The sequence below is a fragment of the Caldicellulosiruptor sp. F32 genome, from assembly GCF_000404025.1.
Taxonomy (GTDB): Bacteria; Bacillota; Thermoanaerobacteria; order Caldicellulosiruptorales; family Caldicellulosiruptoraceae; genus Caldicellulosiruptor; species Caldicellulosiruptor saccharolyticus.
In genome coordinates, this window is record NZ_APGP01000120.1 from 57672 (window position 1) to 99220 (window position 41549).

Consider the following 41549-nt stretch of genomic DNA (forward strand, 5'->3'; position numbering starts at 1 on the left):
GAATCGAATAGTCTTTGACATAGTTGATGTTGTGGAAGGACGATGCAAGCCAAAACAAGCCTTGGTCAAAGACAAAAGGTTTGAAGGACTTTATCTTCTGCCAGCTGCTCAGTCAAAGGATAAGACTGCTGTTTCACCTGAACAGATGAAAACTCTGTGTAATGAACTTAGAAAAGATTTTGATTTTATTTTAATTGACTGTCCAGCTGGAATTGAACAAGGTTTCAAAAATGCAATTGCTGGTGCAGATAAGGCAATTGTTGTAACAACTCCTGAGGTTTCAGCTGTCAGAGATGCTGATAGAATAATTGGTCTTTTAGAGGCTTATGAATTACATAACCCAAAGCTTATCATTAACAGGATTAGATTTGACATGGTAAAACGAGGGGATATGATGGACATTGATGACATTTTAGAGATATTGTCAATTAGCCTTTTAGGGATTATTCCAGACGATGAGAAGATCATTATCTCTACAAACAAAGGAGAACCAATTGTGACAGACGAAAAATCAAGAGCAGGACAGGAGTATAGGAATATAGCACGAAGAATATTAGGTGAGGATATTCCTATTGTGAGCAATGAAGAAAACTTAGGTTTTTTTGGCAAAATAAAGAGATTGTTTGGTTTAAATAACTCATAGGAGGAATTGTTAATGTTTGAATTTTTTAACAAGTTTTTTAACAAGCAATCTTCAAAAGACATTGCAAAGGAAAGGTTAAAACTTGTTTTAATCCATGACAGGGCAAATGTCTCGCCTGAGCTATTAGAGCTTATTAAAAATGAAATACTGAATGCGATACAAAAATATATAGTAATTGATGATAAACTATTGGAGATTCAGATAACAAGAACTCCCTCTGAGCAAAAAGGTGAATTTGTACCTGCTTTGATTGCAAATATACCAATTAAGTCTGTTAAAAAATCAGAAATTATTAATGATGAGGCTGAAAATTGATGATTGTTCAGAATGAGGAAACAATAAAAAAAAGGTATAATGTTTTTTTAATAGTATTGATGATTTTGCTGTGTGTCATAGGTTTTGTGTTGATTGCAAGTGCAAGCAATATACTTGACACAGGTAAGTATAAGCTGGTAGTATCCCAAGTTATTTGGTTTTGTTTAGGTTTTGTTCTATTTTTTGTATTTTCAATAATTGACTATAGAATTCTGACCAACTTTTATGTTATTATTTATTTGATAATAATAGGACTACTTCTTTATGTTGATATCAACGGAATAAATGTGTTGGGCGGCCAAAGGTGGATTAAGATTGGACCTTTATCGTTCCAGCCATCTGAGATTTCTAAGCTTTTAATGGTAATATTTTTTGCAAAGGTTGTTTCAATGCAAGAAAACATTAATGCTTTTAAAAATCTTGCAAAAGTTTTGTTTTTTGCTATCATACCTATAGTATTTGTTCTCAAACAACCTGACTTAGGAACAGCTTCGGTCTTTGTTGCAATAATTGTGACAATTCTGTTTGTAGCAGGTTTAAGCCTTCGGTACTTTTATATAGCAATGGGGGCACTTGCTGTGTTCATACCCATTGCGTGGGAGTTTATACTTCTTGATTATCAAAAGGATAGAGTGAGAATTTTGTTTAACCCAGAGCTTGATCCATTAGGTAAAGGTTGGCAAGTCATGTATTCAAAAATTGCAATAGGCTCTGGTAAACTATTTGGAAAAGGGCTTTTTATGGGTACTATAAATAGGTTAAATTATCTACCTGTCAAAGAATCAGACTTTATATTTGGAGTTGCAGGTGAGGAAATAGGATTTATTGGATGCGTAATAATAATAGTACTTTACTCATTGTTGATTATAAATCTAATCAAAATAGCATCTGACTGTAAAGATAAGATTGGTTCATATATTGTAGCAGGAATTGCTGGAATGTTCGGTTTCCAAATGTTTGTAAATATCGCTATGACACTTGGTATTATGCCTGTAACAGGAATTCCGTTACCTTTTATAAGCTATGGAGGAAGTTCTATGCTTACCTCCATGGCATCGCTTGGGATAGTTCAGAATATCTACAGAGAAAATATAAAAACTATGTTTTGAGGTGAAGAAGATGAATATAGCACTTATTGCGCATGACAAAAAGAAAGAACTCATGGTTCAGTTTGCTATAGCGTATAAATTCATACTTTCGAAACACACTTTATACGCAACAGGTACAACTGGAAGGCTAATTCAAGAAGCAACTGGACTTGAGGTCCATAGATTTTTACCAGGGCCGCTTGGTGGTGACCAGCAAATAGGCTCTTTGATTGCGTACAACCAGATAGACATGGTGATATTTTTAAGAGATCCTCTGACAGCACAGCCTCATGAGCCAGATGTGAATGCTCTTTTGAGACTTTGCGACGTTCACAACATTCCACTTGCAACAAATATAGCAACAGCAGAACTTTTGATAAAAGCACTTGACAGGGGAGACTTGTCATGGCGTGAGATTGTTAATCCCCAACTTCAAAAAAATAAGAGTGATAAATAATGGTAAAAGGAAAGGTTAAGATTGACAGAAAGACAAAAAATTTAGTTAAGCGCCTCAAACCAGATGATATACCAGTAATATTACATGAAGACATTGATGAGGTTGCTGCTTATTCGCTTTTAGAAAAGAAAGTAAAGATTATAGTAAACTGTGCTAAATCCTTTACAGGAAGATTTCCTGCCCTTGGAGCAAGGATTCTTCTTTCTAATGGTGTGACAATTATTGACGATTTAGGTGAAGATATATTTAACCAAATTAAGGAAGGCGATCTTTTGGAAATTAAAGAAGATAAGATATATCTAAATGGTAAGTATTTGTGTATGGCGAAATACTTGAAAAAAGATGAATTTGAATATTTTTACCAAAAGAGTTTCAAAGAAATGGAAAATCTATTAGAAGATTTTATAGAAAATACTTTTGAATATGCAAAAAGGGAAAAAGGATTCATATTAGGACAGTTTGAAATGCCTGAGCTCAAGACCAAGATTGCTGGAAGACATGTTCTCGTTGTTACGCGTGGTAGTAGCTTTAAAAAAGATATAAAAGCCATAAAAAACTATATTATAGAGGTAAAACCTGTAATAATAGCAGTGGATGGTGCTGCAGATGCGTTGCTGCAAGAGAAAATTAAACCTCATATAATAATTGGAGATATGGATAGCGTTTCAGAAGAGAGTCTATTTATGTGCGATGAGATTGTTGTCCACTCATATCCAAACGGATACGCACCAGGATTAAAGCGCATTGAGTCCTTAGGGCTTCAAGCAAAGGTTGTTGCATGTCCTGGAACAAGTGAAGATGTAGCTTTACTTTTGGCGTATGAAAAAGGTGCTGAGCTGATAGTCTCAGTTGGTTCACATAGCAGCATGCTTGACTTTTTAGAAAAGGGAAGGAAAGGTATGTCCAGTACCTTTTTGGTTAGGCTCAAAATTGGTTCAAAGCTTGTTGATGCGCGGGGTGTGTCGAAACTCTACACAGAAAGGGTAAGTCTAAAGTATATAGGAGTTTTGATACTTTCTGCTTTAATTCCAATATTGGCAATTTTAATGGTAACTCCTCCTTTTCAGTATTTCTTTTATTTGATTCAGTTAAAACTAAGAGTAATCTTGAGGTAAGAACAATGAATGGAATAGGAGTAAAATACTTTATAATAACTATTGCTTCTATCTTTCTTGCCTTGGGTATTGGGATTGTAATTGGTTTTTCCTTGAACAGTGAAAAATTTGTTCAAAAACAGTTTCAGCAGCAGCTGAATATAATAGATAAAAATCTTGTAGCTTTAAAAAAAGAAAACGACAGACTTAGCAAAGAGATTGATGAGTACAAAAACCAAATTGCACAGAAGGATAAGATAAATAACGCACTTGTGAGTGCTTATCTTAAAATAGGAAAGACTGAGTCAGCTGTGAGCTTGATAATCACATCTACAGATTATTCTTATAATGATTTGATAGATTTTTTGAGGAAAAATGGAGTTAAAATAAACAAGGTCATAAAAATCAAAAGTTCATTTTTAAATATTGAAAACACCGAGAAGGAATTGTCAGTTGATTTCAGCGATTATAAATTCCCTGATGATGCCATAAAAGATATTGCTATATATTCTGTCTTTGATATAAAGAGTGATTTGGTAAAAAAACTTGTTGAAAAGAGATATATAGAAGAGAACAGGCTTTTGTCAGGAATATCAGATACCATCATTTTAGCTGGGGGCAACACAGCTCAAAACAATAATTTTAATAAACTTGATAGAAAGATAGTCGAATTTTTAAATGATATAGACAGTTTAAATGTAATAGGACTTCAGCAGTCATACAGCGAGATAAATTATTGTGAATACTATAAAAGTATGGGGCTTAGCACGGTTGACAATGTGGATGAGATAAGTGGCAGGGTTTCTTTAATTGAGCTAATCAGAGGGAATAGTGGTAATTATGGCACTAAAAAGGAGGCAACTTCTGTAATACCTACCAATTTTATAAATGTTGAAGATGCAAAGAAGGCTTTAGAAAAACGAAGGACAAGTTTGCTTGTTGAGCTTGAGAAATATCAAAATGCTACATTGCCAACTCAATAGAGATTTTCATTTACAATCTAAGAGAGGAAGAAAAAAGTCTTGAAAGTGGCTGTTGTAATACCAACCTACAATCCGCCTATATCTTTTTATGAATTAATTGAAATGGTAGGTAGTTTTTCTTTTGTAGATAGGTTAATTGTGGTTGATGATGGTTCAAAAGAAAAGGTAAACATTTCAAATGAGAAGTGTATTTTATTGAGGCATGGGAAAAACAAGGGAAAGGGTGCAGCTTTGAAGACTGCTTTTGATTATCTCAAAAATGAAAAATGTGACAAGGTAGTTCTTTTGGATAGTGATTTGAAAGTTGATAAAAAGAGTGTGGAGAAGTTTTTAAAAAATGTATTTCTCAATGGAAATAAGATTGTTATTGGTTATCCTATAAATGTAAAAAAGAGAGGTTTTGGAGTTGTCAAGGCATTCGCAAAGTTTGTTGTCAAGTTTTATACTGGCAGAACTGTTGAATATTCTTTGAGTGGTCAGAGAATAATCCCATTTTCTGCAATTGATGAAATAAAGTATATTCCTAAAAGATATGGTGTAGAAGTTTCAACTTTGATAGATTTTCTGAAAAAAGGTTATGAGATGGTAGAAGTTCCATTTGACTTTACTCATGATGAAAAAGGGAAAAGTGTACGAGATCTTTTACATAAATTGCATCAGCTAAAGGATATATTTATAGTTTTTATTTCTAAATGGTGGAGGTTGTAAAAAAATTTATGCATATATACTTGCATTGTCAATTCTGACTGAGATTTTGTTTCTGTATGTTTCGGTGGTGTATTTTAAGAAAAAAGAGAGGTTACTCAAACAAAATTATAAAGGTAAAAAAATTCCATGCGGTATTGGTATTGTTTTAGGATTTGTATTGACTTTTTATACCTTTTTCATATACTGTTATGTCTCCAAAATAAATTTTTTAGTTATTGGGTTGAGCTTTTTGGCTATCTCAGCAGTAGGTTTTATTGATGACATATTTGGTGATAATAAAAGCAAAGGATTTAAAGGACATATCAAAAGGCTTTTGAAAGAGCATGAACTTTCAACAGGACTTTTAAAGATGATAGTGATTCCTTTTGTGCTTTTTACAGGGATCTTATATCTTACAGAGGATATGTTTAAAGCAGTTTTGTACACAATCTTTGGATCGCTTTCTGTGAACCTGTTTAATCTATTTGATTTGCGACCTGGCAGGTGTATAAAGGCACTGTTTGTTTTCTTAGTACTCTTTGGATTTTTTATTAATTGGAGTCCTTTTTGCATTTCACTTTTGATTTTATTGGTGCCTATTTTTATTGGTGATATAAAAGAAGTGTTTATGTTGGGTGATGCAGGTTCAAATTTGATAGGATATATATTTTTTATAATTACAAGTGAACTTTATAGCAGAAGCTTGAACAGTATTGTGGTGTGGATAGCATTACTTATTGTAGCGGCTTTGAATTTGGCCTCTGAATATATTTCATTTTCAGAGGTTATCGAAAAAAATAAGATATTAAAGTATATTGATGACCTTGGAAGAAAAAATTAATAACTTGAATTCTTAAAAATGATATTGTAATATATTCACTGTTGTTTAAAGTTTAAGGTGAGGAGGTTATAAAAATTGGCTGAGATGGAATTGTGGTTTACCGAGCAACAAACACCAGATTTAGGGTTTACATGTAAGATAACTAAGACCATATACACAGCAAAGACAAAGTATCAAGATTTAGCAATACTTGAGACAAAACAATTTGGCAAAATGCTTGTTTTGGACGGGGCTGTGCAGACAACAATTGTTGATGAGTTTTGTTATCATGAGTTGATTGCACATGTTCCATTGTTTACTCATCCTAATCCCAAAAAGGTTGCAGTTATTGGTGGAGGGGATGGTGGAGTCATAAGAGAGATATTAAAACATGAAGAGGTTGAAAAAGCATATTTGATAGAGATTGACCAAGAGGTGATTGAAGCGAGCAAGAAATATCTTCCTGAGATAAGCTGTGCACTTGATGACAAGAGGGCAGAGGTTATAATCACAGATGGAATAAAGTTTGTTTCTGAAAACAAAAATATGTTCGATGTCATAATAGTAGATTCAACTGATCCTGTTGGACCAGCAGTGGGATTATTTGAAAGCAACTTTTACCAAGCAGTATATGAGTGTCTAAAAGAAGATGGACTTTTTGTTGCACAAACAGAGTCTCCATTTTATGACCAAGATTTAATTAGAAATGTATTTCATTCAATAAAATCTATTTTTCCAATAACAAGACTGTATCTTGGTTTTATTCCAACATATCCAAGTGGACTTTGGAGCTTTACAATGGGTTCTAAAAAATATGATCCGCTTGAGATTGACGTCTCAAAGATAAAGAGAATTGATACGAGATATTACAACCCTGAACTTCACAAGGCACTTTTTGCATTGCCTACATTTGTTCAGAAAATCATTGAGTAGAGGGGAAATGAATGAGTTTTAATCTTTATAAGAACTCTTTTCTGTGCTCATCGAATGATTATGAAAACAGTAAGGTTGTACTTGCTGGAATACCCATGGATTTTACTGTGAGTTTTAAGCCTGGTTCGCGTTTTGGACCGAGCAAAATAAGGGAAGTTTCAGTTGGGCTTGAGGAGTATTCAGTATACCAAGATAAAAATTTATTTAATAAAGTCTTTTGTGATATGGGAGATTTGGAGCTTCCATTTGGAAATGTGGGGAAGTGTATTGATATAATATATGAGTTTGCAAAGAAGGTATTTAATGATGGCAAAACTCCTATTTTTTTGGGTGGAGAGCATCTTATCAGTTTTCCACTGATAAAGGCAGCAAAAGAGATATATGGCGACCTTGTTGTTTTACACTTTGATGCTCACGCTGATATGAGAGATGACTACCTGGGTGAAAAGTTTTCTCATGCGACAGTAATGAGAAGGGCTGGAGAGGTTGTTGGGTTTAATAATCTATACCAATTTGGCATAAGGTCTGGCTCTGAGGATGAGATATCATTTGCAAGAGAAAACAGCAATATATTTTTTGTTTATGAAATAGAAAACCTTTTTGAGATAGTTAAAAAATTAAAAAACAAAAAAGTATATTTATCAATTGACATAGATGTTGTTGACCCGGCATTTGCGCCTGGTACTGGAACACCTGAGCCAGGGGGTTTGACCTCATCGCAGTTTTTGGAAATAATCTTGAAGATGAAAGACCTAAGCGTTGTGGGTGTTGATGTTGTAGAAGTGTCTCCCTATTATGATATCTCAGACAGGACATCTCTTCTTGCTGCAAAGATTGTGAGAGAACTTATCCTTTTAATCGAGTGAAAAAATAAAAAAATGTGAACAGAATACGGGTGTGACTAAGTTTGCTCACCTTAAAAGAGGAATTTAGTCACGCCCTTTTTGCGTTTTTATACAAAAATTTCTTGCTAAAAGCTTCTTTGTGTTATAAAATAGAAATTAGCATAATATATTAATACCAGATATTAATACTACATGATAAACTATTTTCAAGGAGGATTTTTGATGACAGACAAGCTAAAAGAACTCAGGCAAAGACGCGAGAGGATACTAAAGCTTGGTGGAGAAGATAAAGTAAAAAAACAACACGAAAACAAAAAACTCACCTGCAGAGAAAGGATTGAGTATCTGCTTGACGAAGGAAGTTTCAGCGAAATTGACATGTTTGTTGAACATAGATGCCAGGAGTTTGATATGAAAGAAACATATGTACCATCAGATGGAGTTGTTACAGGGTATGGAACCATAAACGGCAGAAAGGTATTTGTATATGCACAAGATTTTACATCTATAGGCGGTTCACTTGGCGAGATGCATGCAAAGAAAATATGTAAGGTTTTAGATTTGGCTATGAAGTATGGATGTCCTGTAATTGGCATTAACGACTCTGGCGGTGCAAGAATTCAAGAAGGGGTAGATGCACTGGCCGGCTATGGCGAGATATTTTTCAGAAATACTATGGCTTCTGGTGTAATTCCCCAAATTGCAGCTATAATGGGCCCTTGTGCAGGTGGGGCTGTATACTCCCCTGCGATTATGGACTTTATTTTTATGGTTGACAAGACAAGCCAGATGTTTGTTACAGGACCTCAGGTAATAAAAGCAGTGACAGGCGAAGAGATATCTTTTGAAGAGCTTGGAGGTGCTTTTACTCACAATTCAAAAAGTGGTGTTGCTCATTTTATAGCAGAAGATGAGTACACATTACTTGATATGATTAAATATCTTTTATCATTCTTACCCTCAAATAACATGGATGACCCGCCATATGTAATATCTTCAGATTCAGAGAAAAGAGTGATACCAGAGCTTGAAAATCTCATTCCTAATGAACCAAACAAGGCATATGACGTGAAAGACATTATATATAAAGTTGTTGACAATGAAGAGTTTTTAGAAGTACAACCATACTTTGCTCAAAACGCAGTTGTGGGTTTTGGTAGGATAGGTGGTTTTAGCGTTGGAATTGTTGCAAACCAGCCAAAAGTAAATGCAGGTGTTTTAGATTATGACTCATCAGACAAGGTAGCAAGATTTGTTAGATTCTGTGATGCATTTAACATTCCAATTGTGACATTTACGGATGTACCTGGTTTTTTACCAGGTGTTAACCAAGAGCACAATGGGATAATTCGTCATGGTGCAAAGGTTTTGTATGCTTACTCAGAAGCAACAGTTCCTAAAATTAATGTTATTTTACGAAAAGCATATGGTGGAGCTTATATAGCTATGAGCAGTAAACATATAGGAGCAGATTTTGTTTTTGCTTGGCCAACGGCTGAAATAGCTGTTATGGGTCCAGATGGTGCTGCAAATATAATCTTCAGAAAAGAGATTCAAGCGGCTTCAAATCCTGAAGAGGAAAGACGAAGACGAATTTTAGAGTACACACAGAAATTTGCAAACCCTTACATTGCTGCTGCAAGAGGATATGTTGACGATGTTATTGAACCTAAGTATACTCGAAATAAGATAATTGAAGCTTTAAATATATCAGTAACAAAAAGAGAATCAAGACCACCTAAAAAACATGGCAATATTCCACTTTAAAACAGCTATTTAGAATAACAAAAAAAGGAGTGTTTGTATATGTCTATTTCGCGAAGTGGCACAGCTACTGTTACAAGAGAAGAGCTTGCATGCATTTGTGCATGTCTTGCTGTGATTTTAGAGGATGGCAACTTTAGAATTACTAATGTAACAAAGAAAGGAAATAAATGGAAAAAGATCTCAAGACAGATGATGCTCGATCAAAGTCAAATGTTGTTTAAATGGAGGTAAAGGACATATGAGAAAATTTAAAGTCAGGATAAATGACCAAGAGTTTTTAGTTGAAGTAGAAGAAATTACACATTCTCAAAAAGATAGCTCAAGCTTTTCAAGACCCAAGTTTCAGATGGAAAAACCAGCTGAGGTACCAAAAAAAGAGCATAGTCAAGAAAATACCCATAATTTGTCTTCGAACAAAAATGCTGTGCATGCTCAGCTCCCTGGTACAATTGTAAAAATTCTTAAAAATGAAGGTGAAGTGGTTTCTCTCAAAGACCCCGTTTTGGTCCTTGAAGCTATGAAAATGGAAAACGAAATATTGCCAACAACAGAAGGTAGGATAAAAAAGATATATGTTAAAGAAGGGCAAAAAGTTTCGAAAGGTGATTTGTTATTTGAAATTGATTAACTTTGCGGAGGTTTATTGTTATGGGAATTAAAATAACAGAGACAATTTTGAGAGATGCCCACCAGTCACTTATTGCAACCAGGATGACGACAGACCAGATGTTAGAGATTGCTCCTGTACTTGATGAGATTGGATATTACTCAATTGAGTGCTGGGGCGGTGCTACATTTGATGCTTGCTTGAGATTTTTCAATGAAGACCCTTGGGAAAGGTTAAAAAGATTAAAACTTTCATTTAAAAAGACAAAGCTGCAGATGCTTCTGAGAGGCCAGAACCTTGTAGGATATAGGCATTATCCTGATGATGTTGTAGTTGAGTTTGTAAAAAAGGCTATATTCTATGGGATTGACATTATTAGAATATTTGATGCTCTTAACGACCTTAGAAATATTGAAGTAGCTTTGAAAACAACAAAAAGTGAAGGCGCCCACGCTCAGGTTGCAATTTCATACACAATATCACCCTATCATACAATCGAAAATTATGTAAGGCTTGCAAAAGACATAGAAAGTTTAGGTGCAGACTCGCTTTGTATTAAGGATATGGCAGGACTACTTTCGCCGTTTGAAGCGTATAATCTTGTGAAAGCTTTAAAAGAGGAGATTGACATCCCTTTACACATTCATACACATTACACAACAGGTTTTGGTTCAATGACGTATCTTAAAGCAATAGAAGCAGGGGTGGATGGTATAGACACAGCACTTTCTCCCCTTGCCTTAGGTACGTCTCAGCCACCCACTGAGACAATTGTATATGCTCTCAAAGGCACAAAGTTTGACCCTGAACTTAACTTTGATAGAATTAATCAGGCAAGTGAATATTTTAAAACTCTCAGAGAAGAGTATTTGAAAAAAGGACTTCTTGACCCAAAAGTATTGAGTGTTGACATAAATGCTTTGCATTATCAAATTCCTGGTGGAATGCTTTCTAATCTTATATCTCAGCTAAAAGAACAAGGGCATGAAGACAAACTTGATGAAGTTTTAGAAGAGGTGCCACGGGTCAGAGAAGACTTTGGGTTCCCTCCTCTTGTTACACCAACAAGCCAGATTGTTGGAACTCAAGCTGTTTTAAATGTCATAGCTGGAGAGAGATATAAACTTGTTACAAAGGAGACAAAAGCGTATTTCAAAGGTGAATATGGCCGACCGCCTGCTAAGGTTAACGAAGAGGTTAAGAAAAAGATTTTGGGGAACGAGCAAGAAATTGAAACAAGGCCAGCGGATTTGCTACCGCCTGAACTTGAAAATGCCAAAGAGAGAATAAAAGAGTATATTGAAAATGACATAGATGTTGTCACATATTGTTTATTCCCACAGCTTGCTGAAAACTATTTTAAATTAAGAGCTGCAAAAAAGTACAAAATTGACTTTGGGCTTGTACAAGAAAACAAGGTCTATCCTATATAGAGGAAAGCACAAACTTTTTAAGTGCTTTCCTCTTCTTTTTTAAAATTCTCTTATAACAAAAGTGGCATTATGATATAATTATTAACAAAGACAAAAACAAATAAGAAAGAAGGGCTAAAATAACCATGGAAAATGAAAAATTTGAACTAATATCATCAATGGAGTTTGAAGAAGATGCACCACTTTATAAGATAATAGATTTTATGAACAAAAGTCTCAAAGACAAGAATATCATTGTGGGACTTTCAAAAAACCACAATAAGATTGTCATCAGTATTTACCAAACGTAAGGAGAAATGCAGAGATGAGTCAAGATTTAGAATCGAGGATTATTGAACTTATGCCAGAATTTAGCAAAGGGCAGAAAAAGATTGCCCAGTTTATTTTAGAGCATGGAGAAAAAGCTGCTTATATGACAGCGCTTGCCCTCGGCAACTGTGTAGGTGTGAGTGAGTCAACTGTTGTCAGATTTGCTGAGAGATTGGGGTTTGATGGCTATCCAGAGTTTCAACGTGCATTGCAAGAACTTATGAAAAGCAAACTGACATCAGTGCAAAGGATAGAGCTTTCTGCAAGCAGGATAAACGAGAAGGAGGTTTTAAAAAGTGTCCTTCTTTCGGACATGGACAAGATTAAACAAACATTAGAGCAGATTGATGAGCAGACATTCAATAGGGTTGTTGATGAGATTGTGGGTGCGAAAAGAATATACATCATTGGAATTCGAAGTTCAGCTGCGCTTGCTGATTTTTTAGGATTTTATTTAAACATGATTTTAGATAATGTAAAGGTAATAACAACAAGTGGTATAAGCGACATATTTGAACAGGTTTTCAGAATTACAAGTGATGACCTCATTATAGGTATCAGTTTTCCAAGATATTCTAAACGCACACTGAAGGTTTTACAGTATGCAAAAAGGCAAGGTGCAAGAATTGTATCACTTACAGACAGCAAAATTTCACCACTTTGCAAGTATAGCGATTACGTTCTAATATGCAGAAGTGACATGGTTTCATTTGCTGATTCACTGGTTGCACCTTTGAGTGTAATCAATGCATTGATTGTTGCAACAGGACTTAGGAAAAAGGATGAGGTTGCAAAGACACTTGAAAAATTAGAAGAGATTTGGGATGAATTTCAGGTATATGAAAAGGAAAAATAGGTGATGAAGCTTGAAAAGGTTCTATCTTGTTAGACATGGTGAAACAGATTGGAATAAGTATAATATGGTCCAAGGCTGTATCGATACAGATTTAAATCAAACAGGGATTGAGCAGGCAAAAAAGGTTGCTGAACGCCTAAAGAGTGAAAAGATTGACATTATTTTCTCAAGCACATTAAAAAGAGCGTATATGACAGCAAACCAAATTAAAAGTTTTCATCCGAATATACCATTAAAACTTACAGACAAACTGAACGAAATAAACTTTGGTGAGTGGGAAGGTTTGAATTTTGAAGAACTTGAAGAAAGGTATTCTGACCAATACAAATTATGGAAAGATGCCCCTGAAAAAGCTACTTTTCCTGGTGAAGGTAGCTTATATAACGTTATGGAAAGAGTAAAGAGCTTTTTTGAAGATATTTTGAATAAACCCTATAAAAACGTTGTCATAGTTACACATGGAGGAATAATAAAACTTTCTATTATTTACCTTTTAGAGTTACCATTGGATTTTTATAGAAAATGTTGGTTTGGCAATGCCAGCTTGAGCATTGTAGATATAAAGGAAAATAGAAGAATGCTTAGTCTTTTAAATGATATGTCTCATTTGCAAACTATTCAAAGATATCCAATGATATAATTTTCAAAAAGTGGGGTACAGAGAGTATGGACAAAAAGGAGTTTGGTAGCAGGGAGGTTTCAAGAGCAGCTATTTTGATAGCCTTGAGCCAAAGCAGACAAGAAGAAAAAAAGATTCAAGATGATTTCGGAAAAATTGGAATTAGATGTGCGGCAGTTGACTTCGGTGGAGAATTTATCACATCGGTGATGAAAATAATAGAAAGGGCGGTTGTTGCAGCTAAAAGAGAAGGGGTAATAGCGGAAGTGCATCAGGAAGAGGGGGCAGTAGCTGGGGCAACAAGGGAGGCAATATCTCAGATTATGCAAAAAGCAATAGGTCTAAACGTGGGAGGAAAGATTGGCATTGCAAGGTATAATGAGCATGTTGCAGTTGCAATTTTTTTTGGAATAGGGCTTTTACATCTTAACGAAGTTGCTATTGGGCTTGGTCACAGGGTTATATAAAAAAGCTTTTGTAGGGGGAAAGAAAATTGGTTTTTGCAATCAGAGGAGCAACTACGGTTGATACAGATTCGAAAGAGGATATAATTCAATCAACACAAGAGCTTTTAAATGAGATTATTGAAAAAAATCAGATCAAAAAAGATGATATTGTTTTTATTTTATTTACAATGACAAAGGATTTAAAATCAACATTTCCTGCATATGCAGCAAGACTAATGGGTTTTACAGATGTGCCATTGATATGCGCTCAAGAACTTGACATTGAAGGTGCGCTTGAAAAGTGTATAAGAGTCCTTGTACTTATCCAGAAAGATTCAGTTATCAAACCCAAACATGTTTATTTGAAAAGAGCAAGGTCTTTGAGAGAAGATTTGAATTAACAGAGGGGGAAGTAGATGAAAAAAATCAACATAGCCATTGATGGTCCTGCTGGGGCTGGAAAGAGTACCATTTCGAAACTTTTAGCTAAAAAACTTGGATACATTCACATCGACACTGGTGCAATGTACAGAGCGATAGGATTGAAGGTTCTAAATAGTAATATAAAATCAAATGAAATAGAGAAAATACTTGAAGTTTTGAACAACACAGATATCCAAATTAAGATTATTGGTGGAAATCAGCTTGTGTTTTTAGATGGAGAAGATGTTACAGAAAAAATAAGACAGCCAACTGTTTCAATGTATGCCTCTGATGTATCCAAAATAAAAGAGGTAAGAGAGAAGCTTGTCAAAATTCAACAGGATTTGGCAAAACAAAAAGGCGTGATAATGGACGGAAGAGACATTGGCACACATGTTTTACCTGATGCTGAGCTTAAGATATTCTTGACAGCAACAGCAGAGGAAAGAGCAAAGAGAAGATTTTTAGAATTAAAGGAAAAAGGCTATGAAGTTGATTATTATCAACTTCTTGATGAGATAAAGCAAAGAGACCTTAATGATATGACACGAGAGCTTGCACCGCTTAGGGTTGCAGAAAATGCTATTGTAATTGACTCTACTAACCTGACAATTGAAGAAGTTTTACAAAAGGTTTTAGAGCTATTTTATAAGGTGATAGGAAATGAAGTATAAATTCCTTGTCAATATTATTCGAAAGGTGGCATATGGTATTTTAAAATGTATTTTCTTGATAAGGGTTGAAGGCAGAGAAAATATTCCAAATGCTCCATATATTATTTGTGCAAATCATAGAAGTTACCTTGATCCTGTGTTAATCATTCTGATATTTGATGAGCGGGTTTATTTTATGGCAAAAAGTGAACTTTTTAAAATATGGTGGCTTTCACCCATTATAAGAGCGTTTGGAGCTTTTCCTGTCAAAAGAGGAAAGAGTGATATTGGTGCAATTAGAAAAGCAATAGAAGTTATAAGGAGCAATAACATCTTGGGAATATTCCCCGAAGGTAAAAGAAATAGAACAAGTGAGATAGTTTTAAGAGGAGAAAAAGGGGTTGCCACAGTCATAAAAGCAACTGGAGCAAAAGTGTTACCAGTTGCAATTTGTGGCAAGGTAAGACTGTTCGGCAAGATAACGGTTAGAATTGGTAAACCTCTTGAGTTTACAAATACAGATGAGGACAATCAGAAAATAGTTGATACGATTATGCAAAATATTAAAGAGCTTATTTTAAAAACAAACAATAAGAAAAAGGAGAAGTAGGTCAAGATGATTATTAAAGTGGCAAAAAATGCAGGTTTTTGTTTTGGAGTTGAAAGAGCAGTAAATGGAGTTATTGCTTGGGCTAAAGCAAACAAGGACAAAAGTGTAAAGGTCTATGGTATGCTTATACATAATAGTTATGTTATTGAAAAACTTAAAGAATTGAATGTAAAGGTGATTGAAAATATAAATGAAATTGAAAAAGATGACATTGTATTTATTCGTTCACATGGTGTTTCAATGAAAGAGTTTTCTGAGATTGAAAAGAGAGCCTCTAAGGTCTATGACTTTACATGCCCATATGTCAAGAAAATTCATGAGATTGTAAGAGAAAACTCTGAAAATGGCTTGGATGTGATAGTTGTTGGCGATATAAATCATCCAGAAGTCAAGGGTATAATAGGTCATGTTGAAAAAGGCAGAAAGTGCATAGTTATAGATAGTTTAGAAAAAGCCAAGGACGCCATAAGCCAATTAGGTAGAAATACTGTTGTTGTATGCCAGACCACCTTTGACAATGCAAAGTGGTGTGAAATAAAAGAGTACATTGAAAACAATACAGACTACAAGGTATTTGACACAGTTTGCAAAGCTACTATAACCCGACAAGAAGAGGCAAAAGTTCTTGCACGCGACGTTGACGTGATGCTTGTTATAGGAGATAAAAAGAGCTCTAATACTAACAAATTGTATCAGGCAATTAAAGACATTAAGCCAACGTTTTTTATAGAAAGACCTCAAGATTTAGATGGTATTGATTTTGCTAAGGTAAAAAAGATTGGGATAACAGCTGGAGCTTCTACTTCACAAGAGCAGATAAATGAAATAGTAGAAATACTTGAAAAGAGATTTAACCAGATAGATAATCAAGACTTTGCGAAGCTTCTTGACAAAAGTTTTGCAGAAATAAAAAGAGGTGAGATAGTAAAAGGAAAAATAATAAAGGTTGAACAAGACTACCTGCTTGTTGATATTGGATATAAGGCAGAAGGGATAATCTATAAAAATGAGATTTTCAAAAATGCCAATGTAAACCTAAAAAACATATTTAAAGAAAATGAAATAATTGAAGCTGTGGTCATTAAAGAGTCTGATGAAGAAGGAAATGTTGTATTGTCAAAACTGAAAGCTGACAGTATTTACGGATTTAATGAACTTATGGCAAAGTTTGAGAGCAAAACGCCGATTAAGATTGTTGTAAAACAGATTAGAGAAAGGAGTATTGTAGGTGAGTTCAGAGGAATTAATGTGTTTGTTCCCATTTCCCAATGGGCAGAAGAGGTGTCATCTTCTATCATAGGAAAAGTTTTTGAAGTTGAAATTGTTGATATTGATACCGATAAAAAGATAGCTTTTGGGAGTAGAAAATTTCTGTTGCGACAAGCTCAAGAGAAAAAAATACAGCAGGCTATAGAAAGTCTTGATTTTAATAAAGACTATGATGGAGTAATAGCCGAGATAAGACAAAAAGGAATTGTAGTTAATTTTGAAGGTTTACGTGGTTTTGTGCCAGCAAGTGAGATTAGTTATTCTAAAAGAATTGAGGATGTAAAAAAATTGTTTAAGGTAGGAGAACAGGTTAAGGTAAGGGTAATTGATATAGACAAACAAAAAAAGCAGATTTACTTAAGTATAAAAAAGACCCAAGAAGATGAATGGATAAAAAAGGTAAAAAACTTGTATTTAGGCATGCTTGTAGATGTAGAGGTAACAAAGGTACTTTCATTTGGACTTGTTGTTTGGATTTTAGACTGTGAACTGGATGGGTTTGTGCATGTGTCTAATATTCCACTTGGTTATAACCAAAGACTGCACAGTTTATACAAAGTTGGAGATAAAATAAAAGCAAAGATAATTGAAATTGATGAGCAAAGGCGAAGAATAGGTCTTTCTCTCAAGGATTTATATGAAGAGGAGGAAAAAATTGCTGAGCACAAAGAAGATTTTGTTATAACTATCGCTGATATTGTGAATAATATAAAGTTAGACAGCTAAATAAGGATAGATTTAAAAATAAAATGCAAGTTTCTTTCAAGAGATTAAAGGGCAGAACAGCAGTTTTAGTAGATGGGAGATTTTTGGGAAATATTTGTAATATGTTTTTTTTAGATAGCAATATTCATGGTTTTCAAATACAGAAAAATGCAATATTTAGAGTACCATCTAATATTTACATTCTGGCAAATGATGTTGAATCAGTAAATAATGAACTTTTAATTGTTTCAAGGTCTGTTTTATATATAGAGCAATCTTATCTAGTCAAAGCAGATGAGATACTTTCAAAAGAGGTTATTGGTGAGGGGGGTAATTTAATTGGAATAGTAGATGACATATTGTTTGACTCTGAAAGTCTTAAAATAACTGGTTATGAGGTTGTGGAAAGTATTTGGAGCTATATCAAAAATAAAAAAATAATATTGAGTCCTGAGGAAATAATATTAAAAGAGAACAAAATATTAAGCTGAGGTGTTAATATTTGAAATTAATTTCTGCAAAGCATGTTATTACAGGTAGTGTCATCGGTGCCCTGATTGGAATGGCTCTGAGTAAGTCTTCTTCAAAGAACATGAAAAATATACTTGTCAAGAAAATGGTTGCAAAAAAATTGACTTCACTGATTAGCAAGCTTTTGGGATAGGGAAGAGCTCTTCCCTCCTTTTTTATATACCTTGTTTATAAAACAAAACAAATATATTTTGTTTTGAGGTGTTGTAATTGATAATAAGCAAGTTTTTAAAAAAGTATTTTTGTGACTTTATACTTTTGATTTTTATCGCATTTGTCATATACTTCTTTATTAATATCAAAACTTTTTGGCCTATTTTGCTTCCATTTATAATTGCTCTTTTTTTGTCGTATTTACTTAAACCGGTTGTTGACTTTTTAGAGGTTAAAATAAAATCACGTGATATTTCAATATTGCTTTCATTTATTTTCACCTTTAGCATAGCGATTTTGATATTTGTCTATTTTATTCCGCTATTTATCACAGAGATGAAACAGCTCACACAGAACATCCCTGAGTATATAAGTGTATTTAACAAGTGGTTCAAAGATGTAGATTCAAAACTTTCTAATAAACTAAATATTGACTTGGATGAAATTCTAAGATCAAATTCAATAAACTTTGAAGCCATCTCAAAACAGGTACTAACTACTCTTTTAAATATTCTCAAAAATCTTTATTCAAATATTCTGTACTATCTTTTAATACCAATTATTTCATTTTATATCTTGAAAGACTGGTCAAAGATTGTAAAATGGATTAAGTGGATATTGCCTGAGAAATACAGAAAAGAAGGCATTTCTATTTTCAACGATATCAATAAAGTGCTGCACCAGTATATAAGAGCCCAGCTTTTGGATGCCATAATAATCGGAATTTTAAGCTTTTTAGGATTTTCTATTTTGTCTGTCAGATATGCAGCTCTGCTGGGTATAATTACTGGTATTGGCAATCTAATACCTTATTTTGGACCGATATTTAGCAGTATACCTGCAGTGGTAATTGCACTTTCTGACTCTTACATAAAGGCCATAGTTGTAGTTGTATTCTTGATAGTACTTCAGCAGATAGACAGTTTTTTGATTTCGCCAAGAATAATTGGTTCAAGATTAGGTCTGCATCCTTTAACTATTATAATTGTGCTAATAATATCGAATAAACTATTTGGCTTTATTTCTATGTTCTTTGCTATACCATTAGCTGCAGTAATAAAGATAATTTTTATAAATATACTCAGAAGAGTAAATCCAGAAGATAAGAAATAAATTTTGTTGACTTTGCTTTTTAGCTTTAATAAAATTTTGATTGTATTGAAAAAATATAAAATTCAAAACACCTTTCAAAATTTTAAATAGAAGGGCTGATTGAACATGTACATGAGCACCGATGAGATAAGAGAAAAATTTCTGCAATTTTTCGAGTCAAAAGGACATTTGAGACTGCCAAGCTTTTCATTAATTCCAAAAAACGACAAGAGCCTTCTTTTAATAAATGCTGGTATGGCACCACTCAAACCTTATTTTTTAGGTATTGAAGAACCACCAAGAAGAAGGATAACTACATGTCAGAAATGCATAAGAACACCTGATATTGACAGAGTCGGTAAAACTGCGAGACATGCTACATTCTTCGAGATGCTTGGAAACTTTTCCTTTGGAGATTATTTCAAGAAAGAAGCAATTACCTGGGCTTGGGAGTTTGTAACAGAGGTTTTAAAGCTTCCAAAAGAGAGGCTTTGGGTGACAATATACGAAGAGGACGATGAAGCGTTTGAGATTTGGCACAAAGAAGTTGGACTTGAAGAGGGCAGAATTAAAAGAATGGGCAAGGAAGACAATTTTTGGGAGATAGGAACAGGTCCGTGTGGTCCCTGTTCAGAGATATATTTTGACAGGGGCGTGGACAAGGGCTGTGGCAAGGAGACATGTGGAATTGGTTGTGATTGTGATAGGTATGTTGAGTTTTGGAATCTTGTATTTACACAGTTTGACAAAGATGAAAATGGTGTCTATCACAAGCTCAAGAATCCTAACATAGACACTGGAATGGGACTTGAGAGAATTGCTGCAATTATGCAAGGTGTTGATTCATTGTTTGACATTGATATAGTAAAGGCTATTCGTGACAAGATATGTGAAATCACTGGTTGTGAATATGGCAAAGATAGTGAAAAAGATGTATCAATCAGAGTCATTACAGATCACATCAGAGGTACCGTTTTCATGATTGGTGATGGTATTTTACCTTCTAATGAAGGTAGAGGCTATGTTTTGAGAAGACTTATCAGAAGGGCAGCACGACATGGAAGAATGCTTGGCAAGAAAGAGACGTTTTTACATTTAATTGTTGATACTGTGATAGAGGCCTATAAAAATCCGTATCCTGAACTGATTCAAAAAGGTGAGTACATCAAAAAGGTACTCTATAATGAAGAAAGTAGGTTCAACCAGACAATTGATATTGGACTTGAGCTTCTCGAAAACGAGATTGACAGGTTAAAAAAGAACAAAGAAAATGTGTTAAAAGGCGAAATTGCTTTTAAATTATACGACACATATGGCTTTCCGCTTGACCTGACAAAAGAGATCGCTGCAGAGAAAGGAATAATTGTTGACCAAGAAGGCTTTGACAAACTTATGCAGCAGCAGAGAGAAAGAGCACGGATGGCACAAAAAGAGCTTGAAAATATTGGCTGGAAAGATATCAACATAACAATCGAAGATGAAATTGAAACAGTCTTTGTTGGATATGACACCTTAGAGACACAGAGCAGAATATTAAGGATTTTCTCAAATGATGATGAAGTTTCATATGTAAAAGAAGGAGATATTTGTTACATTATTTTGGATAAAACCCCATTTTACGCAGAAAGTGGTGGACAGGTAGCAGACAAAGGTGTGTTAGAAACCGAAGGTGGAGTGGCAGAGGTTTTAGATGTCAAAAAGGGACCAAAAGGGACAATTCTTCATAAAGCGAAGGTAATAAAAGGCGAGATTGCAGTTGACAACAATATATTTGCGAAGGTCAATAAGAATTTGAGGCTTGCTACAATGAAGAATCACACTGCAACCCACCTTTTACACAGCAGCTTAAGAAGAATACTTGGCGAGCATGCAACGCAAAGCGGCTCACTTGTTGAACCAGAAAGACTCAGGTTTGACTTTGCTCACTTTGAACCATTGAGTGAGGAGCAGATAGTTGAGATTGAAAAGATGGTAAATGACATCATTCAACAAGCCATTCCTGTTGAAAAGATTCAGACTGACTTAGATTCAGCAATAAAGATGGGGGCAACTGCACTATTTGATGAGAAGTATTCTAATATAGTCAGGGTTATAAAAATAGGCGATTTCAGTATGGAACTGTGTGGAGGCACTCACGTTGACAACACAGGACAAATAGGAATGTTTAAGATAATTTCAGAGTCAAGCGTTGCTGCAGGTGTTAGAAGAATTGAGGCTATAACAGGCAATAAAGTGTATGAGTTCATGCTAAATAATCAAAAGGTGCTAAAAGATATAAGAAACAAACTCAAAGCAAACAGCGACAGTGAAATTGTTGCAAAAATCAACCAGCTTGAGGAAAGGATAACTGCTCTTGAAAAAGAGTTAGAAAAGCACAAACTTTTGCTTGTAGATAATGAGCTATCATTACTCTACAATGAAGGTTTGCAAATTGGCGAGTTTAGACTGATTATAAACAAGAAGGAGACACAGGATACAGATTATATAAGGCTTTTGACCGACAGAATTCGAGAAAGGGATTCAAAGGCAATAGTTTTGAACTTGATAAAACAAGATAAAAAGGCTATTGTGCTGATGGCATGTTCAAAAGAGGCAGTGAAAAAGGGTATAGACTGCGGCAAAACAGTAAAAGATGTTTGTGAGGTGCTTGGTGGCAAAGGTGGAGGAAGACCTGATTTTGCTCAGGGCGGAGGCAACAAAATTGAGAATTTAGATTTAGCAGCTCAAAGAGCAATTGAGCTAATCAAAAGCTCTATTGAGGGAGGAAGTTAAGATGGGTGAGTGTATCTTTTGTAAGATTGTGAACAAACAAATACCCTCTGAGATAGTTTATGAAGATGAACATGTTTGTGCTTTCAAAGACATAAACCCCACAGCTCCTGTTCATATTCTGGTTGTACCGAAACAGCACATAGAAAGTTTAAATCACCTTGACAATAGCCACAAAGAGCTTATAGGTCATATATTTGTTGTTGCAAAAGAACTATCTGACAGATTTGGGGTAAAAGAAAAAGGCTTTAGAATTGTTGTCAATTGTGGTGAAGATGGCGGTCAGACGGTTAATCATCTGCACTTTCACCTACTTGGTGGGCGAAAATTCTCATGGCCAGCAGGTTAATTCACAAACTTTTTAATTTTAAGGAGTTAAATTACACAAATGATTGTAGGAGTATTTGCCAATTTCCAAAAAGAACTCAGCAAGGAGATTTTGGATAAGATTGTAAGTGTTCTTAAAAATGAGAAAATTGACTGGGTACTTATGAATGAGAAAAACAAAGATAGTGTAAAAGTTAATTTTTTGATAACAATTGGCGGTGACGGAACTCTACTTAATGTTGTTGAAAAGGTTGCAAAAGAGAATCTTCCTGTGCTTGGAATCAACTGTGGACGTGTTGGGTATCTGACAGAAGAGGTGGCCGACAATATTCATTTTGCCATTAAAAAGATAATTGACAATGATTACTTTATTGAAGAGAGACACCTTGTTGAAGCCCATTTTAAAGACAAAATATTCTATGCACTAAATGATATTTGCTTAGCCAGGAGTACATTCAATATTATAGATTTGAGTCTTTATATAGATGAAGTATTCGCACAGGAGTACAGAAGCGATGGGATCATTATCGCAACTGCAACAGGTTCTACTGCATACTCTCTTTCAGCAGGAGGTCCAATAGTTGAGCCACAATTAGGGGTGATGGTTGTCACCCCTATTTGCCCCCATTCTTTGAGCTCAAGAAGTTTAGTTTTAGGTGATGACCGGGTTGTAAAGATAAAAAGCGAGTCTGATGAGGTTTTGGTTGTAAGCGATGGAAGAGTTGCAGATACGCTTAAAAAAGGTGAGTATCTTGAATGCAAGATTTCATCAAAAAAGCTAAAACTTGTGAGACTTAAAAAGAAAAACTTTTATGAGGTGTTAAGGGAAAAGATTAAAGAGTAAAAAGAGAGGTGTAGGTTTGTAAAATGAAATCTGAAAGACAACAAAAGATTTTAGAGATAATTCAAAGTGAGGACATAGAAACTCAAGAAGAGCTTGTTGAAAAACTAAGAGAGTTAGGGTACGATGTCACTCAAGCGACAGTTTCAAGAGATATAAAGGAGCTCAGACTTACAAAGGTCTTAACAGAAACAGGAAAATACAAATATGCAGTATTATCTGGACCTGAGGCAAACATTACTGAAAAGTTAATAAAGGTGTTTTCCGAGTCGATTATAAAATATGACACAGCTGACAACCTTGTTATAATAAAGACAATAACAGGGGCTGCTCAGGGCGCTGCCGCTGCAATCGATTCACTGAACTGGCCAGAGGTCATAGGAACAATAGCAGGCGATGATACAATCTTTATTGCAACAAAGGGAAATGCAGCGGCTGAAAAGATTGTTGAGAGAATTAAAGCTATTTTGAGTCAAGGTGATTGATTATCATGTTAAAAAGATTACTTATCGAAAACATTGCTATAATTGAAAAGCTTGAGATAGAGTTTGATAAAGGCTTGAGCATACTGACAGGTGAAACAGGAGCTGGTAAATCGATAATAATTGACTCTCTTTCCTTGCTTTTAGGGACAAAGGCAAGAAAGGAGATTATTCGTACAAATTGTACAAAGGCTTTAGTCTCGGCAGTTTTTGATATAGAGAAAGAAAGCACTCTTGAGCTTTTAAACTCAATGGGCGTTGTACCTGAAGACGGTCAGCTTATTGTTTCTCGTGAAATATATTCAAATGGCAAGAGTATATGCAAGGTCAATAACCAATTTGTTACATTGTCAAATTTGAGAGAAATAACAAAGCATATTTTCGAGATTCATGGGCAAAATGAAACTCATCTTTTAAACGACAAGAAAATTCAGCTTATGTACTTAGACAGGTTTTGTGGAAAGAATGTGGAAGAGCTCAAAAATCAATATAGACAGCTTTTTTATGAGTACCAAGAAAAAAGTAAGGTACTGAAAGAGCTGATCGACCAAGAGAAGGAGAAGGATAGAAACTTAGACATTCTCAATTATCAAATTAATGAGATCGAGAGCGTCTCTCCGCGTCTTGGAGAGGATATTGAACTTGAAAGAAGGAAGGATATTGTACAGAATATTTCAAAACTAAAGTATAATACAGAAAGGATGTTACATATCTTTAACAAAAACCTCATAGAGTCAATAGAAGTTTGTATCAAACTTGCAAGTGAGAACTCAAAGTTTGATGACAGTTTTAAAGATATCATAGAAAGATTAAACAACATCTATTATGAAGTTGAGGATATGTCATTTGCTATCTCAAAGAAATCTGACTCTTACATAATAGATGAACATGAGTTAGAGGCAATAGTTGATAGACTTGACAAGATAAATAGGTTAAAGAAAAAGTATGGCGGAAGCCTTGAACAAGTTTTGAACTTCAAGCAAGAGCTTATAAAACAAAAAATGGCAATCGAAAAGAACAGTGAAATGATAGAAGAGTTAAAAAGCGAGATTTCAAAGATAGAAGAAAGGCTTTATTTGCTTGCAAATGATATTTCAAAGTTTAGAAAAGAAGCCGCAAAAGAGTTTGAACAAAGGGTTTTAGAGCTATTAGATCAATTAGAGATGAAAAATGTGGAATTCAAAGTTGCATTTTCACAGAGGGATTTGTACGAAGAAGGGATAGATGAGATAGAGTTTTTAATTTCAACAAATCTTGGACAAGAACTAAAAAGCCTAAGCAATATTGCTTCTGGTGGTGAGCTTTCCAGAATAATGCTTGCCGTCAAATCCATTATGGCTGAAAAGGATGATGTTTTGCTTATAATATTTGATGAGATAGACAGTGGCCTAAGCGGCATTGCAGCAAGCAAGCTTGCAAGGCTTTTAAAAGACCTTTCTAAAAAGCATCAAGTCATTTGTATTACTCATTTGCCTCAGGTTGCCGCTGCTGCTGACACTCATTTTTATGTATACAAAGAGATTAAAAACCAGTCAACAGTTTCGAGTGTAAAAAGGTTAGAAGAAAATGAGTCACTGAAAGAGATTGCGCGTATGTTTTCGGGGGAGGACATTACTGACAGTTCAATTCTTCATGCAAAACAATTAAAAGCTCAGTTTGTCTAAAAAAGAATTATTCAGAATATATTCGAAAAAGAGTGGGGAGGATATTTTAATAGAATTTTGATTATAGACGGTGTTACAAATTGAAAAAAGTAGTATTTTCAATTTTTCTTTTTTATCTAATTGCAACCACTTTATTTTTTATATACTTAAATATTACCCCCGATTATCTAACATGTTACAAGTCAGATAAATGTGTATCTATAAAAACTCCTGTCTTTGTAGATGTAAGTTCGGTGAATAATAATGTTTTAAAAACAATCAAGAACAATTTGCTATTTAAAACAAGCACCTTTTACCTCAATAACAAATCAAACTCTCTTATCTGTGAGCTGAGAATAGGTGCTATTCCTTTAAAAGTGCTAAAGATATCCATAATTGAACAAAAAGATTTGATTGTAATGGGGAAATTTGTTGGTATTAAGCTAATGACAAATGGAATTTTAGTGATAGGATATTCTTATGTATATTCAGAAAATTCAAAGCCCAAAATTCCAGCAAGGGAAGCAGGAGTTCAGATTGGCGACCAGATAATAAGTGCAAATGGCCAAAAACTAATAGATTGTGACCAGCTGTTCAAAATAATAAATTCATCACAGGGAAAAACAGTAACACTTTTAGTTAAAAGAGGTGAGTACTATAAAGAGGTTAAAATCAGACCTATACTCAGCAGCGAGGGAGTCTATAAAATAGGCCTTTGGGTTAGAGACGGCACAAGCGGTATAGGAACACTTACATTTGTGGACAAGAAAAGAGGTACGTTTGGTGCGCTTGGACATGGAATTTCAGACATCGACACAAACATACTACTTGATTTGAAAGAAGGTCAAGTTTATAAAGCAGAGGTAATCGACATAAAAAAGAATGAATACCAGGAAATTGGTGAAGTCATAGGAAATATTGATGAAAATGCAGTTGTTGGAAATATTCTGATTAACAGTCAGTTTGGGGTATATGGAAAATTAATAGATAAAGATTTTTTAAGATATGGGGTTAACTATGAGGTTGCAAGAGCGCAAGATGTTCATGTTGGTGATGGGTATATTATAACAGATGTTTCAAATAGTATACAAAAGTTCAAGGTAAAAATAGAGAAAATTTTGCCACTTTACAGAAATTCGACAAAAGCCATGGTAGTTAAAGTTACTGACAAAAGACTCATGAAGATTACAGGTGGAATTGTTCAGGGTATGAGCGGTTCTCCAATTATCCAAGATAACAAGCTGGTAGGGGCTGTTACACATGTGTTTATGAAAGAACCAGATAAAGGTTATGCTGTTTTTATTGAAAATATGATAAATATGACAAATAGAATAAGATAAATTTGTCGGTTATTGCTAAAAGGATGTTTCCATCAATTGTTGAATTTTTATGTATATAACACAATAAAATGAGGGAGATATATGGAAAAACTGAGAGTTGTCATTGCTGATGACAACAGACAATTCAATATGCTTCTTACTGAAGTTTTCAATTCACAGCCAGATTTTATGGTTGTGGGAAACTCTTATGATGGAGTTGAAACATTAAAAGTTGTAGAGGAGCTAAAACCTGATCTTTTAATGCTTGACATTATAATGCCCTATTTAGATGGAATAGGCGTGATTGAGAATTTATCTACCATGAAAACCAAACCAAACATAATTGTAATCTCTGCAGTTGGACAAGAGAACATTTCTCAAAAGGCTGTTAACATGGGTGCTCTGTACTATTTTGTAAAGCCTTTTGACTTGAATGTCATGATAGAAAGAGTCAGGCAGCTTGTTTTTAACCTTCCCGTTAAAAAAGAGTTACCAGAAGGAATGATCAATCAGTCATCAACAAAGAATAGTATAAACCAGGTTGACTTAGAGAGTGAAGTATCAGAGATTTTAAAAGAGCTTGGTATTCCTGCGCATGTAAGAGGTTACCAGTTTTTAAGAGATGCCATAATTGAGGCAACATTAGATGCTGATTTGATAAACGGTATTACAAAGGCATTATATCCTTTGATTGCCGAAAAGTACAATACAACTCCAACAAGAGTTGAAAGAGCTATTCGACATGCCATTGAAATTTCATCAACAAGAGGCAAAGTAGATGCTCTTTACAAGTACTTTGGATACTCAACATCCCAAGAAAGGGGAAAACCCACAAATGCTGAATTTATTGCATTGATAAGCGATAAATTGAGATTAAAGCTCAAAAAATCCTCCAAGGCAAAGTAAAAGAAGTTTTTAAAAAAGAAGTTTATACATACACTTATTAATAAGACTAAAAATTTTTTAAAAAACTCATGAAAAAAGGATTAATATATTCCGCCCTTGTGCTATCAATAGGTTCAATTTTTGCAAAGTTTGTAGGGATTTTTTTGAAGGTACCGCTTATAAATATAGTTGGGGACTATGGGATAGGGTTGTATCAACTACCTTATCCCATTTATACTACTATCTTGACATTTAGCATGACAGGTTTTTCGTTAGCAGTTGCAAAGCTTATTTCAACCTACAATCCCGAAAAAGATTATGAGTCTGTTAGCGTTGTATTTTATATGAGTCTGGTTACAATTACAATCTTTTCGTTCTTATTCTCTCTTTTGTATGTAATTGCTGCAAAGAGAATAATAGCAATTTTTAAATGGCCCTCTGATGTGCTCTTTCCATATTTAGCTTTAGCACCTGCGCTTTTTGTTGTTTCTGTGCAGTCGGCTTACCGAGGGTATTTTAATGGAATAAAAAAGATGTATATAACTTCAATATCCCAGATATTAGAATCAATAGGCCGTGTTGGTTTTGGTCTTGTGCTGTGTATTATTTTACTTGCAAGAGGCGTTTCACTTTCGGTTGCAGGCGCACTTTTGGGTGCAAGCTTAGGAGCTTTGGTTTCATTAGCTTTTCTTTATGCAGCTTTTAAAAAGCAGCAGATACATCTTAATAAAAATTTACAACCACTTTTTAGAGAAAGTCTACCAATAGCAAGAAGGATTATTATCCTTACGTTTTATTTTTCTCTTTCTTCATTTTTGATGTCTGCTATTTCAATAACTGATTCACTCTTTTTTCCCTATTTTATGAACATGAGACATTATCCAAATAGATTTACATCTGAGCTTTTTGGTATTTTCTCAGGAAAGGCAATGACATTAATTCATGTTCCACTTACATTTAGTATTTCAATGGCAATTAGTATTATTTCATATATGTCATCAGCCAAAACCTTGTCCGAAAAAAGAAAGCTTATAGCTCAAGGTTTGGAATATGTACTTTTAATAAATATACCTTGTATTGCAGCCTTTTTCTTTTTTCCAGATACTATCATTAATCTTGTATTTTTTAATAGTCCAACAGGCGGCAAGGTATTGAGGTTTTCGTCTTTGCTTACATTAGTAATATCACTGGTTCAATTTTCAACTTCTGTTCTTCAGGGTTTAGGTAGGTTTTTAGTGCCGGTCAAAAGTATATTAATTGCTATTGTGATAAAAATTGCGTGTATGTTTGTCTTTATTGTAATATACAACTTAAACATTGTAGGCTGTATCTTAGCTAATCTAATGTGCTATACAGTAATCTTCTTAGTGAATTTTTTAGAGCTGAAAAACCAAAACATAGATGCTTTTAGTGTGAACAAATTGCTTTACATTGTAATTTCAAGTGCTATAATGGTTATTACAGGCAGTTTAATAATTAGGATACTTACCGAAAGTTCTAACATTGTGCAAGGAAGTGTGTTGGTAATTGGCTGTATAGCAGCTTACACAATCTTTCTTTTTATTTTCAGAGTGCTTAAATTTTCAAATCTCAAGCAACTTATTACGAGGTGAGGTAAATTGAAGATAGGAATTATCGGCTGTGGCAATATGGCAAACTCAATTGCATATTCAATAACCAAAACACAAAAACATCAGTTGTTCTGCTATGATGTTGATGAGACAAAGGCAGACAAGTTTAGTGAGCTCTATGGTGCAACGAAACTGATGAGTGAAAATGAAGTTGTTTTAAACTGTGATATAATAATAATTGCAGTAAAGCCAAAAGACATATTCAATGTCTTAAGAAAAATAAAAGATGTGGTAGGGGATAAGATTATTGTATCCATTGCAGCAGGAATTTCAATTGAGAAAATAAAAGATGTAGTTGGTAATAAGAAGATTGTCAGAGTTATGCCAAATATAAATATAAATGTTGAAGAGGGCATTTTGGGAGTTTGCTTTTCAGAAAGTGTTTTGCAGGAGGAAAAAGATAAAGTTACAGAGCTTTTTAAGAGTATGGGAGCAGTGATAGTTGTTGATGAAAAATTTATGGATGCTATCACAGCACTCTTTGGAAGTGGTCCTGCATTTGTCGCACACTTTGTTGAAAGCTATATAGACGCAACAGTAAAACTCGGGTTTTCTAAACAAGAAAGCTATGACCTTGTTTTAAAACTTTTTTATGGTACAATAGTTAACATGAAAAATAATATGTTAACTACTCACCAAATAAAGGATATGGTTACATCTCCAGGTGGTACTACTATTGAAGGGCTTATTGAATTTGAAAGAAAAGCATTAAAGGGTGCCATTATTGATGGTATCATTAAAGCTTATGAGAGGTCTAAAAGTATTTTATAGGTGTGAGAAAAGAGATGAAAGAAGTTGTAATATACACAGACGGAGCATGCAGCAAAAATCCCGGACCTGGTGGATGGTGTGCTATACTAATTTACAAAGGTATTAAAAAGGTATTAAAAGGTTTTGAAGAAAACACTACCAACAACAGGATGGAGCTAAAAGCCATAATTGAAGGATTGAAGGCTCTCAAAGAGCCTTGCAAAGTGACAGTTTATACTGACTCTGCATATATTGTAAATGCTATCAATCAAAACTGGATAGGAAAATGGCAGAAGAACAATTGGAAAACCTCCGAAAAGGAAGAGGTAAAAAACATTGATTTGTGGCAAGAGCTGCTTGAGTTTCTTAAAGTACACAATGTAAAGTTCGAAAAAGTAAAAGGTCACAGCACAGATACACTAAATAACATGTGTGATGAGATTGCAAGAAGTATGATTAAAGAGATGAGATGATTTCTACAAAAAGGGGAAGACGAAAAAGGTGTTTGAAATAAAAAAAGGGATTGTGAAAAGAGAATGTGAGCTTGCAAATGGTTACCAGGTGGTTGAGGTTGAATATGAAGACAAAGATGTCTTTCTTGCAATAAATTTCTTGGATATAAATAAAAAAGTTGTTATAGGGCAAGAGGTTTTAGTAAACATCACAGCAAGAAAGTTAAAACTTGGAACTGGCGGGTATGATTATATCTTGCCTACTGATTCATTTTGTAATCTTTCAAAAGGGCACATTATGAAACTTCGGTACACGCCATTGCAGTTTTCAGTACTGACGGAAGAAGAAAAAAATCCCGAACTTTTCAATAGAGTACCAAGTTTTGATGATTTAATTATTGTAGTATGTGAGCTTCACAGTATGCTTTTACCAATTTGTCTTTATCTTAAAGAGTTTTACAGAAATATGAAAATTACAGCGATAATAAATGACTGGGGAATGCTAAATGCGAAGCTTTCTAATAATTTGAGATTCCTAAAAGAAAACCACTTTGTTGATTATATAATAACATGTCAAGAGGCGTTCAATGGAGATTTTGAGTGTATAAATGAGATAAATTCCCTTATATTTTCCCAAAGTTTAGATACCCAAGTTGCGATTATATCACCACTTCCTGGGATTGTAGGTACAGGGACAAAATTTGGGTTCAGTGCTTACAAGGCTGTAAATGTGATTGAGGATATATCAAGGTTTGGTGGAAAAGTTGTTTTTCCTGTAAGAGTTTCTAAAAGTGAGAATAGAGAAAGACATAAATTCATAAGCCATCATTCACTTACAATACTAAGTTATGTAAATTCCTCTGTAGAGATTCCTATTTTCGAATTTGAAGACAAGCTCTTCTTTACCAGGGTTTTTAGGGTTTTGAACAATTACAGAGCAAAACATAACTTAATACATATTGATGAGATTGACGATAATATAATTGTAAAATACAAACCTTTGCTAAAAACAATGGGAAGAGGTTTTGAAGAGGATAAGGAGTATTTTCTACAGCTTTTTGCCACCGCAGAATATATCTTGAGAAAATTACAAAGGAGATGAAGTAGAAAATGGACCTTTACGAAAAGACAATAGAATCTAAACTCATCTATGATGGGTCATTCATTAGCTTAAAGGTAGACAAGGTTTTGCTTCCGGATGGGAAAACTTCTCAGAGGGCAATTGTCTTACATTCAGGTGCAGCAGTTATTGTACCAGTAGACCAGGAAAATAATGTTGTGCTAATCAAACAGTTCAGAAAACCAATTGAAAAGGTTATTATAGAACTTCCTGCCGGAAAGCTTGACAAAAATGAAGACCCGCTTGAATGTGCAAAAAGAGAGCTTGAGGAAGAGACAGGCCTCAGAGCACAAGAGTTTATAAAACTCACAGAAATCTATACAACTCCTGGATTTTCAAATGAGGTTATACATGTGTACTTGGCAAGAGGACTCTCTCAAGGCAGTTCGCACACAGACTCTGATGAGTTTGTTGAGGTTTTTAAAGTTAGCTTAGATGAAGCTATTTTGATGGTTAAAAATGGTGAAGTTAAAGATGCAAAGACAATAATAGGTCTTCTTCTTGCAAAGATGTATTTAGAGGAGCAAGGGTATAAAGGATGAGAGTATATGCTGACCTTCACGTGCATATTGGTTTTTCAAATGGAAGATACATAAAAATACCATCTTCAAAGGAGCTCACAATTGAAAATATTTTAAAGGTGTCAAGAGAGGAAAAGGGGTTAGACGTAATTGGAATTGTTGATTTGTTGTGTGATGATGTAATTTCTGAAGTACAAAGTCTAATAGATTGTGGAAGAATACTCCTCAAAGATAATAATTTGTACTATGAGAATATTTTGATTATTCCTGCTGCAGAGATTGAACTGAGATATAACTCAAATGATTTTCATTGCCTCATTTTTTTTGAAAGTATTGATAAGCTAATCAATTTCAAAAAACAAAGTAAAAGGTATTTTAATCAGCTTAAGTTTAGCTGTCCTGTTTTCAAAGGAAATATTGAAGATTTTGAAAAGATTGCAAAGGATTTTGAACTTTTTGTTGTGCCAGCACATGCATTTACACCTTATAAAGGTTTTTATTCAGCAGCCTTTGCAATTGAAGAGGTATTCAGAATACTTGAAATTCATACAATTGAGCTTGGACTTTCGGCTGATTCATACCTGGTAAAAGACCTTTTTGATACACAAAGTAGAACTCTTTTGTCAAACTCTGATGCACACTCTTTAAAGAACATAGCAAGAGAGTTTAATGAAATTGAAATTCCAAATTTTTCTGCAGAAGGGTTGCTAAAGAGTTTAAAAGAAAACAGGGTTGTTGCAAACTATGGTATAAATCCGCGACTTGGTAAATACCACAAATCATATTGTAAAAACTGCAATTTTTCATTCAACATAAAAGAAAATCAGCCTACCTGTCCATTTTGTGGGAAAGATAATATAGTATTAGGTGTTGAAGACAGAATTTCCATGCTCAAAAAAAGTGAAATGGATAGCCAAAAACCACCGTACTTTTATACATTTCCGTTCGAATTGGTTGAGGGATTTGGAGATAAAACAAGGAAGAAGATAATTGAGGTATTCAAAACAGAAGTAAACTTTGTAAAGGCTTTATATGATGATCAAAGCTATGAAAAGCTAAAATATTTTGTTGGTGATAGTATTTTTGAAAAGTTAAAGCGTTACATTAAAGGACATTATAGCATAAAATTTGGTGCAGGTGGTTATTTTGGGAAGATTAGATTTAAATGAAAATGGGTGAGAACTCATGATAGACGCTGAAAAATTAAAGAAAAACATTGAAGAGATTCAAGAAAGGATTGAAAAGGCTTGTTTGCGAAGTGGAAGAAAATCAAGTGAAGTAAAACTACTTGGTGCAACAAAAGGTGTTGATATTAATACTATTAGACTTGCAAACGAGTTAGGCATAAAGATTTTTGGTGAAAATCGTGTTCAGGAATTTTTGCCAAAGTACAATGAACTTCCTCAATTGGAATGGCATTTTATTGGAAGACTTCAGACAAACAAGATTAAGTATATTTATGATAAAGTCTTATTAATTCATTCTATAGAAAAAGTAGAACAGATTCAGGAGTTAGAAAAGAGATGTTCAAAAGCAGCTAAGAAAATAGATGTTTTGATAGAGGTAAATGTGGGTGGTGAGGAATCAAAAGGTGGAGTTTTACCAGATAATGTTGAGGAGTTAATTGAGAATATTTGCGAATGCAAGCATGTTAATTTAAAAGGTTTTATGACAATTCCTCCAATTGAAGACGATGAGAAAAAGTTGAGACAGTATTTTAGAAAGATGAAAGAAATCTTTGAAAATTATAAAAAATTAAATTATAATAATGTTAAAATTGAAGTGTTGTCAATGGGCATGAGCAATGACTTTGAAGTGGCAATTGAAGAAGGTGCCACTTTGGTTAGAATAGGAACAAAACTATTTGGTGAAAGACCAAAAACTTAAGGAGGTTTTGGTTATGTTTGATAATCTTCAGAGAAAGTTTTTAAATCTAATTGGTATTGAGATTGAAGAGGAGGACAAGCCACAAGAGAGTACAAAAGCAAAAGAAGAAAACGTAAAGCCAAAGCATGAAACACCGAAGGTTGTAACAATAGGAAAAGCAAATCAGACAGAAGTTACAGTTTATAATCTTAAGCTTTTTGATGAGGTTGTAAAGGTATGTGATGCGCTGAGAGAGAACAAGATAGTGGTATTCAATTTGGAGCAGGTTGCAGAGGACCATATACAAAGAATAATAGACTTTGTAAGCGGGGCTGTTTATGTTCTTGACGCAAAGATTCACAAGGTCAGCAAAAAGATATTTGTTGTTGTTCCAAGAAGCATTGATTTAGAGGTAGACGAGCAATTAAAAGAGGAGTTTAGAACAAAAGGAGTATTTGCTTGGCTAAAATAGGAATATATTACCTGATGGCTTGGAGGATGTAGATGATAAGATTTATATTTGGACTTGCTGACAAGGCAATTGCTTTTGTGGAGTTTTGTATTGTTGTAGATGCACTTTTGTCGTGGGTTATCGTTGACCCATACAACAAATACAGAAGAGTACTTGGCATGATTGTAAATCCTATACTTGACCCCATAAGATCAATATCTCAAAAGTACATCAGAATAGGGTTTATTGACTTTTCGCCCTTGATTGCAATTATTTTATTGGAGATTGTAAGAAGACTTTTGTGGTTATTTTATGCAATATTGATTTAGAATTTAACTTCTTGAAGTGGAGCGACAAAAGGAGAATGTATTACATTCCTGAGGAAAACAAATATGAAATCTTAAAAGTCAAAAATTTGATAGAAAGAAGTTACGGTGGTATTGAATATTCGGATTTTCTATCTCCATATGCACAAAAGTATGCTATTGATATAATTTTAAAAGGTGAAAATCCGTATCTTTTTTATCAAATATGGGGAGGATACGAAGATAGTGAAAGAAAAGTGTTAGCACTTTCTTTTGACAGTAGGTTAGAAGAGACGGACTTTTCTCATTTTCCAATTGATATAATCTTGATTAAATCAGATACAATACTTTCTCACAGACAGATTTTGGGAACGTTTATAGGTCAAGGACTCAAGCGTGACAAGATTGGAGACATATTGGTAAAAGAAAATAAAGCTTTAGTATTTGTAAAAGAAGAAGTGAGCCTTTTTATAACAACACATATAGACAGAATAGGAAGAGATAGAATAAAAACAGAGGTTGTCAACAAAGATGATATAGATATCTCACAATTTATACAAAATAGTGGCAAAAGAATTGTATGCAGTGTCCCTTCCATGAGAGTAGATGCCATTGTAAGCCACGGTTTTGGGATTTCAAGGGAAGATGCAAGTGATCTTGTGAGGCAGTTTAAAGTTGCTGTGAACTGGGTGTATATTGATAAGCCTTCGTATGAGGTCAAAGAAGGCGATTTGATTTCTGTCAGGCATCATGGCAGATTAAAAGTAGAGAAGGTATTGACAACCACCAAAAAGGGAAGAATTAGTATTGAGCTTTTGAGGTTTTCATAATTCTGCATTGTGGAGGTAAAACTTTTATGTTAACTCCTCAAGACATTGAATCTAAGACCTTTAAAAGGGTGTATATAGGTGGTTATAGTGTTGAAGAGGTGGAAGAATTTTTAGAACAGGTATTAAAAGATTATGAAGCTCTGTACAAAGAAAATCTTGAGCTGAAAGACAAGATTGCGCTACTGAACGAAAATATCCAAAACTACAAGACAATCGAAGAAACTTTGCAAAATACCTTAATTGTTGCCCAGTCAACTGCAGAGGAGATAAAGAAAGTTGCCTATCAGAAGGCAGAAAGCATAATAAAAGAAGCTGAAATGAAAGCATCGAAGATTATTGAAGAGGCAAACAGCAAGGTTTTGCAAATCACATATGAATATGGCGAACTTAAAAAAAGATATCAGCTTTTTTTGAATAAGTTTAGGAATTTACTTCAAACAGAGCTCAGTGCACTTGAAATGGTAGACAAAGAACTACAAAATGACTAATTAAATTTTGCAGGGGGATGAAACATAAAATGGATTGGAGTCAAACATTGAACTTACCAAAGACCGAGTTTCCGATGAGGGCAAATCTTGCACAACGTGAACCTGAGTTTTTGAAATTTTGGGAAGAAAAAGAGATATTCAAAAAAATACTAAAGAAAAATAAAGGTGTAAAGAAATTCATACTTCATGACGGACCACCTTATGCAAACGGGGATATTCATTTGGGACATGCTCTCAACAAGGTGTTAAAAGACATTGTGAACAAGTACAAAGCACTACAAGGATACTATACACCTTATATACCCGGTTGGGATACTCACGGGCTTCCAATTGAGCAGCAGGTTATAAAAAAGCTTGGGGTTAATAGACACGAAGTCGATGTTGTTGAATTTAGGAAGAAGTGTAAGGAATTTGCATTAAGTTACATTGACATTCAAAGAAATCAGTTCAAACGCTTAGGTGTGTTTGGCGAGTGGGAAAATCCTTACATGACATTAGACCCCAAGTTTGAGGCAAGGCAGATTCGTGTTTTTGGCGAGATGGCTAAAAAAGGGTATATCTATAAAGGACTAAAACCTGTCTATTGGTGTCCGTCATGTGAGACTGCTTTGGCCGAGGCAGAGATAGAGTATCAAGAAGACAAGACATATTCAATCTATGTAAAATTTGAGGTAATAGATGATAAGGGATTGTTTGCTAACTTGAATTTATCTGGCAAAAAGGTTTACATTGTAATTTGGACAACCACAACGTGGACCCTTCCAGGCAATTTAGCAATTGCACTAAACGCCGATTTTGATTACAGCTTGGTTGACGTTGGGAATGAAATCTTAATTGTGGCATCTGAGCTTGTAGAAAGAGTAATGAAGACAAATAAAATTGACCAATATCATGAGATTGCAAGGTTTAAAGGCAAGGATTTAGAATACGTAAAATGCAAACATCCTTTTTTGGATAGAACCTCTTTAGTAATTTTAGGTGAGCATGTTACTTTGGAAGCAGGAACTGGCTGTGTTCACACAGCACCTGGTCATGGTGAAGAGGACTTTGAGGTCTGTCAAAGATATAATATTCCTGTAATTGTTCCGGTTGACAATAAAGGATATTTGACAAAAGAAGCTGGCAAGTTTGCAGGGCTTTTTTATGAAGACTCAAACAAAGAAATTGCAAAGGAGTTAGAAGCTTCAGGTCATCTTTTAGGTGTTGAAAAGATAACTCACCAGTATCCTCACTGCTGGAGATGTAAAAATCCTGTTATATTCAGAGCAACCGAGCAGTGGTTTGCATCTGTTAAAGGGTTTAGAGAAGAGGCACTGAAGGCGGTTGATGATGTCAAATGGGTGCCAGAGTGGGGAAGAGATAGAATTTACAATATGATTGCAGACAGGCAAGACTGGTGTATCTCAAGACAGAGAATCTGGGGTGTGCCAATTCCAATCTTCTATTGCAAAAATTGCAGGAAAGAGTTAATAACTGATGAGACAATTGACTATATAGCAAAGATATTTGAGAAAGAAGGCTCTGATGCATGGTTTTCTAAGGATGTAAAAGAGCTTTTGCCAGAAGGTACAAAGTGCCCTGTTTGTGGATGCATGGAGTTTGAAAAAGAGACTGACATTATGGATGTGTGGTTTGACTCAGGATCTTCTCATGCTTATGTCTTAGAGAGCAGAGAAGATTTAGAGTGGCCATGTGATATGTATTTGGAAGGAAACGACCAGTACAGAGGATGGTTCCAATCATCGCTTTTGACAGCTGTGGCAACAAAGGGAAGAGCACCATATAGAATTGTTCTGACACATGGGTTTGTTGTTGACGGCGAAGGGAAGAAAATGTCAAAGTCAGAAGGTAATGTAATATCGCCGTTTGATATTATCAATGAGTTTGGTGCAGATATCTTAAGGCTTTGGTGCGTGTCGGCTGACTACACAACAGATATGAGAATTTCAAAGGATATTATAAAACAGCTAACAGAAATTTATAGAAAGATAAGAAACACAGCAAGATTCTTGCTTGGCAATCTTTATGACTTTAATCCAAAGACAGATAAGGTAGGATGTGAAAACCTGAAAGAAATTGACAAGTGGGCATTACAAAGGCTATATAAGTTGATTGAAAAGGTGACAAAAGCTTACGAAGAATATGATTATAATCAGGTATATCATCTTGTTCATAACTTCTGTGTAATTGACATGAGTAATTTGTATCTTGACATAAACAAAGATAGACTTTATGCATCAAAAAGTGAAAGCCTTGACAGAAGATCTGCACAGACAGTCATGTACGAAATACTGGTTGCCCTCACAAAACTTATTGCACCAATTTTGTCTTTCACAGCAGAGGAGATTTGGCAAAATATTATTTTTAAAGAAGAAGACGCTGAATCAGTATTTTTGACAAGCTGGCCAAAGGTCGACGAAAGCATATTAAAAGATGAAACCTTGAAAGAAAAGTGGAACAAAATAATTGAAATAAAGGACATTGTTGCAAAACAGCTTGAGATTGCAAGAAATGAAAAGCTTATTGGAAGTTCTTTAGACAGCAAAGTAAAGATTTTTGCAAAAGGTGATGTAAAAAGATTCATAGAAGAAAACAAAGACATTATCCAGGAAGTGCTGATTGTTTCTCAGCTTGAGGTTGAAGAAGGCGATAGCGACCAGATTAAAGTAGAAGTTTACAAGGCTGATGGCTTAAAGTGTGAACGATGTTGGAAATTCGATACAATGGTTGGAAAGAACGAAGAAAATTTAAATGTATGTCCGAGATGCTATGAGGTTGTAAAAGTTAAATAACATAAAAAAGATAAAGCCGGTATTATAAGAAGTGCCGGCTTGTCTTTTATTTTATAAAATTTACAAAAAGGATGGGTAGGATGGAAGATAGGATTTACTTAAATTTGAAAAGGGAAGAAAAGAACATTCCTATTGTTTTTGTTGAGGAAGTTGAAAAAATTGGAGAACATATTGCATATTTTAACTACTCAAATCTTGTAATATTTACTGACAAGATGGTCTACAGACTCTACAAAGGTTTTATTGATAGCCTTAAACCTACTTACCTTTACCTTTTTGATGAAGGTGAGGAGTCAAAGTCAATAGAGTCTTACCTGAAAGCCATTGATTATCTTTTGGATAGCAATGTAGACAGAAGAGCATTGTTTGTTGCAATTGGTGGAGGGGTTGTTGGTGATGTAGTAGGGTTTGTAGCATCTACATATAAACGTGGTGTGAGGCTCATTCACGTTCCAACAACTCTTCTTTCAATGGTTGATAGTAGTATTGGTGGTAAAACTGGAATTAATTATAAATCCTATAAGAACCAGATTGGAACATTTTATCAACCTGAGATGATAATAATTTGCCCTCAGTTTTTAGGAACACTTCCAAAAAGCGAAGTTTTATCTGGAATTGGTGAAATAATGAAATATGGTTTTACCTTAGATAAAAGTATTTTGGATATGAAAGGTAGATTTGAAAAAGATGTTTTTGAGATTTTTCAAGATAAAATACTTGCTATGCAGTTGATAAAGAAATCTATTAACTGTAAAGTTAAAGTTGTTGAAAAGGATGAAAAGGAATCACTTTTGAGAGAAGTTCTGAATTTTGGCCATACTGTAGGCCATGCATTAGAGACGTATTACAATTACTATTTTTCTCATGGGATATTTGTTATTTTGGGAATGATTGCTGAGATGATACTTTCGAATATGATATTTAATTTTGATTTGTCAAACGTAGATCTTTTAATAAGAATTTTTGAGAAGAATAGTATAAAACTTCCTCAAAGATTTGAGAAGAGCCAAATTATCTCAATTATGAAATATGACAAGAAGAATATAAATGCTTCTATAAGAATGGTTTTATTAAAAGATGTATGTGATTATGTTTTAGGTTACGAAATTAATGAAGATATTTTATATGAGGCACTTGATAGGTTCGAAAAAATTGTTTTATCTTAAAATGCCTCAGTCTGACATAGTCAAGAAGAAGCTCCCTTGTCTTGGCTATATAGCTTACAAATTATAAAAAACAAATGCCAAGAAAAGGGAGCTTCTTTATGTGTTAATTCTGATTTCTGCATCGTTATAGATTGTCAAATATGAATCATATTTCTCTTATGACTCTGCGTCAAAAGTTTTAAAAAACTTTTCAAAAACCTCTTTTCAAGTTGGTTTTTACGATTGTAATATATAAAACTAATCAAAATTGTATAAGGGGGGTGTCTATGTAACTTTTTAGACACCCCCTGTAACTTATTACTTGATGAGCAAACTTAATGAAATTTCTTCTGGTACCACTTTGTGACTAACAAGTGCTATATTTTTATCATTCCATGTAGGCTCAAATTTATACATTTTTTTGTCTTTAATACTGTATACCACAACGTTATACTTTACTTTATTATTTTTAACTTCTTTTTCGCTGAAAATAAGATAGTTATTGCCAAAAAATTTAACTGAATCGTATTGTACCACACTATTTGTAGAATGTAACTTAAATAATGTTTCAAATGAACTTTTATTTCTATTTAATTTCATAACTCTTATTAAATTTTTTTCAGGATATGATGCTTCTTTTATGGATTGTATATCCGTTATAAATGCAGATATTCCATTTTTGGTGCTATATCAAAATGTTATCTTGGCGGATATAATAAATTATTGATAGTAGGATAAGAAGTTGTATCTACTACTTTTAAATTATTTTTATCAAACCATACAATATTGTATGGAGAGATAGGGAAATAAAGGACTTTTTCATTGTTTTTATTATATTCTTTGAATTTACTCTCTTGAATCCAGGTGATAAAAATAAGTCAATTATTAATTTCAGATGGTACAAATTGAATCGTGTTAATTTGTGAATTCTTAGGAACAACAATAAGACTTTTAGTGTCAATTTCTTTTGTTATTTTTTTAGTTTTGATATTCCATTTTTGGATACTAAGCTTACCGTTAGGTTTATGGGGAACATTATAAAGTTAATAAAAGTTCATTATTCAGCCAATGTATAAAAAATTGCTCACTAAAATCTTTTGTGAGCCAATATTCTTTTTTTTGTTTTGAGATCAACAATTAAAATATTCTGTGAATCTCTTTCTCTGTTCCACGTTGAAATTGCTATATATTTACCATCGGGTGAAATAGCTGCTTCAGGATTGGGTCCTCTTCCACCTTTCCAAACAAGATACAAAGTAGGTCTTCTACCTTGTAATAGTTCTTGTATATCCCAATCAAATATTGCATTTTGGTTTACTCCAAAAGAAGATTTTAACCATGTGGAAGAAAGAATTATATTATTATTTCTGTTCGTGCAATCAACATGAATGTTGATGTTTGTCATAAAAAAACATACTAATACAATTAAGCTTACTATTAGTTTATTCTTCATTATTATCCCTCTGATTATTTAGTTAAAAAATTGCTTAACCTGAAGCCATGTTCGTCCATTTTGACATCATCAGGTTCATCCAAAAGAGGTTCATTTTGTAAACATTCAATATAGAGTTCCTTTTCTTTCAGTAATTCAATC

Annotated in this window: 47 protein-coding genes (1 of these 47 only partly in view); 45 read left to right on the forward strand and 2 right to left on the reverse strand. The window is 34.1% G+C overall.

All coding sequences use genetic code 11. The features are described from left to right. The 45 genes from minD to aroB all read left to right on the forward strand — a co-directional run. Positions 1–643: the 3' portion of a septum site-determining protein MinD gene (gene minD, locus H964_RS11305; protein WP_039767713.1), read on the forward strand. Its footprint begins 158 nt before the window's first position; 643 of the gene's 801 nt are visible here — the last part of the coding sequence; its start codon lies beyond the left edge, outside the window; its stop codon occupies positions 641–643. 12 nt (positions 644–655) lie between these two features. Next, the gene (minE, locus tag H964_RS11310; RefSeq protein ID WP_039767714.1) at positions 656–958 is read left to right on the forward strand and encodes a cell division topological specificity factor MinE; all 303 of its coding nucleotides are present in this window, start codon (positions 656–658) and stop codon (positions 956–958) included. Further along, a complete protein-coding gene (rodA, locus tag H964_RS11315) occupies positions 958–2067 on the forward strand; it encodes a rod shape-determining protein RodA (protein ID WP_039767715.1) in 1110 nt (369 codons plus the stop codon). Before minE ends, rodA begins: the two co-directional genes overlap by 1 nt. A 10-nt stretch (positions 2068–2077) precedes the next feature. Continuing rightward, positions 2078–2503, forward strand: coding sequence for a methylglyoxal synthase (mgsA, locus tag H964_RS11320; RefSeq protein WP_039767716.1), 426 nt, complete (start codon positions 2078–2080; stop codon positions 2501–2503). After that, positions 2503–3618 carry a putative cytokinetic ring protein SteA gene (gene steA, locus H964_RS11325; protein ID WP_083931535.1) on the forward strand — a complete coding sequence of 372 codons (1116 nt, stop codon included), beginning with the start codon at positions 2503–2505 and terminating at the stop codon, positions 3616–3618. The genes mgsA and steA overlap by 1 nt, the downstream gene beginning before the upstream one ends. Positions 3619–3623: 5 nt before the next feature. Further along, positions 3624–4580 (forward strand): copper transporter, encoded by a 957-nt coding sequence (locus tag H964_RS11330; RefSeq protein WP_039767721.1) that lies wholly within the window; start codon positions 3624–3626, stop codon positions 4578–4580. A 45-nt stretch (positions 4581–4625) separates the two neighbouring features. Continuing rightward, complete coding sequence (locus H964_RS11335) at positions 4626–5288, forward strand: glycosyltransferase (RefSeq protein ID WP_237738289.1); 663 nt, start codon at positions 4626–4628, stop codon at positions 5286–5288. A gap of 229 nt (positions 5289–5517) precedes the next feature. Continuing rightward, the gene (locus H964_RS11340) at positions 5518–6108 is read left to right on the forward strand and encodes a hypothetical protein (RefSeq protein ID WP_237738284.1); all 591 of its coding nucleotides are present in this window, start codon (positions 5518–5520) and stop codon (positions 6106–6108) included. Between the two features lie 84 nt (positions 6109–6192). Beyond that, positions 6193–7020 (forward strand): polyamine aminopropyltransferase, encoded by an 828-nt coding sequence (gene speE / locus H964_RS11345; protein WP_039767786.1) that lies wholly within the window; start codon positions 6193–6195, stop codon positions 7018–7020. Between the two features lie 11 nt (positions 7021–7031). Next, positions 7032–7886 (forward strand): agmatinase, encoded by an 855-nt coding sequence (gene speB / locus H964_RS11350; protein ID WP_039767727.1) that lies wholly within the window; start codon positions 7032–7034, stop codon positions 7884–7886. A gap of 201 nt (positions 7887–8087) precedes the next feature. Further along, on the forward strand, positions 8088–9632 hold the full coding sequence (locus H964_RS11355; protein WP_039767729.1) for an acyl-CoA carboxylase subunit beta: 1545 nt from the start codon (positions 8088–8090) through the stop codon (positions 9630–9632). A gap of 39 nt (positions 9633–9671) precedes the next feature. Further along, on the forward strand, positions 9672–9863 hold the full coding sequence (locus tag H964_RS11360) for a hypothetical protein (protein ID WP_083931539.1): 192 nt from the start codon (positions 9672–9674) through the stop codon (positions 9861–9863). Positions 9864–9870: 7 nt separating this feature from the next. Then, entirely contained in the window at positions 9871–10260 is a 390-nt protein-coding gene (locus H964_RS11365; protein ID WP_039767733.1) for a biotin/lipoyl-containing protein, read from the forward strand. A 20-nt stretch (positions 10261–10280) separates the two neighbouring features. Continuing rightward, a complete protein-coding gene (locus tag H964_RS11370) occupies positions 10281–11672 on the forward strand; it encodes an oxaloacetate decarboxylase subunit alpha (protein WP_039767736.1) in 1392 nt (463 codons plus the stop codon). A 125-nt stretch (positions 11673–11797) separates the two neighbouring features. Further along, complete coding sequence (locus H964_RS12270; protein WP_083931541.1) at positions 11798–11962, forward strand: DUF4264 family protein; 165 nt, start codon at positions 11798–11800, stop codon at positions 11960–11962. Positions 11963–11976: 14 nt separating this feature from the next. Then, on the forward strand, positions 11977–12837 hold the full coding sequence (locus H964_RS11375; protein ID WP_039767738.1) for a MurR/RpiR family transcriptional regulator: 861 nt from the start codon (positions 11977–11979) through the stop codon (positions 12835–12837). Positions 12838–12847: 10 nt separating this feature from the next. Next, positions 12848–13477, forward strand: a complete 630-nt coding sequence (locus tag H964_RS11380) for a histidine phosphatase family protein (RefSeq protein WP_039767740.1) — start codon at positions 12848–12850, stop codon at positions 13475–13477. 26 nt (positions 13478–13503) lie between these two features. Further along, complete coding sequence (locus H964_RS11385; protein ID WP_039767742.1) at positions 13504–13923, forward strand: HutP family protein; 420 nt, start codon at positions 13504–13506, stop codon at positions 13921–13923. A 26-nt stretch (positions 13924–13949) separates the two neighbouring features. After that, positions 13950–14303, forward strand: coding sequence for a chorismate mutase (gene aroH, locus H964_RS11390; RefSeq protein WP_011917408.1), 354 nt, complete (start codon positions 13950–13952; stop codon positions 14301–14303). A gap of 15 nt (positions 14304–14318) precedes the next feature. Beyond that, positions 14319–14999: a (d)CMP kinase gene (cmk, locus tag H964_RS11395; RefSeq protein WP_039767744.1), complete on the forward strand. Its 681-nt coding sequence runs from the start codon at positions 14319–14321 to the stop codon at positions 14997–14999. Further along, positions 14989–15588 (forward strand): lysophospholipid acyltransferase family protein, encoded by a 600-nt coding sequence (locus tag H964_RS11400; protein WP_051109344.1) that lies wholly within the window; start codon positions 14989–14991, stop codon positions 15586–15588. Before cmk ends, H964_RS11400 begins: the two co-directional genes overlap by 11 nt. A gap of 6 nt (positions 15589–15594) precedes the next feature. Beyond that, positions 15595–17583 carry a 4-hydroxy-3-methylbut-2-enyl diphosphate reductase gene (gene ispH / locus H964_RS11405; protein ID WP_039767746.1) on the forward strand — a complete coding sequence of 663 codons (1989 nt, stop codon included), beginning with the start codon at positions 15595–15597 and terminating at the stop codon, positions 17581–17583. A 101-nt stretch (positions 17584–17684) separates the two neighbouring features. Further along, positions 17685–18053 carry a PRC-barrel domain-containing protein gene (locus H964_RS11410; protein ID WP_237738285.1) on the forward strand — a complete coding sequence of 123 codons (369 nt, stop codon included), beginning with the start codon at positions 17685–17687 and terminating at the stop codon, positions 18051–18053. Between the two features lie 11 nt (positions 18054–18064). Then, entirely contained in the window at positions 18065–18226 is a 162-nt protein-coding gene (locus tag H964_RS12635; RefSeq protein ID WP_193353827.1) for a hypothetical protein, read from the forward strand. Between the two features lie 77 nt (positions 18227–18303). Beyond that, on the forward strand, positions 18304–19359 hold the full coding sequence (locus H964_RS11415; RefSeq protein WP_039767749.1) for an AI-2E family transporter: 1056 nt from the start codon (positions 18304–18306) through the stop codon (positions 19357–19359). A gap of 105 nt (positions 19360–19464) precedes the next feature. Further along, on the forward strand, positions 19465–22110 hold the full coding sequence (gene alaS, locus H964_RS11420; RefSeq protein ID WP_039767751.1) for an alanine--tRNA ligase: 2646 nt from the start codon (positions 19465–19467) through the stop codon (positions 22108–22110). 1 nt (position 22111) lies between these two features. Beyond that, positions 22112–22456: a histidine triad nucleotide-binding protein gene (locus H964_RS11425; protein ID WP_011917416.1), complete on the forward strand. Its 345-nt coding sequence runs from the start codon at positions 22112–22114 to the stop codon at positions 22454–22456. Between the two features lie 39 nt (positions 22457–22495). Beyond that, positions 22496–23278, forward strand: coding sequence for an NAD(+)/NADH kinase (locus H964_RS11430; protein ID WP_011917417.1), 783 nt, complete (start codon positions 22496–22498; stop codon positions 23276–23278). A 23-nt stretch (positions 23279–23301) separates the two neighbouring features. After that, positions 23302–23760 carry an arginine repressor gene (locus H964_RS11435; RefSeq protein WP_011917418.1) on the forward strand — a complete coding sequence of 153 codons (459 nt, stop codon included), beginning with the start codon at positions 23302–23304 and terminating at the stop codon, positions 23758–23760. Positions 23761–23765: 5 nt separating this feature from the next. Then, a complete protein-coding gene (gene recN, locus H964_RS11440; protein WP_011917419.1) occupies positions 23766–25421 on the forward strand; it encodes a DNA repair protein RecN in 1656 nt (551 codons plus the stop codon). 80 nt (positions 25422–25501) lie between these two features. Next, entirely contained in the window at positions 25502–26740 is a 1239-nt protein-coding gene (gene spoIVB / locus H964_RS11445) for a SpoIVB peptidase (protein WP_039767754.1), read from the forward strand. Between the two features lie 81 nt (positions 26741–26821). Next, positions 26822–27625: a sporulation transcription factor Spo0A gene (spo0A, locus tag H964_RS11450; protein ID WP_039767756.1), complete on the forward strand. Its 804-nt coding sequence runs from the start codon at positions 26822–26824 to the stop codon at positions 27623–27625. Between the two features lie 68 nt (positions 27626–27693). After that, on the forward strand, positions 27694–29217 hold the full coding sequence (locus tag H964_RS11455; RefSeq protein WP_011917422.1) for a putative polysaccharide biosynthesis protein: 1524 nt from the start codon (positions 27694–27696) through the stop codon (positions 29215–29217). A 6-nt stretch (positions 29218–29223) separates the two neighbouring features. Continuing rightward, positions 29224–30006, forward strand: a complete 783-nt coding sequence (gene proC / locus H964_RS11460) for a pyrroline-5-carboxylate reductase (protein ID WP_039767758.1) — start codon at positions 29224–29226, stop codon at positions 30004–30006. A gap of 14 nt (positions 30007–30020) precedes the next feature. Next, positions 30021–30458, forward strand: coding sequence for a ribonuclease HI (rnhA, locus tag H964_RS11465; RefSeq protein WP_011917424.1), 438 nt, complete (start codon positions 30021–30023; stop codon positions 30456–30458). A 28-nt stretch (positions 30459–30486) separates the two neighbouring features. After that, complete coding sequence (locus H964_RS11470) at positions 30487–31539, forward strand: DUF3866 family protein (RefSeq protein WP_011917425.1); 1053 nt, start codon at positions 30487–30489, stop codon at positions 31537–31539. A gap of 8 nt (positions 31540–31547) precedes the next feature. Next, entirely contained in the window at positions 31548–32099 is a 552-nt protein-coding gene (locus tag H964_RS11475; protein ID WP_011917426.1) for an NUDIX domain-containing protein, read from the forward strand. Further along, a complete protein-coding gene (locus H964_RS11480; protein ID WP_039767760.1) occupies positions 32096–33247 on the forward strand; it encodes an endonuclease Q family protein in 1152 nt (383 codons plus the stop codon). Before H964_RS11475 ends, H964_RS11480 begins: the two co-directional genes overlap by 4 nt. Positions 33248–33263: 16 nt before the next feature. Next, entirely contained in the window at positions 33264–33965 is a 702-nt protein-coding gene (locus H964_RS11485) for a YggS family pyridoxal phosphate-dependent enzyme (protein WP_011917428.1), read from the forward strand. A 13-nt stretch (positions 33966–33978) separates the two neighbouring features. Beyond that, on the forward strand, positions 33979–34416 hold the full coding sequence (locus tag H964_RS11490; RefSeq protein WP_011917429.1) for a cell division protein SepF: 438 nt from the start codon (positions 33979–33981) through the stop codon (positions 34414–34416). Positions 34417–34448: 32 nt separating this feature from the next. Next, on the forward strand, positions 34449–34724 hold the full coding sequence (locus H964_RS11495; RefSeq protein WP_011917430.1) for a YggT family protein: 276 nt from the start codon (positions 34449–34451) through the stop codon (positions 34722–34724). A 35-nt stretch (positions 34725–34759) separates the two neighbouring features. Beyond that, positions 34760–35530 carry a YlmH family RNA-binding protein gene (locus tag H964_RS11500; RefSeq protein WP_011917431.1) on the forward strand — a complete coding sequence of 257 codons (771 nt, stop codon included), beginning with the start codon at positions 34760–34762 and terminating at the stop codon, positions 35528–35530. Between the two features lie 26 nt (positions 35531–35556). After that, positions 35557–36018, forward strand: coding sequence for a DivIVA domain-containing protein (locus H964_RS11505; protein WP_011917432.1), 462 nt, complete (start codon positions 35557–35559; stop codon positions 36016–36018). 29 nt (positions 36019–36047) lie between these two features. After that, the gene (ileS, locus tag H964_RS11510; RefSeq protein WP_039767763.1) at positions 36048–38810 is read left to right on the forward strand and encodes an isoleucine--tRNA ligase; all 2763 of its coding nucleotides are present in this window, start codon (positions 36048–36050) and stop codon (positions 38808–38810) included. An 80-nt stretch (positions 38811–38890) separates the two neighbouring features. Further along, on the forward strand, positions 38891–39976 hold the full coding sequence (aroB, locus tag H964_RS11515) for a 3-dehydroquinate synthase (protein ID WP_039767765.1): 1086 nt from the start codon (positions 38891–38893) through the stop codon (positions 39974–39976). Positions 39977–40273: 297 nt separating this feature from the next. Here the strand turns inward: aroB and H964_RS11520 are convergent, their stop codons facing one another. Together H964_RS11520 and H964_RS12450 are read right to left on the reverse strand one after the other, a co-directional pair. Beyond that, positions 40274–40555, reverse strand: a complete 282-nt coding sequence (locus H964_RS11520) for a hypothetical protein (protein WP_039767767.1) — start codon at positions 40553–40555, stop codon at positions 40274–40276. A 487-nt stretch (positions 40556–41042) separates the two neighbouring features. Continuing rightward, positions 41043–41408 carry a hypothetical protein gene (locus H964_RS12450; RefSeq protein WP_039767769.1) on the reverse strand — a complete coding sequence of 122 codons (366 nt, stop codon included), beginning with the start codon at positions 41406–41408 and terminating at the stop codon, positions 41043–41045. Positions 41409–41549: the final 141 nt, after the last annotated feature.

What these genes read in the sequence shown, in the direction of transcription:
- alaS (WP_039767751.1), top strand. Translation starts at nt 19,465, where the DNA reads ATGTACATGAGCACCGATGAGATAAGAGAAAAATTTCTGCAATTTTTC.
- H964_RS11480 (WP_039767760.1), top strand. Translation starts at nt 32,096, where the DNA reads ATGAGAGTATATGCTGACCTTCACGTGCATATTGGTTTTTCAAATGGA.
- H964_RS11475 (WP_011917426.1), top strand. Translation starts at nt 31,548, where the DNA reads ATGGACCTTTACGAAAAGACAATAGAATCTAAACTCATCTATGATGGG.
- minE (WP_039767714.1), top strand. Translation starts at nt 656, where the DNA reads ATGTTTGAATTTTTTAACAAGTTTTTTAACAAGCAATCTTCAAAAGAC.
- ispH (WP_039767746.1), top strand. Translation starts at nt 15,595, where the DNA reads ATGATTATTAAAGTGGCAAAAAATGCAGGTTTTTGTTTTGGAGTTGAA.
- H964_RS11520 (WP_039767767.1), bottom strand. Translation starts at nt 40,555, where the DNA reads ATGAAATTAAATAGAAATAAAAGTTCATTTGAAACATTATTTAAGTTA.
- spo0A (WP_039767756.1), top strand. Translation starts at nt 26,822, where the DNA reads ATGGAAAAACTGAGAGTTGTCATTGCTGATGACAACAGACAATTCAAT.
- speB (WP_039767727.1), top strand. Translation starts at nt 7,032, where the DNA reads ATGAGTTTTAATCTTTATAAGAACTCTTTTCTGTGCTCATCGAATGAT.
- H964_RS11355 (WP_039767729.1), top strand. Translation starts at nt 8,088, where the DNA reads ATGACAGACAAGCTAAAAGAACTCAGGCAAAGACGCGAGAGGATACTA.
- cmk (WP_039767744.1), top strand. Translation starts at nt 14,319, where the DNA reads ATGAAAAAAATCAACATAGCCATTGATGGTCCTGCTGGGGCTGGAAAG.
- mgsA (WP_039767716.1), top strand. Translation starts at nt 2,078, where the DNA reads ATGAATATAGCACTTATTGCGCATGACAAAAAGAAAGAACTCATGGTT.
- H964_RS11455 (WP_011917422.1), top strand. Translation starts at nt 27,694, where the DNA reads ATGAAAAAAGGATTAATATATTCCGCCCTTGTGCTATCAATAGGTTCA.
- H964_RS11505 (WP_011917432.1), top strand. Translation starts at nt 35,557, where the DNA reads ATGTTAACTCCTCAAGACATTGAATCTAAGACCTTTAAAAGGGTGTAT.
- H964_RS11360 (WP_083931539.1), top strand. Translation starts at nt 9,672, where the DNA reads ATGTCTATTTCGCGAAGTGGCACAGCTACTGTTACAAGAGAAGAGCTT.
- H964_RS11400 (WP_051109344.1), top strand. Translation starts at nt 14,989, where the DNA reads ATGAAGTATAAATTCCTTGTCAATATTATTCGAAAGGTGGCATATGGT.
- ileS (WP_039767763.1), top strand. Translation starts at nt 36,048, where the DNA reads ATGGATTGGAGTCAAACATTGAACTTACCAAAGACCGAGTTTCCGATG.
- H964_RS11385 (WP_039767742.1), top strand. Translation starts at nt 13,504, where the DNA reads ATGGACAAAAAGGAGTTTGGTAGCAGGGAGGTTTCAAGAGCAGCTATT.
- H964_RS12450 (WP_039767769.1), bottom strand. Translation starts at nt 41,408, where the DNA reads ATGAAGAATAAACTAATAGTAAGCTTAATTGTATTAGTATGTTTTTTT.
- H964_RS11365 (WP_039767733.1), top strand. Translation starts at nt 9,871, where the DNA reads ATGAGAAAATTTAAAGTCAGGATAAATGACCAAGAGTTTTTAGTTGAA.
- recN (WP_011917419.1), top strand. Translation starts at nt 23,766, where the DNA reads ATGTTAAAAAGATTACTTATCGAAAACATTGCTATAATTGAAAAGCTT.
- H964_RS11370 (WP_039767736.1), top strand. Translation starts at nt 10,281, where the DNA reads ATGGGAATTAAAATAACAGAGACAATTTTGAGAGATGCCCACCAGTCA.
- H964_RS11500 (WP_011917431.1), top strand. Translation starts at nt 34,760, where the DNA reads ATGTATTACATTCCTGAGGAAAACAAATATGAAATCTTAAAAGTCAAA.
- speE (WP_039767786.1), top strand. Translation starts at nt 6,193, where the DNA reads ATGGAATTGTGGTTTACCGAGCAACAAACACCAGATTTAGGGTTTACA.
- rnhA (WP_011917424.1), top strand. Translation starts at nt 30,021, where the DNA reads ATGAAAGAAGTTGTAATATACACAGACGGAGCATGCAGCAAAAATCCC.
- H964_RS11490 (WP_011917429.1), top strand. Translation starts at nt 33,979, where the DNA reads ATGTTTGATAATCTTCAGAGAAAGTTTTTAAATCTAATTGGTATTGAG.
- H964_RS11375 (WP_039767738.1), top strand. Translation starts at nt 11,977, where the DNA reads ATGAGTCAAGATTTAGAATCGAGGATTATTGAACTTATGCCAGAATTT.
- rodA (WP_039767715.1), top strand. Translation starts at nt 958, where the DNA reads ATGATTGTTCAGAATGAGGAAACAATAAAAAAAAGGTATAATGTTTTT.
- H964_RS11330 (WP_039767721.1), top strand. Translation starts at nt 3,624, where the DNA reads ATGAATGGAATAGGAGTAAAATACTTTATAATAACTATTGCTTCTATC.
- H964_RS11495 (WP_011917430.1), top strand. Translation starts at nt 34,449, where the DNA reads ATGATAAGATTTATATTTGGACTTGCTGACAAGGCAATTGCTTTTGTG.
- H964_RS11435 (WP_011917418.1), top strand. Translation starts at nt 23,302, where the DNA reads ATGAAATCTGAAAGACAACAAAAGATTTTAGAGATAATTCAAAGTGAG.
- H964_RS12270 (WP_083931541.1), top strand. Translation starts at nt 11,798, where the DNA reads ATGGAAAATGAAAAATTTGAACTAATATCATCAATGGAGTTTGAAGAA.
- H964_RS11485 (WP_011917428.1), top strand. Translation starts at nt 33,264, where the DNA reads ATGATAGACGCTGAAAAATTAAAGAAAAACATTGAAGAGATTCAAGAA.
- H964_RS11425 (WP_011917416.1), top strand. Translation starts at nt 22,112, where the DNA reads ATGGGTGAGTGTATCTTTTGTAAGATTGTGAACAAACAAATACCCTCT.
- H964_RS11410 (WP_237738285.1), top strand. Translation starts at nt 17,685, where the DNA reads ATGTTTTTTTTAGATAGCAATATTCATGGTTTTCAAATACAGAAAAAT.
- H964_RS11430 (WP_011917417.1), top strand. Translation starts at nt 22,496, where the DNA reads ATGATTGTAGGAGTATTTGCCAATTTCCAAAAAGAACTCAGCAAGGAG.
- aroB (WP_039767765.1), top strand. Translation starts at nt 38,891, where the DNA reads ATGGAAGATAGGATTTACTTAAATTTGAAAAGGGAAGAAAAGAACATT.
- steA (WP_083931535.1), top strand. Translation starts at nt 2,503, where the DNA reads ATGGTAAAAGGAAAGGTTAAGATTGACAGAAAGACAAAAAATTTAGTT.